This window comes from Shewanella sp. Iso12 (genome assembly GCF_012030025.1).
Lineage (GTDB): Bacteria > Pseudomonadota > Gammaproteobacteria > Enterobacterales > Shewanellaceae > Shewanella > Shewanella algae.
This window is the reverse complement of the sequence record NZ_JAAUHW010000006.1, coordinates 57,672-115,342: the sequence shown is the minus strand read 5'-3', so window position 1 is coordinate 115,342 and position 57,671 is coordinate 57,672. Positions and strand designations below refer to the sequence as shown.

The following is a 57,671-nucleotide window of genomic DNA, read 5'->3' as shown; positions in this document are numbered from 1 at the left end:
TCATCGAGTCTTAATCCCTCCACATAGGGATAATGAATGCCGCCGCCCATCAGGCGATTGCGTTGCCCCGGCATCTGCTCGGGATCAAACAGGGTTTCAAAGGCCACATGAGTTGCAGAGGATTTAACTCCGGCCTTGGCCAGCAAAGCCGCCAGCGGAAAGCCGATCCAGGGGATCACCATGGACCAGGCCTCGACACAGCGCAAACGATAGTGGCGCTCCTCCAGGGGAAGCAACTTGAGCAGATCGTCATAGTCCAGCGTCAAAGGGCGCTCGACCTCACCTTCCACTTTCAGCATCCAGGGATTGACCTTGAGGCCCTGACTGTTTTCGAAGGGATCTTGTTTACCTGTGCCAAACTCGTAGAAGTTGTTATGGCGGATCACCTTGTCAAGGGGTGTCAGGCTTCCCGGTAATTGAAAGTTCGGGTTGCTGCGATAGTTGAGATTTGAGGTCACAAATGCCTCGCTCTCGCGCTTTTCACCAAAAAGGTCAAACAGGCCTGCCTGAACATGGCCGGGAATACTGGCACCTATGGCGCCGAGCCCCAACGCCTTGACTATGTTGCGTCGATCGCGAAACACGGCTTCCGGCGTGACTTCTGTTGCCGGCAACTCCCAGGGCATTTGCCTGCCGATACCCTGGTTAAATTTTTTATTGCTCACAGAGACCTCTCAATAGCTGCAGTCAATTCAGTTTATAAGACCCAGGCAGGCAAAGAAAAATTTCTTGCTGGAATAATTCCTGCGGCTCCATTGGCTGAACCTTGGCTGACAAGGGGTACAAAATGGGCAACTCTTGGCCATTTATCCTGAGTCTGCATGCCCTGGGCCTTGAAGGCCCTGACTCATTCTGCGACTCTATCCGGGTTTTCCGCTCCTCTTTTTGCACTCAAGGGACATGATATGGACTTGGCCACCACAATTTCCGCGCCTCAACTCATTGCCGCCGCAGCCGTATTACTGCTGGGTATCTTGCTTGGCGCCCTCTTTAATCAGCGCATGACCCGCGGCCGCTGGCAACAGATCAAAGACCAGTTGGTGCTGCAACATGAACAAAGATGCAGCGAACTTAACGAACAACTCAGCAACAGCCAGGAAAAAGCCGAATGGCTGGTGTCCCAGCTCGGCAAGGCAGAGGCCATTGCCGAGCGGGTGCCCGACCTTGAACAGCAACTCAAGGATGCTCAGCGCAAGCAGTTGGAAACTCAGTTAAACCTGTCAAAATCCAATGCCATGCAGCAGACAATCAGCGCCCGCTTCGACGCCGAGCAGCAGGCGCTCAACGATAAGATTGAACTGCTTGAGCGCAGTGAAGCCCGCCTGAAAGAGCAATTTGAAAACCTGGCCAACAAAATTTTTGAAGACAGAAGCGAAAGGCTAAAATCCCAGAATCTATCGCAGCTGGATGGTGTTCTTGGACCACTGAAGCAACAACTCGAAGGATTCAGAAGACAAATTCATGAATCCTACTCACAGGAACAGAGTGAACGTTCCTCACTGAAACACCAGCTGGAAGATCTCAAGCAGCTCAACCTGCGCATGAGCCAGGATGCGGTCAACCTCACCAAAGCGCTCAAGGGTGACAACAAGCAGCAAGGCAATTGGGGGGAAGTGATCCTGGAGCGGGTGCTGCAGGAAAGTGGCCTCAGACAAGGGCACGAGTATGACGTGCAGCAGGATCTGAAAAATGATGCCGGCAAGCGCTTTAAACCCGATGTCATCGTCCACCTGCCGGCCAACAAGGATGTAGTGATAGATGCCAAGATGTCACTGCTAGCCTATGAGCGCTACTACAATGCCGAAACCGATGAAGAGCGCGCCCTGGCGCTGCGTGAACATATCAACTCTATCCGCGGTCATATCAAAGGCCTGAGTCAGAAGGACTATCAGCAACTGCATGGCATCAAGAGCCTAGATTATGTGCTGATGTTTATTCCGGTGGAACCCGCCTTCCTGCTGGCGCTGGAACAAGAGCCGCAGTTGGTTAATTTTGCGCTCGAAAACAACATCATGCTCGTCAGCCCAACCAATCTTTTGGTGGCACTGCGCACCATCAATAACATCTGGCGCTACGAGTATCAGAACCAACATGCACAGAGGATCGCCAGGCAAGCCGGAAAAATTTACGATAAACTCTGTGGCTATCTGGAAGATATGGACAAACTCGGGCGCGCGCTGGACAATGCAGAGAAGTGTTTCAACGGCGCCATGAATAAGCTGGCTACCGGCAGGGGTAACCTTGTCCGCCAGGCTCACCAGATGCAACAGCTGGGCGTTGAAACCAGTAAACAACTGGATAAACAGTTGCTTGAAAAGGCGATGACAGAGACTTCCTTGCCGACAGACCAGGAGGTTGATGCCATAGAGGATACAGAGCCGGACAGCGAACTGGCTTCCTGAGCTCAACCCCGCTCTCAAGTGAACCAGGCCATCAACAAGGAGTTTTAGATGCGCAGAGCCTTGACCCGAATCGCCCTCGCCGGCAGTGTTGCCTTGAGTGCATTGACAGTATCCACTCCCTGGATGCTGTTTCCCGGGATAGGCCATGCGGCCAAGGCACCTGCCGCTTTGGAGCAACAACGCCAAAGCTACCTAAAGGCCAGAGAAGCGCTGGATAAGGGCCAACTTGAGGAGTATCGCAAGCTCAGGGCCCAACTCAAGGATTATCCACTCAGTATCTATCTGGATTTTCACGCCGAGCTGGATGACATAATGGCGCTTTCTGGCTCAAAGGCGCTAAAGGCATTGGACAAGTTTGAGCATTCACCCTTGCACGCCAGTGCCCGCCACAGGTACCTGGTGCAAGCCGGTGCCGACAAACGCTGGCAAGACTTTCTGGCCATTTCCCCGGAACTTCCACGAGCCACAGAGCTGCAATGCTATTTTTACCGGGCCAAGCTTGGCCAGGGTGAGGCTCAGGTCGCCTGGGATGGCGCTCGCCAACTCTGGCTCTATGGTCGCTCCCGTCCCAAGGAGTGCGATCCCCTGTTCAATGCCTGGAGCAAGGCCGGGCACCGCACTCAGGAATTGATTTGGTCGCGGATGATGCTGGCCTTTGATGCCGGCCAAAGCGGTCTGTTGCAGTATCTGGGGCGTAAAGTGACTCAGCATCAGAGCCAGGCCAAGCTGCTGCAGGCGGTATACAAAGATCCCAATCGCCTCAGGCACATGAATCAGTTTGATGGCGATGCCCCCATCTACAGCGATATAGTGTCCGCCGGGCTTAAGCGCCTGGCCCGCAAAGATCTGCGTCAGGCAGTTCGCCTGTACGTCAAGTATGAAAAAGCCGGCAGATTCAGCGATTTCCAAGGGCGACAACTCAACCGTTATCTGGTCAGACGAGCGCTTATCGTCGAGGACGAGGGGCTTAGAGATCATATCGACACCATGCTGCCGCTGCTCAAGGCCGACGATCTGACCGAGCGCCGTCTGCGCTGGGCTATTGCCGAGCAAAATGACGCCGATATCCGCCGTTTTCTGCCGCTGCTCAGCGACGAAGGCCGCAACGATGCCCGCTGGCGCTACTGGCACCTGAGGGTCAATGGCCGGGACGATACCATGCTCGAAGCGCTCAGCAAAGAGCGTAATTTCTATGGTTTCTGGGCCGCCGCCGAACTCGGTGTCGCCCCCAACCTGGCGCATGTGCCGACTCAATCCCAGGCGCAAATGCAGGCAAGACTCGCCGATGACAAGGCGCTGGCGCGGGTATCTGAACTGCTGGCACTGGATAAACTGGTCGATGCCCGCATCGAATGGAGCCAAATGCTCGCCCGCCACAACAAGCAGATGCGCGCCCAGTACGGCGTCTACGCTCAGGAGCAAGGTTGGGACGCGCTGGCGGTTGAAGCCAGTATTCAGGCTAGGCTATGGAATGATATGGAGATGCGCTTTCCCTATGCAGCAGACCCTTTCTTTACCCGGGCAGGCAAAGACTTCAAGGTCAATGTCAATGAAATTCGAGCAATCTCCCGCCGCGAAAGCGCCTTCTACCCTTATGCGACTTCGTCAGTGGGCGCCAGAGGCCTGATGCAGCTGATGCCGGCCACCGCCAAGCAAACCGCAAAAGAGTTCAAACTGGCGTTCAACGGCAGTCGCAGTCTGTACGACCCGGCCATCAATGTGCCACTCGGTAGCGCCTACTACACCAAGCTACTGGAACAGTTTGACAACAACCGGGTGCTGGCCGTTGCCGCTTACAATGCTGGCCCTCACAGGGTAAAGCGTTGGTTGAAGCAGAGCGATGGCAAACTGGATGTGATGAGCTTTATCGAAACCATCCCCTTCAGTGAAACCCGCTCCTATGTGCAGGCCGTATTCACCTACCGGCAGATTTATGAGCTGCGTCAACAACAGGCGCTGCCACAATTCAGTGAAACAGAGCTTGGCCGCCGCTATTGAAGCGGCGGTGAATTGGCACTGAGTCAATTTCCCAACGCTTTGATATTAAAGCGCTTGTTCCTCGCTGTATTTTTCAGCGCTCGGTACTTTAGTGGGGTAAATGGGCTTGTTATCCCACGGCTATAATGGGAATAATTAGCATTCATTTAGCTAACTCCGTTGATGACTGCATGGATCTTTCTCCTCCGCGGCACATTGCCTGCGAATATCAGCCACTTGTTTGCCCCCGGACCCTGACCATTCAGGGCTATGAGGCCCTGGCCCGCTTTTACAATCAAGAGGGAAAGGCGCTGGCGCCCAATCTGGTATTCGACTGGCTGCACAGAGACAGCCGCGCCCTGGCGGCGGTAGAACTGCAAGCCAAGCTGTTGCAACTCAATCAGGCGCCTAAAACGCCAAGGCTGCACCTGAATCTGGATCCCCACGCGCTGGACAGCGCCAACTGTCAATGCATGATGCAGGCGCTGGACAAATATCAGCAGCAAACCGGAGGCTTGACGGTAGAGCTGATAGAAAACACCTGTGTCAATGACGCCGATAAAGCCCAGGCACTACTCAAGGAACTGCACCGCCGCGGGATTACCGTGGCACTCGATGATGTCGGTGCTCCCCATGCCATGGTGTCGCTGCAACTGCTGACTGCCATCGACTGCATCAAGCTCGACCGTCACTGGCTGAGTGCCATCAAGGCACCGCTCATGGCTAAGCTTTTGGAAAATCTGCTTAATTTTGCCAAGTCCTGCCAAAAAATAACTATACTCGAAGGAATTGAAACCGAGCAGCACCTGTCTCAGGCACTGGCTTTGGATGTGGATTTAGTGCAAGGTTTCTATTTCAGACCTCAGTTCATCCAGACGGAGCCGGAACTGATTTCAGTGACCATCTAACAAGGAAGCCAATGTGTCCAAGAGCCAGATAACCCAGGTACTGCAGCAACTCGAGCAAGTTTTGATAGGCAAGCCTAGGGTAATACGGCTGGCACTGGCCTGTTTACTGGCCCGCGGCCACCTGCTGATTGAAGATCTGCCGGGCATGGGCAAAACCAGTTTATCCCACGCACTGGCGCAAACCTTAGGCTTGAGTTATCAGCGGGTTCAGTTTACCAGCGACATGCTGCCGGCGGATATTCTCGGGGTTTCCATCTTCGATAAGCAGCAATCTGAGTTTGTATTCCACCCCGGCCCCATCTTCAAACAGATGGTGCTGGCCGACGAAATTAACCGCGCCAGCCCCAAGACCCAGAGTGCCTTACTCGAGGCGATGGCAGAGCGGCAGATCACTGTCGACGGTGTGACCCACAGGCTGCCGCATCCTTTTTTTGTGGTCGCCACCCAAAACCCCACCGACCAATCAGGCACCTTTCCACTGCCGGAATCCCAGCTGGACCGCTTTATGATGCGCCTCTCCATTGGTTATCCCAGCCAGGACGCCGAGTTGGCCATGCTCAAAGGACAGGAGCGTAACCAGCCCCTGCCCCAGTGTCTGAGTGCGCTCGAGCTGGATCAACTGCAGCAGGAGTGCGAGCAGGTGGCCGCTTCCGATGCCCTGCTTAACTATATTCTGGCGCTGGTGGAAGCTTCCCGCAGCCAAAACGAAGGCTATGGCCTTTCCCCCAGAGCCACCAAGGCGCTGCTGGCGGCGGCCAAGGCCTGGGCCTATATCCAGGGGCGTCAATATCTGGTGCCCGAAGATGTGCAAGCAGTGTTTGGCGCTGTTGCCGAGCACCGCCTGCGGCATTCGAGCCAACTTCAGGGCGAGCAGTTATCGGCCAAGTTACTCGGCACCATTAATCCCATTCGGTAACAACGAGATGGCCTCTGTGACCTCCCTCTTCTCTGCCCGGTTCAACCGCTGGTTGTCACGGCGTATTCCCGCCGCCAAAGAGCAACGTTTGAGCCACAGAAGCATCTTTATTCTTCCCAGCGGCTTCGGCGTTATCTGGCTGGCGCTGGTACTGCTGCTGTTTCTGTTCGGCACCAACTATCAAAACAACCTGGTGATCGGCCTGGCCATAGTATTGGCCAGCGTGTTTCACACCTGCATCATTCACAGTTACCGCAACTTAGCGGGACTGAGACTCAGTGCCCGTAAGCCTCCCCAAGCCTACGCCGGCGACAGCCTCTCCTTCCCTGTGACCGTCAGCGCCGACAGAAGCCTTTTTCGGCTCGGTTTCAGCTACCCGGGAGAGCGGCAAGTCTTTGTTTCCTGTGTCGATAACCAGGAGCAGACGGCTTTGGTGCCCATGCAGCCAAGGCCCAGAGGCCTTTGGCATCCAGGTAGACTCAAGGTGGAGTCCTGCTACCCTCTGGGGCTCTGCCGCGCCTGGTCTCATCTGGATCTCGACACCAGTCAATGGGTGTTTCCAGCGCCTGTGGTCAGCACACCTAAACTGGGGCGCAGTGAACACGTCCCCGAATCCCAAGACAGTGGCGAGTGGCTCAGCGGCGTCGATGAATACGCCGGTCTTAAGAGCTATGTTCCGGGTGAATCGCTCAAACAGGTGGCCTGGAAACAGTGGGCTCAGGGCCGAGGCATGCTCAGCAAGGAGTTTGCCGAGCCTCAGGGGGCGCCCTTGTGGCTGGAGCTTGATAGCAAGTTAACCGGCGATGAGTTGGAAAAGCGCCTGGGAGAGCTGAGTTATCAGGTCAATCAACTGGCCCATTCCGGCCAAACCTGGGGGCTTAAGTTAGCGGGCAGAACCATAGCGCCTTCTCAAGGCGAAGCTCAGCGTCAGGAATGCCTCAAAGCCCTGGCGCTCTATCCGACCAAGGCTGAAGGTACAGGCGAATGAAAGCCGCTCGCTTGAAAGCCGCACTCAAGGAGACCTCGGAGGAGATCATCACCCGCCGCACCTTGCTTTGGCTGCTGATCACCAACCTGGCAGTGCTGGCACCGCTTGCAGGCAAAATCACCTTGGGAACCCTGGGGATCTGCGCCATCTGTTTTGTCTGGCGCTTGGGGATCTATCTTGGCAAGGTCGCCAGGCCCCCCAGAGTGCTGGTGACTGTGCTGGCCATTGCTGCGGCGCTGACGTTGGCGCTGGTGAGTCGCGAACTTGGCCTGCTCAATGCCCTGGTCAACTTGTTGATCCTCGGCTATTCCCTCAAATATATCGAAATGCGCAGTCGCCGCGATGTCAAAGCCGTGGTACTGGTGGGCTACTTTCTTATCGCCCTCACCTTTATCGACCATCAGCAGATGCTCGACACCCTGCAACTCTCGCTGGTGGCGGCGCTCAACACCTGTGTGTTGGCAAGCCTCTACCACGAACAGGCCTCGTTCAATCGCCAGATCAAGCTAACCCTGGTGCTGCTGGCACAGAGTCTGCCGCTGGCACTGCTGCTTTTTGTAGTGCTGCCGCGTTTCAGTCCGCTTTGGATGGTGCCGCAGATGAAAAGCAGTACCACAGGTCTGTCCGATGAGCTGAGCTTTGGTGATATCTCGCGCCTGACCAAATCCAACGAGCTGGCATTTCGCGCCAGTTTCAAGGGCCAGATACCGGCTCCGGAAGACAGGTATTGGCGCGCACTGGTATTGGAAGAATATGACGGCAAACGCTGGCAGCAGTCACGGGGAATAAAGGCGCTGCAGCAAGACAGCTTTATCATGAATCGCCGCCCCGAACCCGGCGCCCCCAAAGGGCCTTTTATCGATTACAGCATCATAGCCGAGCCGAGCGGCCAGCATTGGCTGTTCGGCTTGGATCTCGCCTACAGCATGGATCCGCGCCTGGTGAATCTGCCGGACTTTCGCCTCTATGCCATAAGGCCGGTAGAACAAAGGTTGCAATACCGGGTGATGAGCTATCCGGATGCCCCCCTGGATAACCGCTTGAGAGCGCCGCTGCGGCAGCTTAATCTGAGCCTCCCCGATGAAATCAACCCCCGCAGCCGCAAACTTGCCGCCGATTTTGCCCGCCGTTACCCGCAAGCCGAGCAGCGCTTGACGGCCATGATGCAGTATTTCAACAGCCAGCCCTTTTTCTACACCCTGACGCCCCCGCCGGTGGGGCCGCAGCAACTGGACGACTTTTTGTTTGAAAATCGCGCCGGGTTCTGCGTTCACTACGCCTCGGCATTCACCTTCATGGCCAGAGCCACCGGCTTGCCCGCCCGTATTGTCACCGGTTATCAGGGCGGCGAATACAACCCGCAGGCCGGTTATCTCAGCGTGTATCAATATATGGCCCACGCCTGGAGTGAAGTCTATCTCGAAGGCAAAGGTTGGGTACGTTACGACCCCACCGCCATGATAGCGCCCGAACGAATTGAGCAGGGTTTCGACTCCCTGTTCAGCCCGGAAGAAAGCTATCTTTCCGAACTGCCGTTTGCCGGGGTGCGGGCCAGCGACTGGTACAACAGCCTGAGACTCAGGCTCGCCAGCCTGGATTACTACTGGAGCGTCTGGGTACTGGGTTTTGACAACGCGCGCCAGCAAGAAGTGCTCTCCAAACTGCTGGGGGAAGTGAGTATCGGCCGCCTGGCAGCCTTGGTCCTCGGGGTGATGGCCCTTACCTTTATCGTCATTTTGTTCACCACTGGCCTGCTGCGGCTTAAAAGAGGCCCTGACAGCATCAACCGTCACTATCTCAAGGTATGCCGCCAGGCTGCCAGACTCGGGCTGCCAAGGCCGGCTTCCCTGGGGCCAGTGGATTACGCCGCGGCGCTTGTTGCACGCTGGCCGGCGCTGACAGAGGAGATAGAAAGCTGGACCTCACTCTATATTCAACTCAAGTATCAAGACGCTTCCAAGGAGTCGGCGATATATAAACGCCGCTTTATCCGCCAGTCCCGCGCTTTGTGGTTCAAACTGCTGAAACAAGATTTGCAACCCGATAAATCAAGCACCTAGAATAGAGCACCAAAGCAATAAACGGCCCAAAGCCAGGTAACCCTGCTGCCTATGTTTACTCTTATCCAGTCCAACAAGATGGAATTGCTGTCGGCCACCCTGGCAGACCGGCTTCGCGATGGCGTGCCCGGCATGTCGCCGCTTAGCTGCGAGCAAATTCTGGTGCAAAGCCCCGGCATGTCCACCTGGCTCCGCCTGGAGCTGGCGCGCCACAACGGCGTGGCGGCGGCGCAGGAGTTTCCGCTGCCTTCCAGCTTTATCTGGCAGCTCTGTTATCTGCTGCTCGATGATGTGCCCAAGGAAAACCCCTTTACCAAGGCGGCGATGACCTGGAAACTGATGGCACTGTTGCCCTCCCTTCTGGATAGAGACAATTTTGCACCGCTCAGACATTATCTGGGCGACGATGTCGAGCTCAAACTGTTTCAACTCAGCGGCCGTATCGCCGATATTTTCGATCAATATCTGGTATACCGTCCGGAATGGATCCTCGGCTGGGAGCAAAATGAATCCCCGCTGGAGATAGCGCCGCAGCACGCCTGGCAACCCGAGCTTTGGCGCGAGTTGGTGCGTTACAACAATCAGGAATTGCAGCAGAGCCATTACCACAGGGCCAATCTGCACCAGGCGCTGATAGAAACGCTGACAGGCGGCAGCGATCATGCCTTGGAAGGCCTGCCGCCCAGATTGTTCGTGTTCGGGATCTCCTCGATGGCGCCGCAAACACTGGATGTACTCTATGCGCTCGCCAGTCGCATCGAGGTAGTGATGCTGAGCCTCAGCCCCTGTCGTCACTATTGGGGCGATATCATAGAGCCCAGAGCGCGGGCGCGAATGGCGCTGGCTTTTGAGGGCAAGAAACAGTTGCCCGAGCTCTGGGAAGACAAGCTGGAAGTCGGTAATCCCATTTTGGCCAATAACGGCCGCCTCGGCCGCGAGCTGCTGGATATGGTGCTGGAGCTGCCACCTGAGCGGCTGGAACTGGAAGAGCTGTTTCACCCCGGCAACACAAATACCCTGCTCGGCGGCATTCAAAATGACATTCTGGAGATGGAAACCTTAGGCGAGCCTCTGGGGCCGGATGTCAGCAAATACCTGAATATCGCCCGGCGCAGGCCCTTGGCCGCCACCGACGACTCCATCACCCTGCGAAGCTGCCACAGCCCGCTGCGGGAAGTGGAAACCCTGCACGATCATCTGCTGCATCGGCTGCGCAGCGACCCTTCGCTGGCCGCCAAGGATATCATGGTGATGCTGCCCGACGTGGCCGCCTACGCCCCCTATATCGATGCGGTGTTTTCCGCCAAGAGCGGCGATCATTTCATCCCCTATGCCATAGCCGATCGCGGCGCGGCCCAGGAATCCCCCTTAATTGCCGGTTTTCTCAACCTGTTGGCGCTGGACAAGAGCCGCTTTGGCCTGACAGACATCATCAGTATTCTCGAAGTGCCCGCAGTGCTGGCCCGCTTCGGTATAGCCCAGGAGGAGCTGGAGCAGCTCAAGGGCTGGCTCAAGGCCGCCGGTATTCGCTGGGGCCGCGACAGTCACAACCGCGAAGAGCTGGGCTTGCCCGGGTTTGACAAACACTCCTGGGCCTTTGGGATCCGCCGCATGCTGCTGGGCTATGCCCTGGGCGATGATGCCGAGCTGTATCAGGGCGATCTGCCGCTGGCCGGTATTGAAGGTCAGTCGGCGCAGGCGCTCGGCAAGCTGTTGAATTTTATTGAAGCGCTCGATGACTTCAGGGAAGAGCTCAAGCAGCAAACCCCGCCGGAAGAGCGGGTGGCGCAGCTTAACGCCCTGCTCGATGCCTTTTATCTGGCCCAGGAAGACGATGCCAGGGAAGAGATCAACGACATTCGCCAGGCTATAGACAGATTCGCCGAAGAGCTGCGACTGTCGGGCTTTAGCGGGGTATTGCCGCTGACAGTGGTTTGGCAATGGTTTAACTCAACCTTGAGTGAGTCCAGGGTCGGTCAGCGTTACCTCGCCGGCAGCGTCAACTTCTGTACCCTGATGCCGATGCGCTCCATCCCCTTCCGCCAGGTGTGTTTGCTGGGAATGAACGATGGCGTCTACCCCAGGGTGCAACATCCTGTGGGGTTCGATCTCACCGCCCATGAAAAACCAAGACGCGGCGACCGCTCAAGACGCCTGGATGACAGATACCTGTTTCTCGAAGCCTTGCTGTCGGCCCGGGATCAGCTCTATATCAGTTACATAGGCCACAGCGAGCGCGATAACAGTGAGCGTATTCCCTCCATGCTGGTATCTGAATTGCTGGAATACATTCAGCTGTGTTACCGCCCGGACGAGGCGCAATTTACGCCGCCCGCAGTGCCCACAGATGCCGATGAAATTGCCGCCCTTGGCGATCTGGCGGCCGATGCGCTGATGCAGCGCCTCATCATTCAGCAGCCGCTGCAACCCTTTGATGCCCGGCTCTACAGTGACAGTGAGCTGCCCGGCAGTTTTGCAACCCAGTGGTGCCCCCGGGAGATGTTTGCCGCCCAAAGCCCGGCGCCCTTTATTGAGTATGAGCTGGGCGAGGAAACCGCCCTCAAGGAGCCGGAGCTGGAACTCTCGGCGCTGATCCGCTTTTTCCGCAACCCGGCGCAGTATTTCTGCCAGCGGGTGCTACAGCTGGACTTGAGACTGGATATTGACAGTCAGGACAATGATGAGCCGTTTGAGCTCAACGCCCTGCAACGCTATCAGCTGCAGCTGCTGATGATGCAGGATGCGCTGGAAGACGAGCGCGGAGAGCTGGATGAAACCCTGCTCGACAAGCTCAAGGCCGAAGGTCTGCTGCCGATGGCGCCATTTGACGATCTGCTGCTGGATCAATACCGCCGCGATATCGCCCCGGCGGTGGAGCGTACCCGTTTTCTTCGCGCCGAATTGCCCAAGCCCGATGCCGTTGAAATAGCGCTCAAGCTTGAGGTCAATGGCCGCGAGCTGCTGCTCTGTGGCCGCATCGAAGACTGCTACCCCAAGGGGCTGGTCAACTTAAGGCCGGGTACCACCAAGCCCAAGGATCTGTTGAGCCTCTATATTCGCCATCTGTGCCTCAATGCCAGCGGCATTCACAGGCACAGCTATCTGCTGGATGCCGGTCACTTCCACGCCATGGCGCCGCTCAAGGCCGAGTCCGCCAAGGCCCTGCTGGGTCAGTTGGCCGCCTTGTTTGAACTGGGGCAGCACAGGCCGCTGCCCTTTATGGCGCAAACCTCCATGGCGTACTTCAGCGCCGAGGTAGAAGATGGATTGCCCATTGACACTGAACATCAGCTGCGGCTTGCTGAGGCCGAGAGCGCCTGGTTGGATGATGCCGGGTTCGGTGACGGCCAGGATCCCCATAACGCCCGCCTGTTCCGCTTTCCGGAAGACTTCGGTTTAACCCTTGATGACAGCACCTATGCTGGCACTGCGGCAGATTTTGGGCTCAAAGCTGGCGAACCTAAGCTGAATGAAAATGAGCTGAGTGAAAATGAGTTGAGTGAAGATGAGTTTACGCTGAGCAACATGAGTACGGGGTTGCCAGGCGGCTGGCAACTCAGACTCAAGCAGAGCCTGAGTTTCCCGGGGTTGGCCCAGGGGATTTTGGCGCCGCTCATCAGCCTTTACCACAAAGACAAACTGGCCGCCCTGGCCGATTTTACCCAGATGGGACAGGAATAATATGCAAGCACTGGAGCCATTGAGTTTACCGTTGAGCGGCCGGCGCCTGATTGAGGCCAGTGCCGGAACCGGCAAGACCTACACCATTTCCGGCCTCTATCTGCGCTTATTGCTGGGTGATTTTGAGCGCCCGGGCCTCGGTTGTGAGCAGATCCTGGTGGTCACCTTTACCAACGCCGCCACCGAAGAGCTACGCGACAGAATACGCAAAAGGATCCGCAGCTGTTATCAGCGCTTTATTGGCCTAAGCGTCAAAGACGATTTTATCGAGCAGCTTTATCAGCGCTGCCTGCCAACGCAGCGCGCAACCGCCCTCAAGCAGCTGGATCTGGCGCTCAAGAGTCTGGATGAAGCCGCCATTTTTACCATTCACGGCTTTTGCCAGCGGATCCTCTCGGATATGGCCTTTGAGTCGGCGCTGCTGTTCGAGTCGGAATTTACCCTGGATGACAGCGAATATCTGCGCCAGAGTGTGCGCGATTTCTGGCGTCATGTCTGCTATCGGCTGCCAACAGCGCTGGCGACCGCGATAGCAGCCCATTACGCCACTCCGGATGCGCTGGGGCGCGAATTGAGACCACTGCTCGGCGCCAGTCAAGCGAGCGCCAACCGCGACCCGGGGAAATTCGACCAATATGCCGAGCAGTTGCAGACTCAGCTCGCAAGGCTGCGACTGAGCTGGCCAAGAGAAAGGGACGCCACCGAGGCCCTGCTCCACAGCCTGCCGCTCAACGGCACCAGCTATGGCAAGCAGGCCGATGGCTACCCCAAGCTCACGGCCATGCTGGAGCAGATGGACAACTGGGCCAAGTATCATCAGGGGCTGCCGACCCCGAAACTCCTGGACAGCCTGGCTCTCGGGTCACTGAAACTGAGAAAAGGCGGCGAAATCCCTACAGCACAACAAGCGCCGCTACTGGCGCAGATAGAAGCGCTCAGAGACAGCGTAGACTCGCTTATTCCGGCATTTCTCTATCAGGCAAGAGCCCAGATAGCCGAGCGTTTTGCCGAGCTCAAGGCCGAGCGCAACTTGCTGAGCCCGGACGATCTGTTGCAGACCCTGGCCAAGGCCATAGGCGGACTGACCCAGACGGCGCCGGATAGCGGCCTTGCCATAGGTGAGCAGCTCAAGCAGGAAATAGGCAAACGCTTCCCGGTGGCGCTTATCGACGAATTTCAGGATACGGATCCGCTGCAGTTTGCAATTTTCTCCGGCATCTACCCGGCGCAATTGCCACAGCAGGATGCGGATGCCGGCGCCCAGCCTGAACCCAAGCCTGAGCCTGACCCCAAACCCGAATCAAGTCGCACTCTGTTGATGATAGGCGATCCCAAACAGGCGATTTACGCCTTTCGCGGCGCCGATATTTATACCTATATTGAGGCCAGGCGCAATACCGCCGATCACTATAATCTGGACACCAACTACCGATCGGCCAGCAACATGATTGCAGCGGTCAATCGCCTGTTTGCCGGTCGCAACGACCCTTTTATCAGCGACGCCATCCCGTTCGAGCCGGTCAAGGCCAAGGACGCTGGCAGTAAACAGCTGCTCGCGCCCGGCGCAGACTCGGCGGCGCTGCAGCTCAGGCTGCTCAAGGAAGATCCGGACAAGGGCCTCAACAAGACCCAGGCCCGTAAACTGCTGGCCGAAGATGCTGCTGCCGAAATCGTGCGCCTGCTCAATGCCGCCAACCGTGGTGAGTGCCGCCTCACCGGCAGTGAGCAGCCGCTGCGCGCCCGGGATATCGCCATTTTGGTGCGCGACAGAAATGAAGCCGCCGTCATGCAACAAGCACTCAATAGTCGCCAGATCGGCGCCGTGTTCCTCAGCCGCGACTCGGTAATGGTCACGGAGGAAGCGCGGGAAATCGCCCTTATCCTCAAGGCGCTCGCCAGCCCCAGGGATGAACGGGCGATTCGCTCGGCACTGGCCTGCCGCTTGCTGGGTTTCAGCGCCAATAAGATCCATGAGTTCAACCAATCTGAGACACTGCGCGCCGAGGTGCTCGATACCTTCATGTCGCTGCATGAGCTCTGGAGCCGCCGCGGCATCATGCCGGCGCTGCTCAATCTCGCGGATCACTGGCAGCTGCTGGAACGGCTCGGCCGAGAGGCCAACGCCGAGCGGCGTCTCACCGATTTTCGCCATCTGGCGGAACTGCTACAGCAAAAATCCACCGAGCTCGAAGGCATGAGCGCCCTGGTCAACTGGTTTGAGCAGGAACTGCTCTCCGGCCAGAGCCGTGAAGAGCAGCAACTGAGACTCGCCAGCGAGCAAAACCTGGTGCAGATAGTCACCATCCATAAGAGTAAGGGGCTGGAATATCCTGTGTGCTTCATCCCCTTTGTCAGCCTGGCCCGCGACGGCAGTCGCCGCCCCTCGCCCATGCTGTACCACAAGGACAATCAATTAGTCTGGGATCTGGACGCCAGTGACGAAGGCTGGGAAGCCTGTAAACGCGAGACGCTGGCCGAAGATCTGCGCCTCTTGTATGTGGCGCTGACCCGGCCCGTATATCGCTGTTATCTGGGGCTGGCCAATCACTGCCGCATGAACAAGACGGGCATCAACAGCTTTTTGAAAGACACAGCCATAGGCTATCTGCTCGACATTGAAGACAAGGACTGTGACGGCGACAGGTTGCAAAGCGCCGCCGCATCCCTTGTTTGCGAGGCTATCTCCTTGACCGGGATAGGCGATGCAGACCCAAGTCGCCTTCAAGGCACTGAAAGCCACTCCCAAAGCCCACTTTGTGCCCAGGTGCCGGCGGCGCGTCAAGGCGCGCCCTGGCGGGTCGGCAGCTATTCCGGCCTGGTCAAACATCTGCCCCACGAGCGGGTGTTGCCGGGCGCCGGTGATGAGGAGTTTGAAATCGAGCCGGCCTCTGTCTATGAACCACAGGATGTCTTACAAGCCAACCGCTTCAGCTTCGAGCGCGGCGCCAATGCCGGTTCTTTTATGCACCTGGTACTGGAGAAAATCGACTTTACCCAGGCCGAGGAGGAGCTCTTGCTGCATCTACCCCAGGCGATGCAGCAATACGGCATCGACAGCGATTGGCAAGATGTGCTTTATGACTGGTATCGGGATCTGCTTAACGCCGACATCGCTCTGCCCCAGGGGCAGAGTCTGCGCCTGGGCGACCTCAGCAAGCGCCAAAAGCTGGTGGAGATGGAGTTTTATCTGCCCCTTGGCGGCGATACCCAGCTTATCGATACCGAACTCAGCCGCTTGCTGGCCAAACACGGCTATGGCGGTGAGCTGCGCTTCGATGCCTTCAAGGGCATGCTCAAGGGGTTTATCGATCTCACCTTTGAATATCAGGGCCGTTTCTATATTGCCGATTATAAATCCAACCATTTGGGGGACGATTTCAGCGATTACCGCCAGGACAAGATGGCCGCCGCCATCAGCGAGCACAGATACGATCTCCAGTACCTGCTCTACAGCCTGGCGCTGCACAGATATCTGAGCCTCAAACTGCCGGACTATTGTTATCAAAACCATTTCGGCGGCTGCTGTTATCTGTTTCTACGGGGCATGTCCGCGGCCCATCCCGGCGCCGGGGTGTTTGTGGACAGGCCGGATGAAGCCGTGATCCTGGCCTTGGATGCCTTACTCAAGGGCGAGTCGCCCTCGAGCGCCCCTCAGTTGGAGTTGAGTCTATGACAGATAGCCCATCAATACTGCAAAGCAGCCAAGCTGTTACTGCGCTGCTCAAGCAATGGGAAGAGCAGCGGCTGCTGACGGCGCTCGACCGCCACTTTGCGCTGCAGATGGCCGCCATTCACCGGGAGCCATCGCCGCTGTTTCTGTTGCTGTGCGCCCTGCTGAGCCGCCAGTTATCATCGCAGCACGCCTGCCTGCCACTGGGGAGCATAGCGTTTGATAATCCGCTGGCAGAGCCCCACCCCAGCGTGCGCCTCAATACCGACCCGGCAGACCTTGAGCTGGCGGTGGCCAATTTTGCCGCCGTCGGCGCCCCGGGTGAAGACAAACCCTTGATCCTCGACGCTGGCCGCCTCTACCTCAAACGCTATTATGATTTTGAGTGCCGGGTCGCCCGGCGCCTCACCGCCATGGCCGCCACTGAATACCCCGCCACCGACGAAGTGCGGAGCGCGCTCGATTGCCTGTTTTTGCCGCCCGCCAGCCATACTGGCCAAGCGACTATTGATGCAGCTGAAGCCGATAGTGAAGCTCAAACTAATAGAGAAAATTCCGGCAAACGCGATTGGCAAAAAGTCGCCACCGCCACCGCCTATTGTCGCCAGTTGGCGGTGATCACCGGCGGCCCGGGCACAGGCAAGACCACCACAGTCACCAAGCTGCTGATGCTCTTGTGTCTCGGCAGTGAGATGAACATACGTCTGGTGGCCCCCACGGGTAAAGCCGCTGCGCGCCTGACCGAATCGATAAAGGCCTCCAAACAGCGCCTCGCCAAAGAACTTCTTCCCTTTGCCGCCGAGCTTGACCTTGGCGCCATAGACAAGATCCCCGAAGAAGCCGCCACTGTGCATCGCCTGCTGGGGGTGATCCCCGGCTCGCACAAATTCCGTCATCACCAGGACAATCCGCTGCATCTGGATCTTTTAATAGTCGATGAGGCTTCCATGGTGGACTTGCCTATGATGGACCGGCTGCTCGATGCCCTGCCCGCCAATGCCAGATTGATACTGCTCGGGGATCAGGATCAACTGGCCTCGGTGGAAGCCGGCGCCGTGCTCGCCGATATCTGCGCCGGTCTGCGCCACCAGCAGGACTGGCGCATGCGTTACAGCGCCGAGTTTGCCGCAACCCTGACAAGGCTCACCGGCTTTGACCTCAGCGATTGCGTCAATCTCGCCCCCGGCATAGGCAATAATCTTTGTATGCTGCGTCACAGCCACAGGTTCCGCGGCGATGCCGGCATAGGCGTGCTGGCCAAGGCGGTCAACCTCAGTGATGGCGCCGCGATAACTGAGGCCTGGAATGGTGGTTATCAAGAGCTTGAGTGGCTGGAAATCGGTAAACAGCAGCAGGGGCTGGCTCAGCTTCTCAGCCAGGCCTGTGAGCACTACCGAGACTATTTGGAAGTGGTGCACAGGCCGGACATTGGCGCCGAGGAGATCATCGCCCGTTACAACCGCTTTCGACTGCTGTGCGCCACCCGTGGCGGCGATTTCGGTGTCGAGGGGATCAATCGGCAACTGACGCAAGTGTTGAAACAGGCTGGATTGATCGCCCCGCAGCAGGAGTTTTATCCGGGCCGGCCGCTGATCATCCAAAGCAACGATTACAACCTGGGGCTGTTTAACGGCGATATCGGCGTTATTCTGCCCGACCGAGACAGCAACAGGCTGCTGGCGCACTTTATTCAGGCCGACGGCAGTGTGCTCAAGGTGTTGCCGGCGCGTCTTCCCGGCCACGAGACCTGTTTTGCCATGACAGTGCACAAGTCCCAGGGCAGTGAATTTGATTCTGTGGCCTTGGTGTTGCCGCCAAGCCCGAGTCCGGCGCAGCTGCAACTGCTCACCAAGGAGCTGATCTACACCGCCATTACCCGCGCCAAACAACATTTTTGCTGCTTGGGTAACAGCTCAGTGTTTGACGGCGCCTGTCGTCGCCTCACGCGCCGGGCCTCGGGGCTGGCCGATAGGCTGTGGCAGTGATTGTGGCAGAGATTATGGCTATGGCAGAAACTATGACTGTGGCCATGACTATAACGAAAACAGCAACCGAGCCAGATGCCATACGGCCCGTTTCGCTCTGGCGGCAAAATAACCAGATGAGAGCCAGCGTCAGCTGCCGTTATACTCAAGGCCTGTCTAAGCAGGCATAATATCGGCCAAGGTTATTTATCAGGCCGCTCAGTCAGGAGAATTCATGAGCAAAACCCATATCTTGTTACTCTGTGGCGGCGGGGCCGCCGAGCACAGTATCTCTTTGATGTCGGCTGACTATATCGAAAGCTGCCTGGCAAATATTCCCGACATGGAAGTGCTCAGGTTGGAGCTGGACGCCGCCGGCCACTACCACACCAAGCAGGGCCAGGTTTGCGAGCTGACCAATCGCCGTGAAGTGCGCTTCGATGAGGCCGAGCCCAGCTGGCCGGTGGACTATGTGATCCCCTGTATTCACGGCTATCCGGGCGAGACCGGCGATATTCAGTCCTATTTCAATCTGATCAACCTGCCCTATTTCGGTTGCGGCTCCGAACCCAGCAGCAACTGCTTCAACAAGGTCACGGCCAAGATGTGGTTCAGTGCGCTCGGCATCCCCAATACCCCTTATCTGTTTCTCAGCGAAGCCGGTGAAGCGGCCAACACCCGCTGCCGTGAGGCCTTGAATGAATGGGGCTCACTGTTTATCAAGGCGGCATCCCAAGGGTCATCCGTCGGCTGCTACCGGGTGGACAACGGCGATGATATCCCCTCGGTGCTGGAGCAGGCCTTCAGTTACTCCCCCTACGTGGTGGTGGAAAAGACCATCAAAGCCAGGGAGCTGGAAGTGGCCGTATATGAATACCAGGGTGAAGTGATTGCCACAGTGCCGGGTGAAATCATCTGCGCCAACAACACCTTTTACAGCTTCGATGAGAAGTATGATGCCAAGAGCAAGGCGGTGACCAAGGTCGAGGCCGAGTTGAGCCAAGCGCAAATCGATACCATACGCGATTATGCCATTCGCGCCTTTAAGGGCATGAAGCTGTCCCACCTGTCGCGTATCGACTTCTTCCTTACCGATGTAGGCGAGATACTGCTCAACGAGATCAATACCTTCCCGGGCATGACGCCCATCTCCATGTTTCCCAAGATGCTCAGCAACAATGGCCATGATGTCAGCGAGTGGCTGGTGAGTAACATAAGACGCCAGCTGAGCGAACCGCTCAAGTAAAGCACCAGTAAAGTTCCAGGTTGAACCAAGCACCAACCGGACTGAAACAAACGCAAAACCACACCCGCCACTCGCGCGGGTGTTCTTTATCCTGCTAAGCTGACAATAGGTGTGACGGCATGCAGGAGATCTTATGTTCAGTGCGATAGATATAGATCATCTGGTGTTGATCTGCAGCAGTCTGGAAACCAGCGAAGCATTCTACACCCAAGTGCTGGGGGCTCGGTTCGAGCGGCGGCTCGACGCCCCTAGCCTGCTGCAACTGAGATTCGGCGGTGCCCTTATCGATCTGGTGCCAAGAAGCGATCAACCCGCAGGCCTCAATATGGCGCACTTCTGCCTCAATATTGCCGCCAAGGATGAAGCCTCAGTGTTGCAACACCTTGAGCAACACGGCGTGCACCACGAAGGCTTTTCGGAAAAATATGGCGCCCGGGGATACAGCCGCTCTGTCTATATTTACGATCCGGACGGCAATCAAGTGGAGCTTAAACTCCTGAGTCGGCAACAGGAGAGTGGCCAATAAGGCGTTGCTTAATCATGGATTTTTAATGGCGATTTAACAGATCAAAAAGCGCGCCGGGAAAGTTCGGCGCGCTTTTTCCATGAAGCAATAGGCTATGCCCAGAGCTTTGGGCTCAGAAGCCTTCCACTCCCTGCATATCCGGCAGGTGATGGGCTATCCCCTTGTGGCAGTCGATACAGGTCTTCTCACCGCTTGCCAGCGAGGTGGAGTGCATATTGGCCGCCCGCTGTGACTGACGGGTGAAGTCCATATACTGGAAGTTATGGCAGTTTCGACACTCCAGCGAGTCGTTAGCCTTGAGTCTGGCCCACTCATGCTCGGCCAGTTCGCGCCGCTTGGACTCGAACTTCTCCCGGGTATTGATAGTACCGAACACCTTGCCCCACACCTCCTTGGAAGCCTGCATCTTACGGGCTATCTTGTCGGTCCAATTATGGGGAACGTGGCAGTCCGGACAGGTCGCCCGCACCCCGCTGCGGTTCGTGAAATGTATGGTGGTCTTCAGCTCCTGATAGACGTTGTTCTCCATCTCGTGGCAACCGATACAAAAGGCCTCCTGGTTAGTGGCTTCCAGGGCAGTGTTGAAACCACCCCAGAAGATGATCCCGGCGACAAAGCCTCCCAGGGTCAGAAAACCCAGACTGAAGTGAACACTGGGCCGGTTCAGCACCCGCCATATCTGTTTCAGTTTCTCAAACATAGCGACTCCTAATGGCTGGATGGGTTCTCAGCCCCGGACTTGAGCAAGTGATCCATATCGACAAAGTCATTCTCCACCATCAATCTGGCGTCCAGTTGCGGCACATGGCACTGGGTACAGAAATAACGTCTGGGTGACAGCTCGGCCAGGAAGTTATTGTCTCTGTCCATATAGTGAGTCACGCTCACCATAGGCGCCTGCGATTCGCCGGTGCGACTGCGGGCATGACAGGACATGCACTTGTTGACCTTAAGATCCAGCTGGTAGCCGTCTATCTTGTGCGGTATAACCGGCGGCTGCATCGGGTAGTTACGGGTCTGTTTGATATCCGTATTTCTCACCTTCTGCATCACAGGCGGTGTCGACTGGCTATTGAGCGGCGCCTGACGCAAAGTCGCCACCTTATCTTCGGGAATACCGGCAGCGTTGACAGTCAAAGTGGTCATAAGTGCAGCGAAGGCCAACAGGGTATGATTCGATTTCATCTTCTTATCCTCCTCAGGCCTTCATCACTTTCACGGCACACTTCTTGAAATCGGTCTGCTTGGACAGCGGATCCGTGGCATCCAGAGTCACCTTGTTGATCAACTGACTGGCATCGAACCAGGGGACAAACACCAAACCCACCGGTGGCTTGTTGCGGCCGCGGGTTTCCACCCGGGTCAGTATCTCGCCGCGGCGGGACACTACCTTGACCTCATCCCCTCGGCGCAGGCCGCGTTTTTTTGCATCATCCGGATGCATAAAGCACACGGCATCCGGGAAGGCGCGATAGAGCTCGGGTACCCTCTGGGTCATGGAGCCTGAGTGCCAATGTTCCAGCACCCGCCCGGTAGAGAGCCAGAGATCATATTCGGCATCCGGGGATTCTGCCGCCGGCTCGTATGGCAGCGCGAAGATAACCGCCTTGCCGTCTTTTTTACCGTAAAACTCAAAGCCCTTGCCGGGTTTAACGTAGGGATCCGAGCCCTCGCGGTAACGCCAGAGGGTTTCTTTGCCGTCAACCACAGGCCAGCGCAAACCATGGGCCTGGTGGTACATTTCAAAGGGAGCCAAGTCGTGACCATGACCACGGCCAAAGGTGGCGTATTCCTCAAAAAGCCCCTTTTGCACATAGAAACCAAAGTAATTGGCCTCGTCGTTCAGGTACTTGTTATCGCTTTCACTGAGAGGGAACTTATTGACATTGCCGTTCTGGTACAGCACTTCATACAAGGTCTTGCCCTTGTATTCAGGATTGGCCGCCAACACAGCCTCGGACCAGACTTCGTCTGTGGTAAAGCGCTTGGAGAACTCCAGTAACTGCCAGAGATCCGAGCGAGACTGTCCGGGCGCTGACACCAACTGATGCCAGAACTGGGTGCGGCGCTCGGCGTTACCATAGGCGCCCTCTTTCTCCACCCACATGGCGGTGGGTAGAATGAGATCCGCGGCCTGGGTGGTAACCGTTGGGTAAGCATCGGACACCACAATAAAGTTTTCCGGGTTACGGTATCCGGGCAAGCCTTCTTCGTTGATATTGGGGCCGGCCTGCATATTGTTATTCACCTGCACCCAGTAGCAGTTGAGATCGCCATCTTTCAGGCGCCGGTTCTGCTCTACCGCGTGGTAGCCTGGCTTGGGCGGAATAATCCCGGAAGGGATTTTCCAGATGGTCTCGGCAATCTTGCGGTGCTCTGGATTATTCACCACCAGATCCGCCGGCAAGCGATGGGAGAAGGTGCCAACTTCCCGCGCAGTACCGCAGGCTGAAGGTTGACCTGTGAGTGAAAACGGACTGTTGCCCGGGGTGGCTATTTTGCCGGTCAGCAAATGGATATTGTAGATAAGGTTGTTACACCAAACCCCGCGGGTATGCTGGTTAAAGCCCATGGTCCAGAAGGAGGTCACCTTCACCTCGGGATCGGCGTAGAGTTTCGCCAGCTCCAGCAATTTATGTTCGGGTACGCCCGAGAGCTTGCTGACCTTCTCCAGGCTGTAATCGGCGACAAACGCCTTGAACTGATCGAAGTCCATCGGGGTCGATTCACCGGCGGTGGCCACGTTCTTGGCTTTTTGCTGCAACGGATGTGAGGGCCGCAGGCCATAGCCGATATCGGTTGTACCTCTGCGGAAGTTCACATGCTTGTTGACGAAGTCCCAATTAACCTTGTCATTACTGATGATGTAGTTGGCGACATAGTTGAGAATGGCCAGATCGGTTTGCGGCGTGAAGACAATCGGCAAGTCGGCCAAATCAAAGCTTCTGTGCTCGAAGGTGGACATCACAGAGACTTTTACATGGGGCGCGCTGAGGCGTCTGTCTGTGACCCGGCTCCAGAGGATTGGGTGCATCTCGGCCATGTTGGAGCCCCAAAGCACAAAGGCGTCGGCAGCTTCAATATCGTTGTAGCAGCCCATGGGCTCATCCATGCCAAAGGTACGCATAAAGCCGCCCACGGCCGAGGCCATACAGTGACGGGCGTTGGGATCGATATTGTTGGAACCGAAACCCGCCTTCATCAGCTTGGAAGCGGCATAACCTTCCCAAACCGTCCACTGACCTGAACCAAACATGCCTACCGCCGTCGGCCCTTTGGTCTTGATGGTGTGCTTCCACTTCTCGGCCATAATGTCAAAGGCCTGATCCCAACTGATAGGGGTAAATTCACCATGCTTGTCGTATTTGCCGTCTGTCATCCGCAGCATGGGAGTCTGCAGCCTGTCATGGCCATACATGATCTTCGACAGGAAGTAGCCTTTAATGCAGTTGAGGCCGCGGTTGACCTCACTGTTGGCATCGCCATGGGTCGCCACGACCCGGCCTTCGCGGGTGGCCACCATCACAGAGCAGCCAGTACCGCAAAAGCGGCACGGCGCCTTGTTCCAATCTAACTGGGTGTGTTCTGAACTGGTGATCAGGTTGCTGGCGGTGGCGGGTAAAGCCAATCCGGCGACCCCGGCTGCCGCCATGGCGGCATTGGCCTTCATGAATTCGCGTCTGTTCATTTTCATTGCTCTTCCTCTTCGAGCTGTTCACACTGGTGATACACCATAGCGGTGGAGATCACGCCCTTGAGGGCATTGATCTTGTCCATGGTGGCGAGGATCGCCTGTTCGGTCGGGCCTTCCAGCACCACAACCAGCTTGCTTTCATCGTTAACCGACAACTCGGCATTGCCGAATGACAGAATTTGCTGACGAACGCTGGCCATCTTGGGTGGCATCACCTGAAGGATCAGGCTGCTGACATGCAATTCCCTACTCATCTCGTTCCCCTGTTTTAAGGACTCTCGTTATGCTTGGGTTAACCGGCTCCCGGTGGACCGGTTAAAATTTGACTGAACCAGATGGCAAAGCCCAGACCGCTGACCAGTAAAACCGACAGCAGGGGTGCCAAAAAAACCGTCAGGAAGATAAATATCTTCAGCTCCAGACGTTTTTCATCAGTACTCGGTGTCTCGCTCATGGCTCCTCCCTAGGCGCTCTGAAGATGGCTTGCTGCTGTGCTGTTCCAGGGCAACGGCGGCCAAGCCAGGCAGATTAAAGCCGCCTTTGAAATGCAACTTGTTTTTCGGTTTCAATCATAAAGGCAAAGTGTTAACAAACTGTATACCCCCAAGTTGGTAAACACCTGATGCCGTTGATCTGGATCATATAAATAACTGGCAAAAGACGGATATCACAGCTTTCAACCGCCTCAATCGATTGTAATTTCGACATTTTCCGTTTTTAGCTATTCAGGCTTACATGAAATACAGCAAAGAAGTGGCTATTTCGCCAATAAATAGCGGTCAAAAAACCAACGAAATGAGCAAAATATCCATTAGGGAGTAGAGCCCAGCTAGGTCAGGCTTCAAAGGCATAGATCGGCAATCAAGGGCGAAACAGAATCCTGTTCTATGTCACAGAACTCAGTAAAAACAGTATCTTGCAGTTGCAGCAACTGGTTTGGAACCTTAGCATTATCATGCATTTTAGTTAAATCTTTTAATTTCAGGGCAGATTTCACACGCGTGATTGTACGTCGCCCAACCAAGGAGAGCCTTTAGTGAATCCCTTCCCCCACTCTGCTGCCACACTCCCCATTTTGCTCGGCCTGAGCCTGTCATTTTCTGTTGTCGCAGCAGACAAAACATCGAGCCTGCAATATCAGACCTGGGCCCAAACCGCCGAAGAACTGCAGCGGGAAGATATGCTTGAGAAAAACCCCGCCAGCGTTATCCTCTGGGCCGGCTCGGCTTATGCCAAGGAGTACCATAGCCCCAGAGGGCACCACTTTGCCGTCGCCGATGTCAGTCACAGTCTGCGCAGTGGTGTTAGCCCCAAGGCTGGTGAAACAGCCCTGTCGGCCAGCTGTTGGACCTGCAAGACGCCGGATGCGCCCAGGCTGATGAAAGAGCTGGGCGTCGAAGGCTTCTCGGCCAAGAGCTTTGCCGAGCTGGGTCCGGAAATCCAAAACCCTGTGTACTGCTCCGATTGCCATACCCAGGGCTCAGCTGAACTGACACTGCCAAGACCTCATGCCCAGGACGCCATGGCCAAAGTGCACAAACCCTTTGGTGAACAAAATCAGTCGATGCAGCAATCACAGGTTTGCGGCCAATGCCATGTCACTTATTACTTCCAGCCTGAGCGTCAGGACAAGGTCAATATCCCCTGGATCTTCGGCAACAGCGCCGATGAGATAGAAAAGTATTATGACGCCCGGCAGTTTTTCGAGTGGGTGCACCCGGTATCGAGAACGCCGCTGGTGAAGGCGCGCCATCCCGAGTTTGAACACTGGAATCGCAGCGCCCACGCCAAGGCTGGTATCAGTTGTGTCACCTGTCATATGACCCAGGAAACCAGCTCCGACGGCAAACCTTTCACCAACCACAAGATAACCAACCATCTGCCGGACTTTGAAGCGGCCAATTGCAGCAGTTGTCACCAGAGCCAACAGCAAATTACCCAGCTGATTGCCGACAACAAGGCGCTGCTGGAAGCCAAGGCGCAGCAGTTACAGGAACTGCTTATCAAGGCCCATTATGAAGCCGGCGCCGCCTGGAAGGCAGGAGCCCAATGGCAACAGATAGGCTATGCCATCATGGGGATACGCCATGCACAGTGGCGCTGGGACTTTGCCATGTCATCCCACGGTATTCACGCCCACAACGCCAAAGAGGGTGAAGCCCTGCTGAACAAGGGCTTAGAGCAGATCCGCGCTGCCAGAGAGATATTGAGCAAGCTGAATGCCGACCTTGGCGTAACCCGAGTCGATTATCCGGACTACAGTACCAAGGCCAAGGCGCAGGCCGCCATAGGCGTAGAGCTGGAAAAACTGACCGAGGAGAAGCAAGCCTTTATCGAGACCGAAGTTAAAAAACATTGGTCCAAGGCTGCAAACTTCGGCTATTGAGCGGCAAGGTGAACAATAGCCGGGATGAGAGCCAAGCCTTAATCAAAACATGCAATTTTGATTGGAAATAAGCGGCGTTCAACAATAGCCGCGGTGGGAAATATGGCCGTTTACCAGGCGGGCACCAGCAGGCACTGTATTGTTCTTGCTGTGCTCTGGGCCCGCCTGTTTTTTTATCGCGTCCACTTTAGGAGCCAGCTGCAGCTGTCCAGTTAAAACTGCTGCAACTGGTTAAGGATTCGCTTTTCCGATATCGGATAGGCAGTGCCCAGACTCTGGGCAAAACAGCTGACCCTGTACTCTTCCAGCATCCAGCGCACCTCGGCCAGCGCCTCCGGTACCGCCTGGCTGCGCGGCACCTTGGCAATCGCGGCCTTGAACTCTGTCTCGGCGTTGTGAATGCTGTGCAGGTGCAAACGGTCACGGTTGGGATCCACCGGCAGCTTGTCCAGGCGCAGCTCAATCGCCTTGAGATAGCGGATCAGATCGCCAAGACGCCGCCAACCGGAAGCTTCAACAAATCCCTTGAACACCAGGGCATCCAATTGGCTTTGAATATCACTCATGGCAAAAGCGATATCCAGGCTGATTTTGCCCTTGAGACGCTTACGGACCTTCTGGTGCAAGGTCAAAATCTGCTCCACCTTAAGGGCGATGGCCGCTGCGGTTTCATTGAGTTCGGCCCTGACAATCTCCTTGGCTTTGGCAAAGTCATCGGCGCTTCGGACATCCAACTGCTGCTCATCCAAAAGCTGCTGAATTGCCGCGGCAATAATGTCATCTATCAGTATCTGCACCTGGCCGAACGGATTGAAATACATCGCCAGTTTGGCCTTGTTGGGCAAGGCCTGCTGTAGATGTTTCACCGGCGATGGAATATTGATAAGCAGCAGCTTTCTCAGCCCTTGTCTGTGGTGGGAAAGCGCCTGCTGTTCGTCATCAAATAATTTGATGGAAACTGTATCGCCGGCATCCACCAAGGCGGGGAACGCCTTCACCTCATAGCTGCCTTTGCGGCTTTGATATTCTTTCGGCAGGTCGCCAAAGCTCCATTCGGTCAGGGCGTTTTGCTCTATGCCCTTGTCGGCAACCTTGCGTATCGCCTGGTTTACCTGCCCCTGCAATGATGCCTTGAGGCTGTCGAGATCCCGGCTCTGGGCCAAGAGCTTGCCCTTATCGTCTTCCACCTTGAAGTTCATCTTCAGATGGTCGGCAATGGCGTTGAGATCGAAATCCTCCGGATTGACACGGGTGCCACTCATTCTCAGCAGCTGTTTGCACAGGGAGGGCAACAAAGGCTGGGCAAAAGGTTCCATCGCCTGCACACAGGCGCGGGCATAATCCGGCGCCGGCACAAAATTGCGCCGCAGCGGTTTGGGCAAGGACTTGATCAGGGCAACACACTTCTCCTCCCTAAGCCCCGGTACCTGCCAGTCAAAATCGGTTTCATCCAACTGATTGAGCAGCGCCACCGGAATAAGCACAGAGACGCCGTCATCCTCGGCCGCCGGTTCAAAATGGTAACTCAGCTTGAGGCTGAGATTGCCCTGCTGCCAGCTGTCGGGGAAGTCCAATGCTGATACATGGGTGTCATCCCTTTGCATCAAGAGTTCGCGGCTGAAATTGAGCAGCTCAGGGGTCTCTCTCCTGGCCTGTTTCCACCAGGTGTTGAATTTGGGCTGGTTGTATATCCCTTGTGGAATGCGTTCATCGTAGAAGGCGAACAAGGCGTCTGTATCCACCAGAATGTCGCGCCGCCGCGACTTATGTTCGAGATCTTCCACCTCTTCGAGCAACGCCTGGTTGGCCTTGAAGAAGGCTTCATTGCAGCGCAGCTCACCCTCGGCCAGAGCCGAGCGAATAAAGATTTCCCGAGCCTTAACCGGCTCCAGCGGGCCAAACTGTACCCGGCGGCGGTTGACTATGGTGAGGCCATAGAGCACCTGATTTTCTAGGGCGATCACACTGCCCTGTTTGGCTTCGAAATGGGGCTCGTTGTGCTGCTTCTTGACCAGATGCGCCGCCAGAGACTCGAGCCATACAGGATCGATACGGGCGCAGGTACGGGCGAACAGGCGTGATGTTTCGGTAAGCTCGGCCGCCATAATCCACTTGGGGCCCTTCTTGGCCAGCGGCGAGCCGGGAAACACAAAGAAGCGCCGGTTGCGGGCCCCCAGATACTCGTTGTCTTTATCCTTGAAGCCGATATGGCTCAGCAGCCCCGAAAGCAGCGCCTGGTGCAGCGGCTCATATTCGGCGGCCTGACTGTTGAGGCGCCACTTGAGGTCGTGCACACTCTGACGCAGCTGGGCATAGAGATCCTGCCATTCGCGAATACGCAAATAGGCCAGATACTCGGCCTTCACCTGCTTGCGGAACTGACTCGATGACAGGCTCTTCTGTTGCTCTTTGAGGTACTGCCACAGATTGAGCCAGGCAACAAAGTCGGAGTCTTTGTCGGCAAAACGGCGATGGGCCTCATCGGCGGCCTGTTTCTTCTCATGTGGCCGCTCGCGGGGATCCTGAATCGATAACCCGGCGACAATCACCATCACCTCATGCAGACAACCCAGCTTATTGGCCTCAAGCACCATGCGGGCCAAGCGGGGATCGACCGGGATCTTCGCCAGATCGCGCCCGAGCGGGGTCAGTTTCAGCGCCCCTTTGTGCTTGCTCACCGCCTGCAACTCTTCGAGCAGCAAGAAACCGTCGCGGATATGGCGCGGATCCGGAGGCTGAATGAAGGGGAAGCCCTCAATGTCACCCAGGCCTATGGCCAACATCTGCAGGATCACGGATGCCAGGTTGGTACGCAGAATTTCAGGATCGGTAAACTCCGGCCGATTAATAAAGTCCTGTTCGTCATAGAGGCGAATACAGATCCCCGGCCCAACCCGGCCGCAACGTCCCTGGCGTTGATTGGCACTGGCCTGGGAGATGGGCTCAATCGGCAAACGCTGCACCTTGGTGCGATAGCTGTAGCGACTTATCCTGGCGGTACCCGGGTCGATAACATAGCGGATCCCGGGCACAGTCAGCGAGGTTTCGGCCACGTTGGTGGCCAATACAATGCGCCGCCCTGGATGCGACTTGAATACCTTGGACTGCTCGCCGTATGACAAACGGGCATAAAGCGGCAAGATCTCGGTATCGCGCAGGTTACGCTTTTTCAGCTGCTCGGCGGTATCGCGGATTTCGCGCTCGCCGTTCATGAAAATCAGAATGTCCCCCGGGCCTTCGCGACAGAGTTCATCGACGGCGGCAAAGATGCCGTCCATCAGATCCAAGTCGGCGTCGTCATCCTGCAACAGGGGGCGATAACGGGTTTCCACCGGATAGGTGCGGCCGGACACTTCCACCACGGGCGCATTGTCAAAATGCCTGGAAAAGCGCTCCACATCTATGGTGGCCGAGGTGATGATCAACTTGAGATCCGGGCGCTTTTGCAAAATTTGCTTCAGATAACCCAGAATAAAGTCGATGTTGAGACTGCGCTCATGGGCTTCGTCTATGATGAGGCAATCATACTGACTGAGCCATTTATCCGATGCCAGTTCTGCCAGCAGGATACCGTCTGTCATCAACTTGATATAGGAGTCCTGGGAAACCGCATCGGCGAAACGAACCTTAAAACCCACCGCCTGACCCAGCTCTGTCTTGAGTTCATCGGCAACCCGGCTGGCCACGCTGCGGGCCGCCAGCCGTCTGGGCTGAGTGTGGCCAATCAGACCACGGCTGCCAAGCCCTAAGTCGAGACAGATTTTGGGCAGCTGAGTGGTCTTGCCCGAGCCGGTCTCACCGGCCACTATCACCACCTGATGATTGATGATGGCCGAGGCGATTTCATCGCGCTTTTGTGACACCGGCAGCTCATCCGGATACTCGATGACAGGTCTGTCTGCCAGCCTTTGCTGCGCCCTTTCATAAGCCTGCAGCGCGGCTTCACTGAGCTCGGCGAGTTTTTGCTGTTTGGCTTCTGAGTCGGGGCTTTTTTTCAAGCGAAACAAGCTGCGGCGAATGCGCGTCGCATCGGCCTGAAAGCAGAGATCCAGATATTCGCGGGAGAGTGGGTGCAGCTTAGCGTTCAAAACCTGTGTCCATTGGGATCAAAAACGGCGATCCTAACAAGGATACGCCGTCTTGGGTATGCTTACTGACTGATAACGCCCAAATTTCAGTCAAATCAAGCGTTGTTGTCAGGCCGGAGTCAAATAACACTGCTGCATATAGATGTTCATGGCCTTGAGCACATTGGTACGGTTGATGGTTCCCACCACCCGGCCATCTTCCACCACTGGGTATATTTTCGGCTTCTGCCCCAGCATCTGCTCGGCCAGCTGCAATATGCTGTCATCCGGCCTGACCCAAAGAACATCGGCGCGCATACAGTCGCGCACCACGGCGGTCAGATCGCAGTGATAACTGCTCTTGAGCATGGCGGCCATACAGTCTTGCTGTGACAAAAAGCCCACCAGACTGCCGCCGGCATCCACCACGGGCGCCCCACCCTTATTGGCCTCAAGCAGTTTTTCCACCGCAGTGGCTATCGACATATCCGCCTTCAGCAACACAGGCTGACGGTCCATATGATCACGTATTTTTATCGAATCCATAGCTTTCCCCAAGTTCAAAACGGCTTCATTGTTCAGTGTAGCCAATATTTTGCCCTTGGGGTTCAAGGCAGCAGCGATTGCCTCAATCCAAAATTTTAGTTATCCCGCCAGATCATCACTTCCGCCGCTTGATTGCTCTTGCGCCAGGCACGGTACATACCTTCGGTGTTGAACGGTGTTGCCACATTGCCTCTTTGGTCAATGGCGATCACCCCGCCACTGCCGCCGGCTGAGATCAGCCGCTGATTGATCACTTCATCGGCGGCCTGCAAAATCGATTTTTGCTGATACTTGGCCCTGGCGCAGATATCGCCGGCCACATGGAAACGGATAAAGTACTCACCGTGGCCGGTCGCCGAAACGGCGCAGACACCGTTCTCGGCATAAGTGCCGGCACCTATTACAGGTGAATCACCGATGCGGCCATAACGTTTGGCTGTCATGCCGCCGGTCGAGGTCCCGGCTGCCAGGTTGCCCTGCTTATCCAATGCCACTGCGCCAACGGTACCGAACTTGTAATCAAGATCCAGAGGACTAAGACGCGCCTGAAAGTCTTTATTGGCTTCGGCGGCGTTGATTTTGGCCTTGGCATCGAGAAGCTGCTGATAGCGCGCTTCGCTGTCAAAGCGATTGCCGGGCACCAGCTCCATTCCCAACGTCAGGGCGAACTCCTCGGCGCCCACCCCCGAGAGCATCACATGCTCTGACTTGTCCATCACGGCTCTGGCGAGATCGATTGGATGACGTATATGTTTAACCCCGGCCACTGCACCGGCATTCATGCTCTTGCCGTCCATAATGGAGGCATCCAGTTCATGAGCACCATCAAAGGTATACACTGCGCCGACTCCGGCATTAAACAAGGGACTGTCTTCCAGCACTCTGATGGCAGCCTGCACCGCCTCCATGCTGGCGCCGCCCTTATCCAGCACCTTATAACCGGCATTGACGGCTTCAGTCAGCTTGTCGCGGTAGGCTTTTTGCTGCTCTTCAGTCAAGGCCGCCTTGGAAATAGTGCCGGCGCCACCATGAATGGCAATCGCAAAAGGAGCCTCGGCCGCCCAGGCCGGCAGCAACCCAGGTAACAGGAGTCCCAGGCTCAGGGCAAGAGTTTTTATTTTTGTTTTCATTGTATTGCTTCCATATTAACGACTGCTGCCTTTGTAACCATTTTATGCCTGGATGGCAATCTGTTACTTGCCTGAGCCAAGATCAGAGGCGACAATAGCAGCAATGTTACGCTAAGCAAAAGTTCTGATTTCCTTGACCAAATACAGTCGCTTTCCCGCGTATATCCTGAGTTTTGCGTCGATCATGCTGGCAAGCCCCCAGGTAGTGGCCGCCGATGATCCTCTGCTTAATCTCCGCATTGAAGGGGTTTCGGGCGAGCTTGAGAAAAATATCCGCGCACACTTGGGCAACTTTCCGGAGTCCAAGGTGCAGCGCCGTGCCTATCTATTTAATGTCAGCGACAGCGTTGAGGCCGCGCTGGAATCCATGGGTTATTACCATGGCAAGCTGGAACAAGAGCTCAAGGAAAGCGAACAAGGGCCGTGGGAGCTCAAGCTCACTATCACTCCGGGAGAAGTTACCCGTCTGCAGTGGGTCGATATCCGCCTCGAAGGCGAAGTACTCAACGACCCCTGGATCAACCGCTGGCTCAGCCAGGTCAAGGTCAAACCCGGCGATCCCCTCAATCACGGCGATTATGAACAGATAAAGTCGCAGCTTATTTCGCTGGCGCTGGCCCGGGGCTATTTTGATGGCCATTATCAAAAATCAGAGATCCGCGTTAATCGCGATCTCAATCTGGCACAGTTCAACCTGTATTTTGACTCGGGCAAGCGTTATCAATTTGGCGAAGTGAGCTTTGAAGGCCACAGCCTGCAGCCGCAGTTGCTCGATGACTTGTTGCCATTCAAGCCCGGCGCGCCCTACAGTACCCGCAAGCTCACACGGCTCAATCAGGAGCTGCTGGATACCGGCTATTTTGCCAATATCAAGGTGTTGCCCCAAATCGACAAGTTGACAGAAGACAGCATCCCGGTACGGGTCGAGTTGACCCCAAGACCGGATCACTCCATTGAGCTGGGTCTGGGTGCCGACATCGGCTCCAGCACAGACAGCAGCCTGGATCCCAGGGTCCGGGTGACCTGGCGCACCCCGCAGATAAACAGTTACGGCCATTCCCAGGAAACCAGCATAGAGTGGTCGAGAGACAGACCTAAATTCCTCTCTACCTATACTATTCCCCTGACTCATCCTTTGGATGATCAGCTCAAGATCCGCGTCGGTCTGCTGAGGGACAAATACGGCGTAACTCAGGACTATGTTCCTGAGGACAGGGACTTTAGCAATACAGGTCAGTTGGAATCAACCAAGAAGCTTCTCGGGGTTGGCCGCAGCAAACGCCTGCATAACGGTTGGCTGCTGAGCTACTCGCTGGAAGCGATTCAGGAAAGCTACACCCAGTCGGATATTGATTATGATCCTGGATTTTTGCTGTTTGGTACCACGCTGTCCAAGACCATACGCGGCGATAACAGCCTGGATCCCAAGTCGGGTTTCCGGCAACTTTACAGTATTGAATATGCCGATCCTTCACTGGGTTCAGAGATCCGCCTGACTCGGATGCAGGCCAAATTCAAATGGATTGAGACGTTCTTTGAAAAGCACAGATTTGTTTCCCGTCTCGATCTCGGGGTCAACCTGGCGGCCGAAGGCGATCTGGCCTTGATCCCGCCGTCGCTGCGTTACTTCGCCGGTGGCGATCAGAGTATTCGTGGTTACAGCTATCAGGAACTTGGGCCTCACTTGGATTACACCAATGATCAGGGCGGCCTTTCACGGGAAGTGGTCGGTGGCCGCTATCTGGCGGTCGGTAGCCTGGAGTATCAATACTACCTGACCCCAAGCTGGCGGCTGGGTACCTTTGTCGACGCAGGTAACGCCTTTGATGTCAGTCAATTTGAACCTGTGGTTTCCGTGGGCGGTGGTATTCACTGGATATCCCCCATAGGCCCCATCAAACTGGATGTGGGCTTTGGCCTGCACGAATCCGATGCCGAAGACAGGCCCTGGCGTATTCACCTGACCATGGGGACAGAATTATGAGCCAAGCCCCAATGCCACAGAAACCCAACCCAAGCAGCAAGCAAGTGGCGAAAAAGACGCGCCCCCTGTGGCTCAAGTCCTTGAGGTGGTTCACCCGCACACTTTTGTATATCCCGCTCGGCTTGCTGGTGCTGTTGGCACTCTTGCTGGGCACGGCACCCGGGAGCCATTTAGCGGTATTTCTTGCCAGTGCTCTGGTGCCGGATCTTGAACTGGAATATGCTTCCGGCACCCTGAACCGGGAGCTGCAACTCAAACAGGTACACTGGCAGATGGACGGCATCAGTGTCGATGCAGATGCCGTTACCCTTGCCTGGCAGCCTGCCTGCCTTTTGCAAAAGCAGTTATGTGTCGACGCCCTGGTGTTGACAACGACCCGGGTCGACATAGACACCCAGGCCTTAGCCTCAGATTCAGCCTCTGAAGAAGAAGCGCCAAGCTCGGGAGAACTGGTACTGCCCTTTGGCATCAGCCTGAAGCGAGCAAGCCTCACGGATATTCAAGTGCGGGTCGATGAGATGCATTTTGATGCTGCGGCATTGAATACAGCAGCCAATTGGCAGGAAAGTGGTTTGCAGATCATCCAGCTTGAAAGTCGCGGACTCAGCGTGCTGATCCCTGAGGCTAATGCGGCAGAAGCGCAAGCGACAGACAAAAACAAATCAGCCGCAGTGGCCAAGCAACAAAAAGCGGCACCAAAGAGTGAGACTGATGAATGGGCGCTGGCGCAGATGCCAAACGTTGCCATGCCCTTCCCCATTTATTTAAAGCATGCCGAGCTAAAGGACTCACGCCTGCAGATCATGGGGCGGGATGACAGGTTTGAGGAACTGCGTCTCAGCGCCAGCTACATCGGCGCCGAGCTGCGAGTCAACGAGTTTTATGCCAAACACACAGATGCCAGTCTGTCGCTGGAAGGTGAACTGACTCTGGATAAACATTGGCCCATGGCACTGACGGTACAACTGGAGTTACAGCGTTTACCTGAACTACCGGGACTCGAGCAGCAACAGCTGGATCTCGCCCTCAAGGGAGATTTCAGCGACTTGCAACTCAAGGCCAAACTCAGTGGCGAGCAGAGCCTGGCACTCAATGCCAGCGTCAATCTCGCCAACCCGGAACTGCCCTATTCAGTGAACATCTCAGAAGGGGAACTGCATTGGCCCTTTGATCTGGCTCAGTACAGTGTCAGCGAACTGGCGTTGGAAAGCCGCGGCAGCCTCAAGCAACAGGCCGCCAGTGTGGTCGCTCAGATAAGCACTCCCTTCTACCCTGAGCTCAGCCTCAATACCCGCCTGGCGCATCAAGGCCAAAGGCTCAAGATTGAAGAGTTCAGCAGTGACAGTAGCGCCGGTAAACTTGTACTCCAGGGTACGCTGGATTACGCCGATGGCATCGCCTGGGATGCAAATCTTGCGCTTTCACACTTCAACAGCGGCGCGATAACCCTGCCTTCTACCGAAAAAGCTGCGAAGGAAAAAGACCCAAATAGCCAAGTTGCCCACAACAAGCGCAAGAGTGACAACGAGGCAGCAAGTGCACAAAGCCAAGCAGACGAGGGCAAATCTGAAGAAAGTCTGGCGGAAGATACGCCGGTGATCCCGTCCAGCGATATCAGCGGACAGCTGGCCAGCAGTGGTCGCTGGCAGGATAGCAAGTGGCGAGTGAGTCTGAAGCAGACCCAACTTCAGGGCTCATTGGACCGCCTACCCTTTGAACTGACAGGCGATCTGGATATAGATGATTCGCTTGAGCTCAGCAGCCAGGGATTATCGCTGCGGGCGCTCAATACCCGCCTGGACCTGTCAGGCAGCGCCAAAGAGCAATGGGCTCTCAGTGCCACGCTGGACGTGCCCGATTTCAATCTCTGGCATCCTGACGCTTTCGGTGCTTTGACGGCAGATATCCAGGTGGTGGGCGATGCCAAACACCCGCAGGTACAGCTCAAGGCCAATACCCAGAGCATCAGATTTGGCGATCTCAAACTCAGCGGCAGTCAACTCAAGGCGCTCTATGCACCGCTGGATCTGCATGAGTTTGCCCTGTCGCTGAAGACAGGTGAATTTGACGGCGCAGGTATTCATCTTGATGGCATCACTCTCAGAGCCAAAGGTAATGAACAGCAACAGAAACTGGGGCTGGAAACCGAGGGCGATCTGCAGCTGGATACTGCCATCCACAGCAAGCTGGATCTCGCCAAACAAAAGGCCAAGGTGGAACTCAGCAAATTCAACTTGGGATCCGTTCTGGGGCTGTGGCAGCTTGAACAAACAGTGTCACTGGACTGGGATCTCAAGCAGAACCGTGGTGAACTCAGTGGCTTTTGTTTGAGTCACCCATCCAGCAGACTCTGCCTGACCGATAATGTCAGCCTCAGTGACAAGGGTGAAGCCAAGTTGCATTATCAGGGGCAACCCGGGCAACTGCTCGCCAAGCTGTTACCCGAGCAGTTCAGCTGGCAGGGTGATGCCTTGATGGATGCCGCCATCGTCTGGAAACCCGGCGCGCGTCCGCAGGGTAAGCTCGACTTCCAGTTGGCTCCTGGGAAAGTCAGCCTTAAACGCAAACAGCAAGCCAGTGCCAGCGTCGACTATCAGGCGTTGAAACTCAACGCCACCCTGGATGATGATGCGCTGAGAAGCCATATTCTGTTCAATTCCGATGCCCTCGCCCGCTGGGAAAGCCAGCTGGATATCAAGGTCACTCCGGATCGCAGCCTCAGTGGTTACGTCAATATTGAAAAAATCAATCTACAACTGCTTGGCCAGTTCATGCCACAACTTGAAACCATTGAGGGTTTACTCGGCGCCAACCTGAAGTTGGATGGCAGCCTCAACAACCCAGAGCTCAGTGGTCAACTTAACCTACGCGATGGAGCCCTGGCCAGTACAGTCAACCCCACTAGACTGGAGCAGATATCACTGGATATGGCCTTTGCCGGCCAAACCGCCGAGCTCCAGGGCCAGTGGATGATGGGCAGCGGCCAGGCGAACCTCAGCGGTCAACTGCGTTGGCCTGAAGGACAATTCAGCGGTGATATCCAGCTCAAGGGACAAGAACTCGGTGTCATTCAACCACCACTGGCAATTGTCAATGTCAGCCCGGATATTCAACTGCATTTCAGCCCGGACGCGCTCGATATCAAGGGTGAGGTCAAGGTGCCCTCCGGCAATATCAAGGTGGTGCAACTGCCGGCCGGAGGGGTGAGCGTATCATCCGATGTGGTATTCAGCGACTCTATTTCCGAGCAGGAGGCCAAGGCATCCTCCATGGCCTTGAGCGCCGATCTGAATATTGATGTCGGTGATAAGCTGGCTATCGATGGTATGGGTCTCAAAGGGATGTTGGTGGGTACCTTACGGATGCAGCAATCGCCGCAGAAGCCGCCGCAACTCTTTGGTGATATCAAGGTAGTTAACGGCAGCTATAAATTCATGGGGCAGACGCTGAAAATTGCCACAGGTGCGGTGCAGTTTGTTGGGCCTATGCAGATCCCCAACCTCAATATCGAGGCTATTCGGGAGATCCGCGATGAAGATGTCACCGCCGGGGTACGTATTACAGGCACTCCCAACAAACCGATAGTGACCCTGTTTTCCAACCCCGCCAAGGAGCAGGCCGAAATCCTCTCCTATATTGTCCAGGGTAAAGGTTTTGGCTCCGGCAATGAGCAGAACAACTCACTGATGATGGGCGCAGCGCTGTCGCTGAGCTCCCAGGTCGATGGTGGCGCCATTTCCAGCCTGGGCGACACGGCGGCCGGCCTGGTAGAGATGTTTGGCTTCTCCAATGTGCAGTTGGATACCAATGATGATGGTAAAGTCGCCATCAGCGGCTATATTGGCAAAGATTTGATGATCAAATATGGTGTCGGTGTATTCAATCCGGGTTATGAAATGACGGTACGCTACTATCTGTTGTCGCAGCTCTACCTGGAAAGCGTATCCGGCACTCTGGGCCAGTCACTGGATATCTACTACAGCTTTGATCTTTAACTCATGGTAGCGGATGTCTGCCTTGCGGGCATCCGCTACTTATCCCATCCGGCCTGGACATAAAATGCGACTTAAAGCCTAATTAGCTGTCCCTGCAGCTCAAAATGCAGACATAAAAAAAGCGCCCTGAGGGCGCTTTTCAACATCCAATTATCGATTAAGCGTAAACGAAGTCTACGTGCTCGATCATTGGCTTGAACGCGTGACGCTGCATAGCCTGAGCGCGTACTTTAACTTCTTTACCGTCCAGAACTATGGTCAGATCGCTGGTGTAGAAGTCATCGTTGGTTTGGATGTTGATGATATCTTTGTGCTCGAACACAATAGCAACGGCTTCTTTGCCGGCGCCATAGATAACGGCTGGAACTTTCCCGTCACGACGCAGGCGGCGGCTCGAACCTTTCCCAATCTCAGTGCGGGTTTGTGCTGGAATAGTGTAAGACATAATAATACTCTTTTGATAGTCAATAACTGGCCACTATTTTCGACCAATAGCGGCCTTCATATAAAGCGGGCGAATACTAGCACAGAGGTAACTGAGCCGACAAGCTGATTTACCCTTTACAGGTAAAAGTGAAGTCAATTTCTCTCTCCCGCTGTTGCTCATCTGTAACATCTGTAATCATTAAGAAAAGCCATTGCTTAGCAGAGGTTTTACCCTGATCGAGATCACAATTTTTCCATCGCCCTGCTGCTACCCTGCTTTCAGTAATCTGGTTTTATTACATGAAGCAGGCCGATGAACGCCAATCTGCAGCAACTGATACGGGATGATAGCCTGTGCTATAAACTGGCAGCGGAACTCCATTACCTGATCGAACATGCTCCGTTTCAACAGGAGAAGCTCGACCTGATTTTATTGGAGTTTCTCGCCTGTAATCAGCAGAAAAGCGGCCATCTGTTACATTTGATGCGTGCCTGCAACTGCCCGGATCTTATCGAGCAATTGAGCTCAGACGCTCTCTTTTATGACAGACTCAACACCTTGGTCGCCGACTGGCAGCAAACCCGCGAGCTGTTACGTCTCAGATTGCAGTTCAGCGAGCTGATGGCTCTATTGGAAGATAGAAAACCCCGCGAACAGGGCTTTATCCGCAGGGCAGAAACCAATCTCTCTGTGCCGGAAAAACCTACCAGCTGCGCACCGGCCCGCAGTCAACGTGGACAAATCCCGACTTCGGATAATAGCCGACTCCCCCTAGTTTTAATGACAGGGCAGCCTCACGCAAAGTCTCAAGCTTAACTCCGGGGATCGCGATATCCATTGCCATACCCCGCATATGGTAACTCTTCTTGGCTACGCCGTTACTCTTGCCGGCCAGCATGGCGTTGGTTTTAGGCGAGCGATAACCTGAAATCACATGGATCTCTTCAGAAACCGACAATGTCTGCTGCAGGTTGAACAGGAGATCGAACAGGCGTTTATCCATAGGGGCCGCCAAATTCAGCCGATGATCTCTCAGCAGATGGCTGAACTGCGACAGAGTGTTACTCTGATAATGACCGTCTTTCCAATAAGTCCCATCGCCACGCTCCCCTGTATGCCGGTTATAAAAACTCAGATATCGACTACCTTTAGTAGACCGACTCGCCATCGCTTTTGAAGGAAGCATAGAAACCATTGCCGCGCCGCCAAGGCCCATCAACAACTGCCTACGGGCAGGACATACTACTGACACTTATTCACCTTGCACAAAAAACAACCACAAGGCGGCAAATTATACGGGATTAACGCCAAGGTCAAGCGCCGATTTAGAGGCAGCGCCGCGGCCTTTTGAGATGAACTAGACAGAAATCGAGATAATTCCTTGCACCACATTAAGTTAGTAAAGCTTGGGTTCGGCGTCCCAAAGATACTGTTTATCAAGGACGCAGCAAATGCTCCTCACTTCCCTGATGCTGCTCTGCCTTGTGGGCCAATTCAGTATTCCTTATCGTCTGCGCCTCAAGTGCCACCTTAACTCCCGGGCTCAATTGATAGATGTCGCTGCGAAATTGCGCTCTTTCCCGCTCATCCATCCACGCAGTCCAATAAACCAGATGAACAGGCAGGCGCTGCTCAAAGGCAAACCATTGAGTGGTTTGATAGTCACTTTGCATCCGCTGCCAGGTTCTCTTGTCCCGCACCAGATTATTGGCCATCCAGGACGCCAACTCTTCCACCTTGTCGACCCGGATACAACCGGAAGACAGGGCTCGATTGGCTTTGGTAAACAGATGCTTGTCCGGTGTGTCATGCAGATAAACATTAAAGCCATTGCTGAAATGGAACTTATAGCGTCCCAAGGCATTATCGGCGCCCGGTTGCTGTACCAAACGATAAGGGAAACGGCCACTCGCCTCTTTTTGCCAGGCTGCGGCGCTTTCTTCCACTCTATTGCCCTGATAGTCATAAACATTGAAATGCCGCTGCTGCAGATATTCACCATCCTTGCGGATCTGCGGCAGTAAGTCGCGCCTCAGTATACCCCTTGGCACAGTCCAGGTAGGATTTAAAACGATATTGGATACCTCACTGCTGAGCAGTGGTGTTTGCCGATAGGGTTTGCCGACTATGACCCGGGAGCGTAACTGCACCTGGTTGTCATCCACCAGAGTCAACTCAAACGCCGGGATATTCACCAACAGATAGCGCTTTCCCAATTGCTGCTTGTAGACGGTGCGGGCGACGAAGTTGCCGGCCAGCATGCGGGCACGTTGCAATGGTTCAGTATTGAGCCAACGCAGCGTATCAGGGCCTATGATGGCATCGGTTTTAAGCCCATGACGGGATTGAAACGCTTCTACCGCCGAGGCCAGCTGCGGTGAATAAACCTTGTTGTCGCCCGGCTCGCTGCTGAGATCGCCAAGCCAATATAGACGCTTCGCAATTGTTGGGAGCAGCAGATGACTGTCGCCAGGGCGCAGCCAACCACCGGGATCCAACCTGGGCCATTGATGCCGCTCAGCGAGCCAAATGAGATAGCGGATCCGGCTGCTGGTTGCCAGATAGTCGTCTTCCTGAGGCTCCAGCGCCAGCGCCCGGCTGAGCGAATTGGCGTCAAGGGGTAGCGTGTTGAAGGCCAAAGGAACGCCACGACGCTTCCAGAAGGCTGCAATATCCTGTTCAATCCCCTCACGCAACTCCAGTTGAAGGTTAAGATCGCCGCGGCTCATGGAACGTAAATCATCGGCAAACTCCTGCCCTTCAGGCAGCAGAGCCAGCAACTGCAGCTGATTATTCAGGATCCTGATAGCGGCATCATCGGCTTTAACTGCATATGCCGCGCCGCTGAGGAGCAGAATGATCAGTAAAGGCATTAACACGCGCTTTGTCATATCGGCCTCCCGGGACATAAGCTCAATTATGGCAAATATGCGCCGTGATTCGATGATATTTTGCTGACAATTGGCTGAACGACCCTCGATTAACATAATACATTGGCAAGTCAATGATTATTAGCGATTGATAATTAACCACTTATTAGCACAAGCCTGTGATCATGGAGATTATTCTGATATAAAATCCTGCCAAAGCAGTAACAGGCAATATAATGAACAGACAAATGCTCATTCGGCAGATGGCCGAAAGACAACAGATCTCAAAGGCTCAAGCCAAAGTGCAACTGCAGCATATTCTGGCTAGCCTTACCCAGGCACTCAGTGAAGGCGAGAAGGTTTATCTGCCGCAGTTTGGCACTTTCGAGCTCAGATACCACCTTCCCCGCAACGGCCGTAACCCACAAACCGGTGAACCTTTGGAGATTGCCGGCAGCAATCAGCCTAGCTTTAAGGCTTCCCCTTCGCTGAAACAGGCTCTGCAGCCAGAGTAATACGTTCTCGGGGCAGGCTCTCTGCCCCCTGCATCAATAGTCATGCTTGTTGCTGGCCAAAGATATCAATACTGACGCTTGTATCTGACAGTTGAACCGGGATTTGATGTGATAAAAGTCAGCAGCTATTAACGAACGTAAACTTGGTATGAAAACAAGGGCTAAGTTTGCTTCTAGTGACTTTAAGGGAATTCAATTTAGGGGGATTAAATTTGGAGGCGCGACCCGGAGTCGAACCGAGATCGACGGATTTGCAATCCGCAGCATAGCCATTCTGCCATCGCGCCTTTTTGGGGTCACAGCATTGAGGTGCTGTGTGAGATTGGAGCGACATATCGGGTTCGAACCGATGACCTGTACCTTGGCAAGGTACCGCTCTACCAACTGAGCTAATGTCGCATCACTTTTCTTGCTTCGTTTTGTATTCAGAGCCAGCCCTGACTACGGATTGGCATTCTACGCTTTTAACCCCGACTGTCAACGAAGAATTAGTGCTTAACTGTTTGCTTGGACACTAAATAATCTTATCGAAACATTATTGTGCAATCGGGCACAAACTAGCACCGTTTAACCTGCTATCAGATCCTTCCAGGCGGCCTTGATATAACTGATCATCGACCAGAAGGTCAGGAAAGCCGCCACATACAGCAAGGCATAGGCGGTATAGATCATCCAGTCGCCCTGCTTCCAGATAAGGCCAATAATTGCCACCATCTGGGCTGCCGTCTTATACTTGCCAATCCAGGATACCGCCACAGCGCCGCGTTTACCTATCTCGGCCATCCACTCACGCAGCGCCGATATCACCAGCTCACGCCCTATCATAAACAGCGCCGGCAAGGTCAGCCAGATGGTGTTGTAGTCTTCAACCAGCAGCACCAGGGCCGTGGTCACCATCAGCTTATCGGCCACAGGATCCAAGAAGGCACCAAAACGAGTGGACTGCTCCAGTTTACGGGCCGCATACCCATCCAAGGCGTCGGTAATGGCTGCAAGCCAGAAAACAAATGCAGCCATGAACGGCGCCCAACTGTACGGTAAGTAAAATACCAGAACAAAAACAGGCAGTAAGAACAGCCTAAACCAGGTAAGGGCGATGGGTATATTAAACGGCATGATAAAACCAAATAATCAAAAGCAGCGCCAATCTTGCCTGATTTTTACTACCCCCGCAATGCATCGTGTATCGTTTGAGCCATTTCTGGACTAATCCCGGGCACTTTTGCCAATTCCGCCACACTTGCCCCCTTCACCTGTTGTAATCCCCCCAGATATTGCAGCAAAGCCTTGCGTCTTTTCGGGCCAATCCCCGGGATAGACTCAAGGCTTGAGGTGTTGCGGGTCTTTTGGCGTTTATTTCTATGACCGGTAATCGCAAACCTGTGGGATTCATCACGAATATGTTGAATAAGATGCAGCGCCGGTGAGTCATCCGGCAGTGAAAAGCTCTCTTCGGTATCACCGAAGATCAGGGTTTCCAACCCGGGTTTGCGGCTTTCACCTTTGGCGACCCCAATAAGTGTAGGTACGGCCTCTATGCCGACAAACTTTTCGTTGACCACTTCCTGGGCCATTCTGAGTTGCCCAAGGCCGCCATCGATAAAGACAATATCCGGGATCTTGCCCTGTGCATTGACTTTATCAAACCTGCGAGTCAAGGCCTGCTTCATCGCCGCATAATCATCACCGGGAGTAATGCCCTTGATGTTGTAGCGCCGATATTCGCTCTTGTCCGGCCCTTCACGATTGAACACCACGCAGGAGGCCACAGTGCTCTCCCCCATGGTATGACTGATATCGAAGCACTCCATACGTTTAATCGGGGTGCTTTGTTCAAGCGCCTCTTCAAGCAGCAGGAATCTCTGCTCCACCGTATTGCGGTGGGCCAGCTTGGTATTGACGGCATTGGTAGCATTGGTCTTGGCCAGGCGCAGATAACCGGCTCTGTCCCCCCTGACCCGAGTGCGGATGGCCACTTTCTTGTTCAGTGCGTCCATTAACACCTGCTCCAGCTCTTCCAGCTCCTCATAGCCGTCACTCAGGAGAATTTCCCGCGGGATAGTACGCTGAATATCGACATTGAGATAAAACTGCAGCATAAAGGCTCTGAGTACCTCAGCCATTTCGGTCTGCGCCGGCACGCTGGGATAGTAGCTGCGGCTACCGAAAATCTTGCCCTCGCGAATAAACAACAGGTGGAAACAGGCCACCCCTGAGGCGTAGTGCACCCCAATAACATCAAGATCACCATGGCTGGATGACACTTCCTGCTGCTCGGCCACTCGTCTGAGCGCCATGATCTGATCCCGATAGCGGGCCGCCTGCTCGTAGGCCATGGACTCGGCCGCCTGCTCCATTTTCTTGACCAAGGCGCTGAGCACCTGCTGATCCTTGCCCTTGAGAAACAGGGTCGCCAACTTGACCTGCTCCAGATATTCCTCGTCCGAGACCTTGCCGACACAAGGGGCGCTGCAACGCTTGAGCTGGTACTGCAAACAGGGACGCGAGCGCGCCTTGTAGTAGAGATCGTCACATTGACGAATAGGAAACAGTTTCTGCATCAAATGCAGGCTTTCACGCACCGCACCGCCATTGGGATAAGGCCCGAAATACTGCCCCTTCTCCCGTTGCGGCCCCCTGTGGTAAGCAAGCCTGGGGTGCCTGTGCTGGCTCAGCAAAATAAAGGGGTAAGACTTGTCATCCCTGAGCAGCACATTGTATTTCGGCAAGTACTGCTTGATGTAATCGTTTTCCAGGATCAGTGCTTCGGTTTCACTGTGAGTCAGTGTCACATCGATATTGGCGATATGGGACACCAGCGCCTGAGTCTTCACATTGGGCAGATTCTTGCGAAAATAAGACGAGAGCCGTTTCTTGAGATCTTTGGCCTTGCCCACGTAAATCACGCTACCGCCGCTGTCGTACATACGATAGACGCCCGGCGCTGAGGTCAGATTTTTAAGAAAAAGCTTGGGATTGAATTCCTGCGGCATGAACCCACTCTATGAATAACGGCTGAAGAGATAAAGATTTCAGGGACAGAAAACAACAAAGAAAGAGGGAGCCATGGCTCCCTGTGTAAATCAGAACTGCCCGGTGTCGAGCATTTTATACCGAATCGCCAATCGGGTCAGCTCCACATCGCCGCTGATCCCCAGTTTGGCAAACAAGCGATAACGGTAGCTGTTAACCGTCTTGGGGCTGAGATTCAGCTGCTCGGAGATATCATTGACCTTCTCACCATTGGTGATCATCATCATGATCTGCAATTCCCGCTCAGACAGCGACTTGAAGGGGTTTTCATCAGTCTGATCAAACTGACTCAAGGCCATCTGCTGGGCAATTTCCGGTGACAGATATCGCTGCCCGTGAGCGACCTGCCGAATGGCTTGGATCACCTCCGGCGGCTTGGCTCCCTTGGTCAAATAACCGGAAGCACCGGCCTGCATCACCTTGGTCGGGAAAGGGTCCTCTGAGTGAATAGTCAATACTATGATTCTGGCATGAGGTTGGTAACGCAGAATTTTACGGGTGGCCTCAAGCCCCCCTATTCCGGGCATATTCATATCCATCAAAATCACATCGGCTTCATTCTGCCTGCTCCACTGCACAGCAGCTTCGCCATCACCTGCTTCCCCTACAACTTTAATGCCTTTCTCATCTTCGAGGATCCGGCGGATCCCGGTTCTGACCAACTCATGGTCATCCACCAAATATACGGATATCAACTTCAACCCACCTTATTATTGTCGGCCTTTTCGTGTAGCCCTGATTCTTCGAAGCCTTTGGGATAATTTAGCCCATCTGCCGACAATAGAAAAGCTCAAGTTAACTTTATGATTATAAAAGAAACTCATTCTTATGTTGACTTGGATAAGGGATAAAGTGCAACAATCTTCCCTTTTGTTGCATAAAAATTCTCTTGCCAAGGCAATAAAATGCCAAAATCAGTGCAACAATGCCTTGGCCGAAAGACAAATAGGTTCTGGTCGACATTGAGCCGGTTAGGATTCAACCAACATATGTAAGTTCCGGCCAACCCGTTTCAGATCTCTCAGGGCCGCCGCTTCTGTAGCCATACGCAGCGGCCTTTGCGGAATTTTGATGGTATTGTGCAAAATATCCATGTCATCGCGCTGGGTATGGGTAAATTCGATAGTGCCATAGGGTGTCTTGAAAACTCCCTTTCGACCTGTGGTCATCACGGTAATGTAGCTGATAGGGATCTGCGAAATCGCACCGTATTCAGACAGGGCCGATTCCAGCGAAACATAGTTATACTCACCGCGCCGCAGTGCACAGGCGATATGCTCTACCGCGTAACTATCTCGCCGGCTCAGTGCAAACAGGTATACGCCGCGGCAGGGCCTTTCCAGGATCCCCTGCTTTATCAACCTAGGCAGGCTCTGCTTAAACGCTTCTGCCGTATCATCAAAAAATAGCCGCCTGAGATTCCCCTTGGTATAAACATAAATACCTTTACGATCAAAACTGTGCAGCCGTTGCAAAGCAGTACTGATATCCATAATCCAATCAAGTAGACATAAAAGTGCTTAATAGCATACCTAAATGTCCACTTAAAGCTATTGGAGCGAGATGACCTCTCTGTCTGAATTGAGAGGAAAATTTATGGACTTGAAACTGTGTAGGCGAGCTCTAACACAGAACTGATTTTCCCAGTAGCAATCATTAAAACTGGGACACGGAAAAGCCCGCTTATTTGCACAAGCGGGTCTCTCAGAATAAGGCAGAGGTACAGAGATTTAAATCCTGCATAACGGCGCTATAAACCCAGCAATCCGCTAACCGATACCAGGCTAATCGCTATTATCAAAACCAAGATATGAAAAAGCCCGCCTGTTCACACAAGCGGGCTTCTCTGAATATGGCGGCCCGACTGGGATGAGTATGGGCACTGGGAATTAATAATTAAATTATAGGCTATGTTATTGAATTTAATAAATTCATGATTAGGAAGCCGTCCATAATCATCTACATTAGAAGGGAACAATCCTGACATGTTCAACGGGCCTAATTAATCGGGCACTAATATACATTGCTTACTAGTTGAGCAGTTCACTGTCCTGGCCAGGGTCTGTTTTAGACACACTCTTTTCAATAAGCTGCTTAGCAAAACCCACAATCTCCGTCACTTGTCGTGAGTAAGGGTCATAAATCCACTCTGTATCAAACAGCGTCTTCATGCGCCTGCTCATAAACACGCTACCGATAACCAAGGAGTTAAACCTGTTGCCCTGATCCCGTTGTTGTTCGATTTCCTGCAAAAGACTTTGCGGTAACTCACCCATTATGAAGTCAGACACCACCAAGACATCCGCCTTTTGGTAGTCGCCTTGTTTCAGCATTTTCAAGGCATGCGCCAATGCTGGTGCCGCATCAGTCCCACCATGGAAAGCTCGCCGCAAAAACGAAGTTAGTGCAGATATGCCATTGCTCTGTGTTAATTCAAAAGTATCGATACTTGAAGAAAAATCAATCACATAACACGCACGCTTTTCGGCTTTGGCTTTTGTACCCAAGTAGAGTGCCATCGCCTTAGCCATGTACTCAGGCTCACCTGCCATTGAACCACTGGTATCAATACAAAGGATCATCGGCCCCTTAGCGTCTTCGGCCTGCTCAGTGACCTCCACGTCATAATGCTCTATGTCATCCCTAAAGCTGGTGCCTTGGAGCTCAAAACACACCAATTTTGATTCAATATACTTTAAATCAAACAAAATGGCGGTTTCAGGATCAGCCATAAGCGCAAGCTCTGAAGGCAAAGCATGCTCAAGATCTTTACCAAGCCGTAAACCAATAATTTCTTCTTTTGAGTTGATATCAGTAACCGGATGACGAACTGTGCGGCTCTGCTTAATTACCGATACCTTCTCCGACCATTCAACTTCACGCATACGGCCCAATATATCGGCGATTTTTTTCGCGCCGGGGTCAGTCGTCAAATATCGGGCCCATTGCTGAATTTCTTCCAAGCAGTAAGGTGTTAACTCGCCTAAGCTGCCATCTAACCACAGCCCTGGCTCTAACCCTAAATCATTCAGCCCCTCATACAGCAAAGCCAAAGAGTCACACCACTCAATCATCCGCTCTACATTTTTCGAAGTCAGCTTAGCCATCAGTCCGCTGAGCCATTCGGATTGGCCTTTGTTTCTACTGTTTATCCTGAGAACAAATTGTTCCAGCGCCTTCAACCAGTCAGTCAACTCGCCTGCTTGCTGCTGACCGAGCTGTCTGAGTATCTCCGTTTGCCACGCAATTCGTGCCTCATCCAACCTTTTTCGCCATTCATTACAAAGCAGTTGTTTACTTAGCGCTATGGCACCGGCTTCCTGCCAGGTTTTCTGGCGTTGCTGATGCCAGAATTTGTTGTCAAAAGGTACTTTTGCAGCAAAGCAAAAATCCCGGTATTCAGCGATCATATGCTCACTTAGATCCGTCGTACTGGGATTCTGACTCAACCACTTATCAAGTCGCAGTTCATGGCGTAGAAAAGGGTCTTCCTTTGCCAGCTGAAGTTCACAATTACGCTGCCATTCACTGAGCCTACTATCCAGCTGTTCTTCCAAGGAGGAATAAGCTGCAATCAGTGGCGAAAATTGCTGTTTAAGACGAGCGCCAAGCAACGATGCCTGTACCTCTGCGCTTACTGGCTGCATAAAGACTCCAACCGCTCGCAGTCAGCAATACGTAGTTTAAGCTGTTCGATCTGTTTAAGAATGCCATCAACAGCCACATCCGTCTCTGACTCGCTAACAAACGGGCTGTTGAGAGTGGATTTATAAAGTTGACACTTGGACTCAACTGCCTCTAACACCTGAGTTAACTGAGCCCGCATGTCCGTAACTGACCCTGCCAGAGATGAGATCAGACGCTCATTGATGGCTTGCTTTTTATCGCCACGATGAAAAAGAACCTTTGGTTCAAACGCATAATCATGATGATTCTGATTAAGTTCCATTTTACACGTGCCCTGACCATCAAAATCACAGCTCACTCGAGAAAATTCATTTCCATTTTGATCAGTTGGATGAAACTCACCTTTAGATTTGAAACGACTTTCCGGGATATACAAGGTCATTTTTTCATCATAATTACGATTATATCCATATGATCTATATTTAAAAACGGCATCGACTCTGAAATAATTATTCCCATCTCTGAGGCTTTCTGTCTTGTAAACATCTTCTGAATAATACAGCTCCTGATTGATTTCCTTATCGAGCGCATCTTTCTGTTTATCCAGCTTGTGAAGATCAATATCGGTATTAAAGCCACAGCTTTTAACCGCATCATTAACCAACCCAGCAATAAGCGGCTGATTATCCGGTGTAGTCCACAGACAATGCTTGAGCAGCAACACATCGCTGTGGTTGGTCTCATCGCGACCATTGAAATATGCAGAGGCTTTTAGCAGCATCGCTGCCCTTTGCCAGCGCCTGTCAGACACGTACACCTTAAGCTCACCATATTTGGCCACCAGCTGCTCTCGAATGTATTTAATCACCAGCGTGGTATCTTGGCTCAAAGTCACGTCATGCAACAACTCTCGCCAATTGGCCAATTCCTGATATTTAATCAACAAAGAATCATCTACTTCAGGTGAATCTGAACTCGGTTTACTGTTCAATAACCGATTAAAGTTTTCTTCCTCACGAATGGGTGGAACGACCATTCGTATGATAAACCGATCGTAAAGCGCATCCAGTCCCTGGTTTTCAGCGGGAACTTCGTTGGAAGCAGCTATCAACGATTTCAGCGGTACCCTAACCCTTTCGGCGCCATTTTTAAAAATATGCTCATTGATAATAGTCAACAGACTGTTAAGGATAGCTGGACTCGATTTCCAGATTTCATCCAAAAATGCAAAGTCAGCAGTTGGCAAATAGCCGGCTATCTGCCGTGTATAGCGGTCTTCCTTGAGCTCTTTAAGTGACACAGGCCCAAACACTTCTTCTGGTGTGCTGAACCTATTCATCAGGTATTCAAAATACACTGGATTCTCAAACGCACGGGCAATACGGCGGGAGATCAAACTCTTGGCCGTACCGGGAGGACCAAACAAAAAGGTGTTGTGACCAGCAATCGCACCCAACAATGCTACGGCCAGCACCTGCTCACGCTCATGCATTCCAGCACTCACAGCAGCTAAAAGCGCTTCAATCCTTTGAGTCAATCTTGATTTAACGTCAGCTTTCAATTTTACAGCTTTCGTCACTGTGGTTGTCGCGGGGGTCTTCGGAGTGGGTTTCGGCTTAGCAGGTGGTTTTATATGAGGCTTTTCCAGTAAGTTCGGTACGTGTTTTTCCAGGAGCGACTTACCATGTATCTTTCCCTGAAAAGTTATCTTGCCTGTTTCATGATGCCAATTCATCAAGCCACCGCTGAGGCGATAGGTCTTGTAGTCTGGCTTGGACTCGTCCCACTTTCCATCGAGAGAATTGAGTCTGTCTTTCAGTTCTTCAAAGCTTCCTGCAAAATTCATTTTTGCTTCCTATTCCTTTTCAATAACTTGTCCATTATAAAAATTTGAGAAAAACCGTCATGCCGATGATAAATATAATTACTCCTTCACCGGCAGTGACCGTCCTTCTTGTTTGAGCTGGCTGGCCTGCCCGTTCACATCCACAATTTTGCCATCGGCACCAATCACCCGATTGGTCCAAAAGGCGAGAACCTCCCCCTACACCCTATTGGCCTTAAAGTTCTCGGCCTGGGCGAACACGTCCTGGTACACCTCGTTGTAGGTCACGGGCGGGTAGCCGTTTTTCGACAGCAGCATAATCAGCTCTACTTTGAGTGCCGATTTAATGTCGTCGCGGTTATTCCAGTCAGGGTAGCTGGCCTTGTCATCCACCACGGCTTTCACCTTGGCGGCGAGCTCCAGCAGGCGCGCTTCCTCATAGGCAAACTGATACTTGCTCGCCACGTGTTTGAGGATGTCGTAAAACGCCTTTTCCTCCACGCTGATCCCAAGGTCAGCAAACGACCCCATCTCCACCTTGATGTCGGCCATCAGCGCCAACAGACTGTCTACCGCTTCCTGATGCACCTCTGTGGTAAAGGCATCTTCCTCTTTGCGCTCGTTGTAATGATCTACCAGAGATCTCAGCTTCTTCGAGAACTCCACCGCTTTAAGCTGGTTGGTCTTTTTGAACTCCCCCAGCGCCTTGGCCAGCATCTTCTTGAGCAGTTCAATCTTGGTATTAGGCAGCTTGAGTTTATCGAGCCTGGCCAGATAATCCTCATCGAAGATATCTATCTGCTCTGCGCCATCTTCACCCAGATGGAAGATCTCCTCGACCCCATCGGCGCGGATAGCCTCTTCAATCATCTGCCTGACCTTAGTGTTCATCTGCGCCGTATCCGGTGCATCACCTTTGGTCAGCTTGTAGACGATAGAGCGCACCGCCAGATAAAAGTGAATACGGTCACGCTCACCCTGAGACAAACGCTCGGCTCCACAGCACACATCATAAGCCGCCTTCAACCGCTTCATCAGCGCCATAAAGCGCTTTTCCATCGATACTTTGGACAGCACAAAGTCGGCGGCGCGATTGAGGCAGTTAAGCTGAGCCACCGGGTTACCCTCAAAGTAATCTCCGGCATCAAAGCCATGCATCAATTGACCAAGTAAATCCAAGTGATCTTTCACCACAGCCACAGAAGCACTAATGTCTTCAAAGTTGGCTTCATCGGCCTTGGAGAACATGGCCAGCGCCTGATTCATCTGCCGCTTGATGCCGATGTAATCTACCACCAGCCCCTTATCCTTACCCTCAAACTTACGGTTCACCCGTGAGATAGTCTGAATAAGGTTATGGCGCTGCACCGGCTTGTCGATATAAATGGTATCCAGAAACGGCACATCAAAGCCGGTGAGCCACATATCCACCACAATGGCAATTTTAAAGTTGGATTTGGCCTGCTTAAACTGCCGGTCCAGCTCTTTGCGCTGCTCCTTGTTGCCAAGGAGATCGCGCAGCTCACGACTGTCTTCTTTGTTGCCGGTCATCACCATATTGACCATGGCAAGCGGCTTAACGCTGTCTTTGTCGGTGAGCGTCTCACCATCAGCCACCGATTTTATTTCAAACCATTCTGGCTTAATCGCTTTCAGCGCCTTGTAAAACTTAAAGGCAATCTCGCGGCTGCTGGAGACAAACATCGCCTTGCCCTTGATGGTGGAGCCTTCATCCACTCGCTGCTGGTAGTGCTGCGCAAAATCTCTGGCCAGCGCCGCAATGCGGTCATTGTCTCCCAGAATCGAGCCCATAGAGGCCATGCTCTTCTTGCTCTCTTCTATCTGATGCTCATTGGCGCCCTGCTCGGCGCAGTCATCATAGTAACGCTCAATCTCCTGCAGCTTGGCATCATCAAGCAGCACTTTGGCGGCTCGACCTTCATACACAATGCGCACTGTGATTTCATCATTCACCGACTCGCTCATGGTGTAGCTGTCTACCACAGCACCAAACACATCCAGGGTGGCATCTATAGGCGTGCCGGTGAAACCCACAAAGGTGGCATTGGGCAGCGATTGATGCAGGTGATAGGCAAAGCCATAGCTCTTGCGCACTGTGCCCTTGTCACTATCAATCACCACCTTCTGCTGCAGGTTAATCTGGCTGCGATGAGCTTCATCGGAAATACAAATCACATTGCTGCGGTCGGTCAGCAGTTCAGTATCTTCAGTGAACTTATGAATGGTGGTCAGGAACACCCCGCCACTGCTGCGCCCTTTAAGCTGTGTGCGCAAATCTTCACGGCTGGTCACAGTCACTACGGTTTGATCTTTCAGATACTGTTTAGCATTGGTGAACTGCTTGGAGAGCTGATCGTCCAGATCGGTACGGTCAGTGATCAGAATAATGGTCGGGCTGGCCAGCGCCTGGCTCTTCATCAAACGCCTGGCTAAAAACTGCATGGTGTAGCTCTTACCGCAGCCGGTAGCGCCAAAGTAAGTGCCGCCCTTGCCATCACCATGGATAAGGTTACCTTCTGGGCTGAAGCGCTTTTGCGCCCGCAGCACACTGTGGTACAGCTTGTTTACCGCGTAAAACTGCGGATAGCGGCACACCAGCTTCTCTTCACGGTTCGACACATCGGGGAAAAAGATAAAGTCCCGCAAAACCAGCCTAAGCCGCGCTTTATCAAACAGCCCCTGCAGCAGGGTATGCAGCGAGTCGATGCCGTCTTTCTCTACCGACTCCATGCCGCTTATCTTGCGCCAGCCATAAAAGAACTCATAGGGCGCAAACAAACTGCCCATCTTGTTATTGACGCCGTCGCTTATCACGCAAAGGGCGTTAAACACAAACAGCTGTGGGATATCACGGCGATAGTAGGAGGTCAGTTGATGCCAGGCCTGATAGATATTGGCCTGCTCTTCACGAATGGCGCTCTTGAACTCAAACACTACCAGCGGCAGGCCGTTTACGTACAAAATGAGATCCGGAATGCGCTTGCCATCAATACCCTCAATCTCCAACTGGCTCACCAGCTTGTAGATATTGGTATCCATCTTTTGCTCAACGTAAGGCGGTGATACATGCCGCCCCACATTCGATGAAGTCACATCATAGTTCGCAGTAGCTTCAGCAACACCGGCAGCAAGCTCATTTGAACCGACTGATTCTAGGCCCAAATGCTCTAAACCCAGATGCTCTAAACCCAGATGTTCCAAAGCACTGTAGTCCAGCAGCTGAATGCGCAAATCCTTGGCGCTGGGGCCATCCCGCTTAAAGGTAAAGCCATCTGCCAGCAACTGGCAAAACTGCTTGTTGGAGTCGTACAAGTCCCCGGCCGGCAGGGCTTCCAGCATGGCAATAATGCGTTTGATTTCAGCCTGGGTCAGGGCTTCTTCGGCATATCGATTACTCAGGTAGCAGGCCAAATCATCCAGCAGCAGCACTTGTTCCGGCGTGCGAACTATGCTGGCGCCATCAACATGCGAATACCCCTGCTCACCTAACAACTGAATAATCGCCGCTTCCAAACTTGCTTCTGTGAACTTGGTCATCCCTCCTCCGTATGAAACTACTGAACGAATTCAGCATTGAAAGGAGCTTGCTGAGCGAGCTCGCCATTTATGACCTTAAGATTCATTTGATTTACACCCCATAGCTTTAAATAACGACTAAGTCTTATGCGCAGACTATCTTGAAGCGGCGGTAGGAATTTCTTTGGAACAGGTGTGATAATCAACCGCAGGTAAAGGTTAACTAATGACCAATCAATTTGTTTAATAGTATCGGGAAACTCCGCATAGACTTGCTTATCTCGCTGAATTCCCCCCATCATTAGCATAGTTACCGCATTAACCATTTTCTCTTCTATGTCTTTGAAATATTCTTCGTATTTAGCGGGACTATTTTGGGAGCTTGGTACACTTGATTTGGCCTCAACCAGCCATAGACTAGTCCGCCCGTCAGTACTCAAAGCAAATTCAACCATTTTAACTCCTGGGCCTAGAGCATTATGAGCAGGAGTGTTTTCCATTATATAACAGTCGGTTGCTGGGTATGGGCCAAATTTCAAACCGGACTCTACAAATTCAACAGTCATCAGATCCCCTCAAACTCTTGCTCAAACAAGCGTATGGATTCATTGATGATTTCATTGTCAGGTAGGCCATCTCGAAGCAAACAGGTCTGATGCCACTGTCCATCACTATTCCCCATAAATGTAGGGATCGGCATTGTTTTTTGGTGCGCAATCAATAGCAGTTTTTTGATTACATAATAGGAATGAGTAGCTATAAAGAACTGTATTCCTGCTTCAGCAAGCACGGCAATAATATCAAGCAACTGTACTATTGCCGTAGGATGAAGGGCAGATTCTGGCTCATCTATAAATACGATTGAATTTGCTGATAGATAACGATTACCGAGCAACGTGTCTAAAATTGCAACTTTCTTGATACCCTCAGCGGTTGTACTAATAGAAAACTTACTGTTACCTCTGCGATATAACCATTGTCCTTTTTTTGTATCGAACTCGATCTTACCCGCAAACATATTTTCAAGTGTTTTCCGAGATTGAACGAATGCATCACTATTGCGACCTTTTTGGGTCGGATTTTGCAATGCAAGCACTAAATCTAAATATGTCGCATCAAAACCAAATGCACGGTCTTGCAATACAGACTTCTGAATTACCGGCATCAAGCTCAGCACTTCTTTTGGAGGCAAAAATACCGAGTTGGCCTCCCGAGGTGACAAATTGTTCAAGTGAGGATCAATTTTGCGCGTGGTATCAGGTCCAAATTCAAAAACCAACGAGCTCTTATCGTTAAGCGTAATCGCGGCCCTGAGCTTATGGCTCTTGCCCTTGGTAACGATGTCACCTATTTTATCTGCTTGAAATGTCCAATAGAGCTTATCACTTAGCACCTCATTAAAATCACGTTTGTCGTTACCTCGCCCAGTTTCCTCATGACTTCTAATGGCCGAGTACAAAGCCTTCAATAAGAAAGTCTTACCGCAACTATTCGCGCCCATAATGAGATTTATCTGTCCTAAGCTACAGCCTTTAGCCGTACGAATCGGACCATAGTGTTGTAAGTCAAAACTAGCGATCATCGGTTTAGTTCCCACTTCTAAAAAATTCTACATTAAAGCCATGACATTCGGTGTCGCCACTCATGCTTGGCCATCACGAACTTCAACGAACGTTAATGTCACTTCGTCATCAGTTTTCTCATGAATTTCAGCAAGATTCAATTCACCAGACAACAGCTTAGGAAGCAAGGTATCGCGGTGGCTGGCTAATGTCTCACTTTGTTTATTATTTGCTGCGATTTTTGCAAATATTGGCGTTGCAGCACTCTCAAAGAGTTGTAACAACGCTTCTGGAGGACAAAGTGCAGCCAAACTATGCACATAATTTCTGTTGAGACTAGGAACAGCAGACCCTGAGTTAAATACCTTCAAGTCGATAGACCTCAGCAAATGGTAAGCGTAATAAGGACCGCTTAAACGGTAATCTCGAATATACAAAGCTGTGTTTAACGGCCAATACTTTTCCAATGAAAGATATACATTACCAATTACACCACTTCGGCCTGTAATTATTCCGGGAGGCTCCATCTTGAACTCGTTGTGAGTCCCATGAAATCCTCCTGCAGCATAGACAGGATATTCACCGTCAACACGCTTTGACTTAGGCAAATCAAAACCACGATGCAGCTCAAATAAATCCAGTACCGTTCCGACGTCCCACCCCTTGGGTATCCAGCCGAGTTCTGGGTGCTCTTCAAAGCTGTCGGGGAACAGGGCGCGGGTCTCGGGCGGCAGACGGCCAATAGCAGAGGCATCAGTATCTGCGCCGGCAGCTTCGCGCAATGCCTGCCGAATCGCCACCCGCTTTGCCAGCGGCTCAGGGATGCCCTCGCCTTCAAACTCCCTCTCAAAAAAACCGCTATCCAGGGCGTTGTCGATCACTGGGTCAAAATCGACAAACCAGCTCTTAAACAGCGCCTGCGCCATCTGCTCCAAGGTCTGGTTGGTTTGGGTGTTGAGGGTGATTTTTAAATCTGAAGGTTCAAGTATCGAGACAATCTTATCTTGTAATTCTCGCTTTGGAGCACGAATTTCAACATTCCCAAAATGTGTTTTATTTAGGATTGGAGTGGCTGAACCGCTTGCAATATTTTTCAATTCTTGCTGCATAGTTGACAGCACATAATATACAAAAACAGGATTGAACTGGCTTTCATCTACGATGATTGTGTTGATTTGCTGGTTTGTCACTGAGTCTTGACCTACCAGCACCGCTTTACCCATATCAGAGCCAATACAGGACACCGCTACACTACCCTCAGGAACTAGGTACTTCTTGCTAACCTCCAAACCGACTTCAGACAAATATCTGACTGTAGAATCAATACAGCGTCTTCCATCCATGTCGCTAGGAGTGATGAACGGAATGCCTTGGTCGTCAAATGCGCCTTCAATATTACTGGACGGGGTCTTACCAGTTACAATTCTGCCCACAGAATGCAGCGGATGACTTTTCCACTCAAAACTCATAACCCAGCCCCTTCAGGTTCACTCTGATTTGCACTTCCAGCTTGGCGGATTCGGCAAACTGCTCGGCCAGCTTGGCGGTGAGCTCCTGCATCTTGGTCTCGAACGGGATGCCGTCATCTTCCACATCTGCGGCGCCGACATAGCGGCCCGGTGTCAGCACAAAGTCGTTGGCCTTGATGTCATCGAAACTGGCCGATTTGCAGTAACCGGCGATGTCCTGATACACCACTTCCTTACCTTCCGCATCAAGCACCTTTTGACCGCGCCAGGTATGGAAGGTGGCGGCGATGTGGGCGATATCATCAAGCGTAAGCTCTTTCTGCTTGCGGGAGATCATCGAGCCCATATTACGGGCATCAATAAACAGGGTCTCGCCGCTACGCTTGCGATAGCCCTTCTCTTCATTGGCTGACTTATCTTTGGTGAGGAACCACAGACACACGGGGATTTGGGTGGTGTAAAACAGCTGCCCCGGCAGGGCAATCATGCACTCCACCAGATCGTCTTCAATAATCTGCTGGCGGATAACCCCTTCGCCACTGGTATTGGAGCTCATGGAACCGTTGGCCAGCACAAAGCCTGCGCTGCCTTGGGTTGAGAGCTTGGAGATCATGTGCATGATCCAGCCATAGTTAGCGTTGCCGGTTGGTGGCACCTGATAGTCGG

38 protein-coding genes, 2 tRNA genes and 1 pseudogene (2 of these 41 cut by a window edge) are annotated in these 57,671 nt (G+C 53.5%); 16 read left to right on the top strand and 25 right to left on the bottom strand.

What is annotated here, in order from left to right; translation table 11 throughout:
* Nucleotides 1-626 carry the 5' portion of a protein-methionine-sulfoxide reductase catalytic subunit MsrP gene (gene msrP, locus HCX89_RS12455; RefSeq protein ID WP_107004988.1) on the bottom strand. The gene continues 370 nt to the left of window position 1, outside the view, so the window shows 626 of its 996 coding nt (coding positions 1-626); its start codon is at nt 624-626; the stop codon falls past the left edge of the window.
* A 279-nt stretch (nt 627-905) separates the two neighbouring features.
* On the opposite strand from msrP, the gene rmuC reads away from it, so the two are divergent.
* The 11 genes from rmuC (at nt 906) to HCX89_RS12400 (ending at nt 20,338) form a co-directional block, all read left to right on the top strand.
* Nucleotides 906-2,402 carry a DNA recombination protein RmuC gene (gene rmuC, locus HCX89_RS12450; protein ID WP_071237600.1) on the top strand — a complete coding sequence of 499 codons (1,497 nt, stop codon included), beginning with the start codon at nt 906-908 and terminating at the stop codon, nt 2,400-2,402.
* Between the two features lie 48 nt (nt 2,403-2,450).
* A complete protein-coding gene (locus HCX89_RS12445) occupies nt 2,451-4,400 on the top strand; it encodes a transglycosylase SLT domain-containing protein (RefSeq protein WP_243880120.1) in 1,950 nt (649 codons plus the stop codon).
* Between the two features lie 170 nt (nt 4,401-4,570).
* On the top strand, nt 4,571-5,287 hold the full coding sequence (locus tag HCX89_RS12440) for an EAL domain-containing protein (protein ID WP_025009651.1): 717 nt from the start codon (nt 4,571-4,573) through the stop codon (nt 5,285-5,287).
* Between the two features lie 13 nt (nt 5,288-5,300).
* On the top strand, nt 5,301-6,203 hold the full coding sequence (locus HCX89_RS12435) for a MoxR family ATPase (protein ID WP_028779274.1): 903 nt from the start codon (nt 5,301-5,303) through the stop codon (nt 6,201-6,203).
* Nucleotides 6,091-7,191 carry a DUF58 domain-containing protein gene (locus HCX89_RS12430; protein WP_243880950.1) on the top strand — a complete coding sequence of 367 codons (1,101 nt, stop codon included), beginning with the start codon at nt 6,091-6,093 and terminating at the stop codon, nt 7,189-7,191. The genes HCX89_RS12435 and HCX89_RS12430 overlap by 113 nt, the downstream gene beginning before the upstream one ends.
* Complete coding sequence (locus HCX89_RS12425; RefSeq protein WP_167716238.1) at nt 7,188-9,251, top strand: DUF3488 and DUF4129 domain-containing transglutaminase family protein; 2,064 nt, start codon at nt 7,188-7,190, stop codon at nt 9,249-9,251. Before HCX89_RS12430 ends, HCX89_RS12425 begins: the two co-directional genes overlap by 4 nt.
* Nucleotides 9,252-9,302: 51 nt before the next feature.
* Nucleotides 9,303-12,932, top strand: a complete 3,630-nt coding sequence (recC, locus tag HCX89_RS12420; RefSeq protein ID WP_167716236.1) for an exodeoxyribonuclease V subunit gamma — start codon at nt 9,303-9,305, stop codon at nt 12,930-12,932.
* Between the two features lies 1 nt (nt 12,933).
* Complete coding sequence (gene recB / locus HCX89_RS12415; protein WP_167716234.1) at nt 12,934-16,605, top strand: exodeoxyribonuclease V subunit beta; 3,672 nt, start codon at nt 12,934-12,936, stop codon at nt 16,603-16,605.
* Nucleotides 16,602-18,587 (top strand): exodeoxyribonuclease V subunit alpha, encoded by a 1,986-nt coding sequence (gene recD / locus HCX89_RS12410; RefSeq protein WP_167716232.1) that lies wholly within the window; start codon nt 16,602-16,604, stop codon nt 18,585-18,587. The genes recB and recD overlap by 4 nt, the downstream gene beginning before the upstream one ends.
* A 214-nt stretch (nt 18,588-18,801) precedes the next feature.
* On the top strand, nt 18,802-19,812 hold the full coding sequence (locus HCX89_RS12405) for a D-alanine--D-alanine ligase (RefSeq protein WP_167716230.1): 1,011 nt from the start codon (nt 18,802-18,804) through the stop codon (nt 19,810-19,812).
* A gap of 133 nt (nt 19,813-19,945) precedes the next feature.
* Nucleotides 19,946-20,338: a VOC family protein gene (locus HCX89_RS12400; protein WP_167716228.1), complete on the top strand. Its 393-nt coding sequence runs from the start codon at nt 19,946-19,948 to the stop codon at nt 20,336-20,338.
* 112 nt (nt 20,339-20,450) lie between these two features.
* Here the strand turns inward: HCX89_RS12400 and HCX89_RS12395 are convergent, their stop codons facing one another.
* The 5 genes from HCX89_RS12395 to HCX89_RS12375 are packed head-to-tail and all read right to left on the bottom strand — an operon-like array spanning nt 20,451 to nt 24,486.
* Complete coding sequence (locus tag HCX89_RS12395) at nt 20,451-21,038, bottom strand: cytochrome c3 family protein (RefSeq protein ID WP_025009645.1); 588 nt, start codon at nt 21,036-21,038, stop codon at nt 20,451-20,453.
* Nucleotides 21,039-21,046: 8 nt separating this feature from the next.
* Nucleotides 21,047-21,523, bottom strand: a complete 477-nt coding sequence (locus HCX89_RS12390; RefSeq protein WP_167716226.1) for a nitrate reductase cytochrome c-type subunit — start codon at nt 21,521-21,523, stop codon at nt 21,047-21,049.
* A 13-nt stretch (nt 21,524-21,536) separates the two neighbouring features.
* Nucleotides 21,537-24,026, bottom strand: a complete 2,490-nt coding sequence (gene napA / locus HCX89_RS12385; protein WP_096141802.1) for a nitrate reductase catalytic subunit NapA — start codon at nt 24,024-24,026, stop codon at nt 21,537-21,539.
* A gap of 2 nt (nt 24,027-24,028) precedes the next feature.
* Complete coding sequence (locus HCX89_RS12380; RefSeq protein ID WP_025009644.1) at nt 24,029-24,286, bottom strand: chaperone NapD; 258 nt, start codon at nt 24,284-24,286, stop codon at nt 24,029-24,031.
* A 38-nt stretch (nt 24,287-24,324) separates the two neighbouring features.
* Nucleotides 24,325-24,486 carry a nitrate reductase gene (locus HCX89_RS12375; RefSeq protein ID WP_025009643.1) on the bottom strand — a complete coding sequence of 54 codons (162 nt, stop codon included), beginning with the start codon at nt 24,484-24,486 and terminating at the stop codon, nt 24,325-24,327.
* A 618-nt stretch (nt 24,487-25,104) separates the two neighbouring features.
* Between HCX89_RS12375 and HCX89_RS12370 the strand changes: the two genes are divergently transcribed.
* Nucleotides 25,105-26,418 (top strand): ammonia-forming cytochrome c nitrite reductase subunit c552, encoded by a 1,314-nt coding sequence (locus HCX89_RS12370; protein WP_243756874.1) that lies wholly within the window; start codon nt 25,105-25,107, stop codon nt 26,416-26,418.
* 212 nt (nt 26,419-26,630) lie between these two features.
* Here the strand turns inward: HCX89_RS12370 and hrpA are convergent, their stop codons facing one another.
* From hrpA to HCX89_RS12355, 3 genes are all read right to left on the bottom strand, one after another.
* Nucleotides 26,631-30,506 carry an ATP-dependent RNA helicase HrpA gene (hrpA, locus tag HCX89_RS12365; RefSeq protein WP_167716225.1) on the bottom strand — a complete coding sequence of 1,292 codons (3,876 nt, stop codon included), beginning with the start codon at nt 30,504-30,506 and terminating at the stop codon, nt 26,631-26,633.
* A 108-nt stretch (nt 30,507-30,614) separates the two neighbouring features.
* Nucleotides 30,615-31,031: a CBS domain-containing protein gene (locus tag HCX89_RS12360; RefSeq protein WP_071237621.1), complete on the bottom strand. Its 417-nt coding sequence runs from the start codon at nt 31,029-31,031 to the stop codon at nt 30,615-30,617.
* 95 nt (nt 31,032-31,126) lie between these two features.
* Nucleotides 31,127-32,161: an isoaspartyl peptidase/L-asparaginase family protein gene (locus tag HCX89_RS12355; RefSeq protein ID WP_167716222.1), complete on the bottom strand. Its 1,035-nt coding sequence runs from the start codon at nt 32,159-32,161 to the stop codon at nt 31,127-31,129.
* Between the two features lie 184 nt (nt 32,162-32,345).
* Between HCX89_RS12355 and HCX89_RS12350 the strand changes: the two genes are divergently transcribed.
* Both HCX89_RS12350 and HCX89_RS12345 read left to right on the top strand, forming a co-directional pair.
* On the top strand, nt 32,346-34,145 hold the full coding sequence (locus HCX89_RS12350) for an autotransporter assembly complex family protein (protein ID WP_037474016.1): 1,800 nt from the start codon (nt 32,346-32,348) through the stop codon (nt 34,143-34,145).
* Nucleotides 34,142-38,140, top strand: coding sequence for a translocation/assembly module TamB domain-containing protein (locus HCX89_RS12345; protein ID WP_167716220.1), 3,999 nt, complete (start codon nt 34,142-34,144; stop codon nt 38,138-38,140). The genes HCX89_RS12350 and HCX89_RS12345 overlap by 4 nt, the downstream gene beginning before the upstream one ends.
* Nucleotides 38,141-38,297: 157 nt before the next feature.
* Here HCX89_RS12345 and rplY read toward each other — a convergent pair whose 3' ends face one another.
* Entirely contained in the window at nt 38,298-38,585 is a 288-nt protein-coding gene (rplY, locus tag HCX89_RS12340) for a 50S ribosomal protein L25 (protein WP_045282740.1), read from the bottom strand.
* Between the two features lie 294 nt (nt 38,586-38,879).
* Between rplY and HCX89_RS12335 the strand changes: the two genes are divergently transcribed.
* Complete coding sequence (locus HCX89_RS12335; RefSeq protein WP_044734399.1) at nt 38,880-39,383, top strand: hypothetical protein; 504 nt, start codon at nt 38,880-38,882, stop codon at nt 39,381-39,383.
* On the opposite strand, the gene HCX89_RS12330 is transcribed toward HCX89_RS12335, so the two are convergent.
* Both HCX89_RS12330 and HCX89_RS12325 read right to left on the bottom strand, forming a co-directional pair.
* On the bottom strand, nt 39,271-39,819 hold the full coding sequence (locus HCX89_RS12330; RefSeq protein WP_081737067.1) for a DUF882 domain-containing protein: 549 nt from the start codon (nt 39,817-39,819) through the stop codon (nt 39,271-39,273). The two genes, HCX89_RS12335 and HCX89_RS12330, sit on opposite strands and share 113 nt — an antisense overlap.
* 184 nt (nt 39,820-40,003) lie before the next feature.
* Nucleotides 40,004-41,458 (bottom strand): murein L,D-transpeptidase, encoded by a 1,455-nt coding sequence (locus HCX89_RS12325; RefSeq protein ID WP_167716218.1) that lies wholly within the window; start codon nt 41,456-41,458, stop codon nt 40,004-40,006.
* A gap of 203 nt (nt 41,459-41,661) precedes the next feature.
* On the opposite strand from HCX89_RS12325, the pseudogene HCX89_RS12320 reads away from it, so the two are divergent.
* Nucleotides 41,662-41,952 (top strand): annotated as a pseudogene (locus HCX89_RS12320) (HU family DNA-binding protein); the annotation flags it as partial.
* 213 nt (nt 41,953-42,165) lie between these two features.
* Here the strand turns inward: HCX89_RS12320 and HCX89_RS12315 are convergent.
* From HCX89_RS12315 to HCX89_RS12255, 13 genes are all read right to left on the bottom strand, one after another.
* Nucleotides 42,166-42,239, bottom strand: a tRNA-Cys gene (locus HCX89_RS12315).
* A 36-nt stretch (nt 42,240-42,275) separates the two neighbouring features.
* Nucleotides 42,276-42,351, bottom strand: a tRNA-Gly gene (locus tag HCX89_RS12310).
* Between the two features lie 168 nt (nt 42,352-42,519).
* On the bottom strand, nt 42,520-43,068 hold the full coding sequence (gene pgsA, locus HCX89_RS12305; RefSeq protein ID WP_028779289.1) for a CDP-diacylglycerol--glycerol-3-phosphate 3-phosphatidyltransferase: 549 nt from the start codon (nt 43,066-43,068) through the stop codon (nt 42,520-42,522).
* Nucleotides 43,069-43,115: 47 nt separating this feature from the next.
* Nucleotides 43,116-44,945 (bottom strand): excinuclease ABC subunit UvrC, encoded by a 1,830-nt coding sequence (gene uvrC, locus HCX89_RS12300; RefSeq protein WP_117200649.1) that lies wholly within the window; start codon nt 44,943-44,945, stop codon nt 43,116-43,118.
* A 90-nt stretch (nt 44,946-45,035) separates the two neighbouring features.
* On the bottom strand, nt 45,036-45,680 hold the full coding sequence (gene uvrY, locus HCX89_RS12295) for a UvrY/SirA/GacA family response regulator transcription factor (RefSeq protein ID WP_025009635.1): 645 nt from the start codon (nt 45,678-45,680) through the stop codon (nt 45,036-45,038).
* A gap of 276 nt (nt 45,681-45,956) precedes the next feature.
* Nucleotides 45,957-46,478: a hypothetical protein gene (locus tag HCX89_RS12290; protein ID WP_025009634.1), complete on the bottom strand. Its 522-nt coding sequence runs from the start codon at nt 46,476-46,478 to the stop codon at nt 45,957-45,959.
* Nucleotides 46,479-47,015: 537 nt separating this feature from the next.
* On the bottom strand, nt 47,016-48,632 hold the full coding sequence (locus tag HCX89_RS12285; protein WP_144220138.1) for a VWA domain-containing protein: 1,617 nt from the start codon (nt 48,630-48,632) through the stop codon (nt 47,016-47,018).
* Nucleotides 48,620-50,458: an AAA family ATPase gene (locus HCX89_RS12280; protein ID WP_243889399.1), complete on the bottom strand. Its 1,839-nt coding sequence runs from the start codon at nt 50,456-50,458 to the stop codon at nt 48,620-48,622. Before HCX89_RS12280 ends, HCX89_RS12285 begins: the two co-directional genes overlap by 13 nt.
* 198 nt (nt 50,459-50,656) lie before the next feature.
* Entirely contained in the window at nt 50,657-53,995 is a 3,339-nt protein-coding gene (locus tag HCX89_RS12275) for a type I restriction endonuclease subunit R (protein WP_167716216.1), read from the bottom strand.
* A 17-nt stretch (nt 53,996-54,012) separates the two neighbouring features.
* Nucleotides 54,013-54,540 (bottom strand): hypothetical protein, encoded by a 528-nt coding sequence (locus HCX89_RS12270; RefSeq protein WP_144190532.1) that lies wholly within the window; start codon nt 54,538-54,540, stop codon nt 54,013-54,015.
* Nucleotides 54,540-55,556 carry an ATP-binding protein gene (locus HCX89_RS12265; RefSeq protein WP_144190531.1) on the bottom strand — a complete coding sequence of 339 codons (1,017 nt, stop codon included), beginning with the start codon at nt 55,554-55,556 and terminating at the stop codon, nt 54,540-54,542. Before HCX89_RS12265 ends, HCX89_RS12270 begins: the two co-directional genes overlap by 1 nt.
* A 60-nt stretch (nt 55,557-55,616) precedes the next feature.
* The gene (locus tag HCX89_RS12260) at nt 55,617-57,005 is read right to left on the bottom strand and encodes a restriction endonuclease subunit S (RefSeq protein WP_167716214.1); all 1,389 of its coding nucleotides are present in this window, start codon (nt 57,003-57,005) and stop codon (nt 55,617-55,619) included.
* Nucleotides 56,995-57,671 carry the end of a class I SAM-dependent DNA methyltransferase gene (locus tag HCX89_RS12255; RefSeq protein ID WP_167716213.1) on the bottom strand. The gene runs 943 nt beyond the window's last position, so only the last 677 of its 1,620 coding nucleotides appear in the window; the start codon falls outside the window, past its right edge — the gene reads right to left on this strand; the stop codon is at nt 56,995-56,997. Before HCX89_RS12255 ends, HCX89_RS12260 begins: the two co-directional genes overlap by 11 nt.

Excerpts from the sequence above, each read along its gene's own strand:
- rmuC (WP_071237600.1), top strand. The coding sequence starts at position 906 with ATGGACTTGGCCACCACAATTTCCGCGCCTCAACTCATTGCCGCCGCA.
- HCX89_RS12445 (WP_243880120.1), top strand. The coding sequence starts at position 2,451 with ATGCGCAGAGCCTTGACCCGAATCGCCCTCGCCGGCAGTGTTGCCTTG.
- HCX89_RS12440 (WP_025009651.1), top strand. The coding sequence starts at position 4,571 with ATGGATCTTTCTCCTCCGCGGCACATTGCCTGCGAATATCAGCCACTT.
- HCX89_RS12430 (WP_243880950.1), top strand. The coding sequence starts at position 6,091 with ATGTGCAAGCAGTGTTTGGCGCTGTTGCCGAGCACCGCCTGCGGCATT.
- HCX89_RS12425 (WP_167716238.1), top strand. The coding sequence starts at position 7,188 with ATGAAAGCCGCTCGCTTGAAAGCCGCACTCAAGGAGACCTCGGAGGAG.
- recC (WP_167716236.1), top strand. The coding sequence starts at position 9,303 with ATGTTTACTCTTATCCAGTCCAACAAGATGGAATTGCTGTCGGCCACC.
- recB (WP_167716234.1), top strand. The coding sequence starts at position 12,934 with ATGCAAGCACTGGAGCCATTGAGTTTACCGTTGAGCGGCCGGCGCCTG.
- recD (WP_167716232.1), top strand. The coding sequence starts at position 16,602 with ATGACAGATAGCCCATCAATACTGCAAAGCAGCCAAGCTGTTACTGCG.
- HCX89_RS12405 (WP_167716230.1), top strand. The coding sequence starts at position 18,802 with ATGAGCAAAACCCATATCTTGTTACTCTGTGGCGGCGGGGCCGCCGAG.
- HCX89_RS12400 (WP_167716228.1), top strand. The coding sequence starts at position 19,946 with ATGTTCAGTGCGATAGATATAGATCATCTGGTGTTGATCTGCAGCAGT.
- HCX89_RS12395 (WP_025009645.1), bottom strand. The coding sequence starts at position 21,038 with ATGTTTGAGAAACTGAAACAGATATGGCGGGTGCTGAACCGGCCCAGT.
- HCX89_RS12390 (WP_167716226.1), bottom strand. The coding sequence starts at position 21,523 with ATGAAATCGAATCATACCCTGTTGGCCTTCGCTGCACTTATGACCACT.
- napA (WP_096141802.1), bottom strand. The coding sequence starts at position 24,026 with ATGAACAGACGCGAATTCATGAAGGCCAATGCCGCCATGGCGGCAGCC.
- HCX89_RS12380 (WP_025009644.1), bottom strand. The coding sequence starts at position 24,286 with ATGAGTAGGGAATTGCATGTCAGCAGCCTGATCCTTCAGGTGATGCCA.
- HCX89_RS12375 (WP_025009643.1), bottom strand. The coding sequence starts at position 24,486 with ATGAGCGAGACACCGAGTACTGATGAAAAACGTCTGGAGCTGAAGATA.
- HCX89_RS12360 (WP_071237621.1), bottom strand. The coding sequence starts at position 31,031 with ATGGATTCGATAAAAATACGTGATCATATGGACCGTCAGCCTGTGTTG.
- HCX89_RS12355 (WP_167716222.1), bottom strand. The coding sequence starts at position 32,161 with ATGAAAACAAAAATAAAAACTCTTGCCCTGAGCCTGGGACTCCTGTTA.
- HCX89_RS12350 (WP_037474016.1), top strand. The coding sequence starts at position 32,346 with ATGCTGGCAAGCCCCCAGGTAGTGGCCGCCGATGATCCTCTGCTTAAT.
- HCX89_RS12345 (WP_167716220.1), top strand. The coding sequence starts at position 34,142 with ATGAGCCAAGCCCCAATGCCACAGAAACCCAACCCAAGCAGCAAGCAA.
- rplY (WP_045282740.1), bottom strand. The coding sequence starts at position 38,585 with ATGTCTTACACTATTCCAGCACAAACCCGCACTGAGATTGGGAAAGGT.
- HCX89_RS12335 (WP_044734399.1), top strand. The coding sequence starts at position 38,880 with ATGAACGCCAATCTGCAGCAACTGATACGGGATGATAGCCTGTGCTAT.
- HCX89_RS12325 (WP_167716218.1), bottom strand. The coding sequence starts at position 41,458 with ATGACAAAGCGCGTGTTAATGCCTTTACTGATCATTCTGCTCCTCAGC.
- pgsA (WP_028779289.1), bottom strand. The coding sequence starts at position 43,068 with ATGCCGTTTAATATACCCATCGCCCTTACCTGGTTTAGGCTGTTCTTA.
- uvrC (WP_117200649.1), bottom strand. The coding sequence starts at position 44,945 with ATGCCGCAGGAATTCAATCCCAAGCTTTTTCTTAAAAATCTGACCTCA.
- HCX89_RS12290 (WP_025009634.1), bottom strand. The coding sequence starts at position 46,478 with ATGGATATCAGTACTGCTTTGCAACGGCTGCACAGTTTTGATCGTAAA.
- HCX89_RS12285 (WP_144220138.1), bottom strand. The coding sequence starts at position 48,632 with ATGCAGCCAGTAAGCGCAGAGGTACAGGCATCGTTGCTTGGCGCTCGT.
- HCX89_RS12280 (WP_243889399.1), bottom strand. The coding sequence starts at position 50,458 with ATGAATTTTGCAGGAAGCTTTGAAGAACTGAAAGACAGACTCAATTCT.
- HCX89_RS12275 (WP_167716216.1), bottom strand. The coding sequence starts at position 53,995 with ATGACCAAGTTCACAGAAGCAAGTTTGGAAGCGGCGATTATTCAGTTG.
- HCX89_RS12270 (WP_144190532.1), bottom strand. The coding sequence starts at position 54,540 with ATGACTGTTGAATTTGTAGAGTCCGGTTTGAAATTTGGCCCATACCCA.
- HCX89_RS12265 (WP_144190531.1), bottom strand. The coding sequence starts at position 55,556 with ATGATCGCTAGTTTTGACTTACAACACTATGGTCCGATTCGTACGGCT.
- HCX89_RS12260 (WP_167716214.1), bottom strand. The coding sequence starts at position 57,005 with ATGAGTTTTGAGTGGAAAAGTCATCCGCTGCATTCTGTGGGCAGAATT.